This is a genomic window from Streptomyces sp. YKOK-I1 (assembly GCF_054660435.1).
In genome coordinates, this window is sequence record NZ_BAAGDR010000001.1 from 5877402 (window position 1) to 5932668 (window position 55267).

Here is a 55267-nt window from a genome sequence, read left to right on the forward strand (position 1 = left end):
GAGGCGTACCACCGCCAGCTGATGCTGGCCCTGCACCGCACCGGCCGCCAGGCCGAGGCGCTCGCCGTCCACCGTGATCTGCGCACCCGCCTCGTGGAGGAACTCGGCGCCGAACCCGGCCCGGCGGTCCGCGAGGCCCATGGGGAGGTGCTGCGCGGGGTACTGGAGGCGGAAGCCGACGGGCAGCACAGGGGGGCGTCCCGTGGGGAGGCCCGGAGGGACATCCACGGGGAATCCCGGAGCGAGGTCCACGGGGAGGTCCGGAGCCAGGTCCACAGGGAGGTCCGGAGCGAGGTCCACGGGGAAGCCCCGAGGAGCGTCGAGCCCGGCGACGCCCACACGCCCACGCCCGACGCCCCCGATGCCCCCGACGCCCCCGTCACCCCGCCACCCCCCGACCCGGCCCAACTACCCCCACCCCCGGCCCACTTCACCGGCCGTGACCGCACCCTCCGCGATCTCACCGACCTCCTCGCGGCCCCCTCGTCGGACGGCCGCCCCGCCCTCGCCGTCATCACCGGCATGGCCGGCGTCGGCAAGAGCGCCCTCGCCCTCCACCTGGCCCATGCCATGCGGGAACGTTTCCCCGACGGCCAGCTCTACTTCAACCTGCACGGCGCGACCCCCGGCATGACCCCGCTCCCCGCGCCGCAGGCGCTCGCCGCGCTCCTCCGCGACCTCGGCACCGAGCCCCGCCGTATCCCCGAACACCCGGACGCGGCGGCCGCGTTGCTGCGGACCCTCCTCGCGCCCACCCGCACTCTCCTCGTCCTGGACGACGCCGCCTCCGCCGCCCAGATCCGCCCGCTCCTGCCGGCCGGACCCGGCTGCGCGGTGCTCGTCACCAGCCGTTCCCCGCTCACCGCCCTGGACGGCGCCCACCGCTTCCCGCTCGCGCCGCTGTCCGCCGAGGACAGTGCGGCCCTGCTGCGCGCGCTCTCCGGCCGGGGCGACACGGACGACGGCGACGGGCTCGACGCACACCACCCCCTCGTCGACCTCACCGGCCGCCTCCCGCTGGCCCTCCGGATCGTCGCCGCCCGTCTCGCCGCCCGCCGGGCCCTCACCCCGGACGCGCTCGCCCGACAGCTGACCGCGACTCAGGGAAGGCTGCACCATCTGGAGTACGACGACCTGAGCGTCCGCCGCTCCCTCGCCGTCGCCCATGACGCGCTCGCCGCGTCCGACCGAGAGGCCGACCGGGACGCCGCCCTCGCCCTGCGCAGTGTCGGCGCCCTCGACCTGCCGTCGTACGGCGCCCCCCTGCTCGCCCGCCTCAACGGCACCGACGAGCGCCGCGCGGAGACCGCCCTGGACCGCCTCGTCGACGTGGCCCTCCTGGAGGAGACCAGCTACGGCCGCTACACCCCCCACGACCTCGTACGCCACTTCGCCCGCGAACTCACGACCCAGACCACCACCCCGACGACCACGACCACCCCGCCGACCGCCACGCCGCCGCCGACCGCCGACTCGCCGACAACCACCGGCCTGCCGACCACGACCGGCTTGCCGACCACGACCGGCCCAACAGCCCCCGCCAACCCACCAGCCACTCCCGCCGCGGAAGCCATCCCCACCCCGGCAGTCACCTCCACCGTCCCCGCAGTCACCCCCACCCCGACAACCGACCCCACCCCGACCCCCACCCCCCGCACAACCGCCCTGCACTGGTACGCCGCCGTGGCCGAGCGTGCGCTCGAGGCCGTGCTCGAACCGGGGCTCGACCAGGACGACCGGCGCCGCCCCACCGCCGCGCAGCCGGCGGCACACGCGGCGTACGTCGGGGGCGTACCGGTCTTCCCGGGGCCCGAGGCGGCCTTCGTCTGGGCGGACACGGAGCTGGAGAACATCGTCGCCCTGGTCGAGCCGGCCTCGGCCGAGGGCGGCGCCGGGGACGTCGAGGCGGCCCTCGTCTCCACCCTCCTGCGGCTCCTCTTCCCCTGCCTCCAGCGCCGGGGGCGGGTCGCCGAGATGGAGGTGCTCGGGCGGGTCGCGCTGCGCACGGCCCGGCGGCTCGGGGACGCGACGGCGGAGGCGTACGCCCTCGGCGACCTCGCCGGTCTGCACTTCCTGACCGGCCGGCTCCAGGACGCGCTCGCCCTCAACGGCCGTGCCCTGACCATCTGGCGGCGGCTCGACCGGCTGTCCTGGATCCGCCGCTGCCTGAACAACCGGGGGCTGCTGTTGGAGAGCCTCGGCCGGTACGAGGAGTCCGGCGACGCCCTGCGCGAGAGTCTCGGGTACTCGCGCCAGTTGAACGACCCGCACGGCGAGGCCGTCACCCACAGCCACCTCGGCAACCTGTACGAGCACACCGACCCGCGCGCCGCCATCGAGCAGCACCGCCTCTCGCTGGCCCTCGGCGACCGGATCGGCGCCGTGATCGTGCAGCACTCGGCGCACTGCAACATCGGCTACGCCCATCTCACCCTCGGCGAACCGGCCGCCGCCCTGCCGCACTTCGAGGAGAGTCTGCGCATCCTCGGCGGCCACAGCGACTGGCACGGCGAGTCGCAGACCCGGCTGGGGCTGGTCCGCGCGCTGCGGCTGCTGGGCCGGACCGGCCGAGCCGCGGGGGAGTGCGCCGAACTGCTGCGCCGCGCCGACGTCCGCGCCGACCGCTACACCGGCGGCCTCGCCCGGCACCAGCAGGGTCTGCTGCTGCACGAGCAGGGGCGCACGGACGAGGCGCGCGCACAGTGGCGGACGGCCCTGGAGGCACTGGACGGGACGGACGAGACCGCCGTCGTGGCCGAGATCGAGGGACTGCTCGGCCGGCCCGGGTGATCACTTCGCGTCGGCATAGCACTCCACCACCGTCGTCGTGAACGGAAACCGCACCGGCGTCTCCCCGAACGTCAGCCGCCCCGCGAGGCCGGCCGCCTCGCGGATCGCGGCGACGACCGCCTCCGCCTCCTCCTCGGGACAGTGCACGATCACCTCGTCGTGCTGGAAGAACACCAGCTCGGCCGCCATGTCCGCGCAGGTCCGGCGCAGCGCGGCGAGCAGCAGCAGCGCCCAGTCGGCGGCGCTGCCCTGGACGACGAAGTTGCGGGCGAAGCGGCCACGCGCGCGTGCGTCGGAGGAGGCGTACCCCGGCACCCACGGTCGGCCCTCCTCCGGTTCCGCGCCCTCGGCCGGGGTGACGGGGTCGACCGGGATGCCGGCCTCGTCCGTGCCCGTCTCGCCCGCGCCGGCCGCCGGTGGGCAGGTCCGGCCCAGCCAGGTCCGCACGAGCCGGCCCTCCTCGCCCGCCTTGGCCGCCTCGTCGACGTAGGCCACCGCGCGTGGGAAGCGGCGGCGGAGCGCGGCGAGGTTCTTCAGGCCGTCGCCGGAGGTCTGGCCGTAGACCGCGCCGAGCACGGCGAGCTTCGCCTGGTCGCGGTCGCCGGAGAAGGCGCGGTCGGAGACGGACTGGTAGAGGTCGCTCTCCTGGCCGGCGACCTCCATCAGACCGGGGTCGCGGGAGATCGCGGCGAGGACCCGGGGCTCCATCTGGTCGGCGTCGGCGACGACCAGTCGCCAGCCGGGGTCGGCGACCACGGCCCGCCGGATGACCTTGGGGATCTGCAGGGCGCCCCCGCCGTTGGTGACCCAGCGGCCGGTGACCGTGCCGTGCGCCAGGAACTCGGGGCGGAAGCGTCCCTCGCGCACCCAGTCGTGCAGCCAGGACCAGCCGTGGGCGACCCAGATGCGGTACAGCTTCTTGTACTCGATGAGCGGTTTCACCGCCGGATGGTCGAGGGACTGCAACTCCCAGCGGCGGGTCGACCTCACCCGGATCCCGGCCTGTCCGAACGCCTTGATCACATCGGCGGGCAGATCGGGGCGGACCCGGCGGCCGAACGCGGTGGACACCTCGCCGGCCAGTTCGGCCAGCCGACGGGGCTCGCCACCGCCCGCGTACCGCTCGCCGAGCAGGTCGTGCAGCACCGCGCGGTGCACCTCGGCGCTCCACGGCAGGCCCGCGCGGTTCATCTCGGCGGCGACCAGCATGCCCGCCGACTCGGCCGCCGTCAGCAGCCGCATCCGGTCGGGGTGTTCCGCGCGGGTGTGCCGCCGCTGCTGCTCGGCGTAGACCTCGGCGAGGTCGGCCAGCGGCAGGGGGGCGGCCTGGACGGACCGCGGTTCGAACAGCGAGGACTGGGCCTGGGCGCCGGGCGCGGCGGAGCGCTGCGGCGGGTCCGGCGGTACGGGACCGCCGCGCAGCCGCGCCAGGGCGGCGGTGGCCGAGCGGGGTTCGCCGTACCGCCCCTCGTGGCCGAGGAGGAGGGTCTCGGCGTCCTCGACGTCGTAGCACCGCTCGACGCGCACCCCCGTGGCGAGCAGGCGCGGGTACACCTCGGCCGTGGAACGCCAGACCCAGCGGGTGACGCCGGGCCGCTCGCGGACGGCCCGCGCGAGATCCGCCTCCCGCAGCACCGGCCCGGCGGGCAGCCCGTCCGGGCCGAGGGGGGCGAGTTCCACGCCACCGTCCTCGGCCGGGGCGAGAGCCCACCGCTCGGTCGTCATACGGCGAGTGTCGCAGCAGGCTCTGACAACGCTCTCGCGCCGGCCCCGCGCCGTCCCCTCAGTCCTGGTCCGGCAGACCCACCGTGAGCTTGGTCAGGGCCTGGGCGATCCACCCTTCGACGGCGGGCTTGCCGATGCCGAGGTCCGACAGGACGCCCGTGCCGTTCTCGAACTCCAGCAGCGCCAGCAGGATGTGCTCGGTGCCGACGTAGTTGTGGCCGAGGCGGAGCGCCTCGCGGAAGGTGAGCTCCAGGACCTTCTTGGCGTCGGAGCCGTAGGGGAGCAGCTCCGGGATCTCCTCGGCGGCGGGCGGCAGCGCGGCGCCCGCGGTCTGGCGGACGGTGTCCAGGAGGACCCCCTGCGCGGTGATCGCCTTGGCGGCCAGCCCCTCCGGTTCGGCCAGTAGCCCGAGCACCAGGTGCTCCGGGCGGCCCTCGGTGTTGCGGGCGGCGACGGCCTCGTTGTGGGCGGCCATCACGACGTTGCGGGCCCGCGGGGTGTAGCGGCTGAAACCCTGGCTGGGATCGAGATCGGCCGACTCCTTGGGCACGAACCGCTTCTGGGCCGCCTGCCGGGTGACCCCCATGCTCCTGCCGATGTCCGTCCAGGAGGCGCCCGAGCGGCGCGCCTGGTCGACGAAGTGCCCGATCAGATGGTCGGCCACCTCGCCGAGGTGATCGGCGGCGATCACCGCGTCCTCGAGCTGGTCGAGGGGTTCGGGGTGGACCTTCTTGATGGCCGCGATGAGTTCGTCGAGCCGTACGGATGACGTGATGATGGGGTTCGTCGTCATGTGTCAACCGTAAGTTGACAGGCGTCGGGTGTCAACCTCGGGTTGTCAGTGGGTGGGGGTGTGTCCGTCCTCCTCGCGCGCGTGACACGATCGACGGGTGAGCAGCACCGTCGACACAGCCTTCCGCGCCGCCCTCTACGACACCGTGGACACCGCCCTCGACACCGGCGCCTCCCTCCTCGCCGCCGACCCCGCCGCGGACGCCGAACTCGACCGGCGCGGCAGGGAGTTCGTGGCGGCGGCCTGGCAGCGCGGCTGGCAGCCGGCCGATCTCGTCCGGTTCGTGCGGCGGGAGCTGGAGGACGTCCACGTGCGCGTGCTGGCCGCGCTCATCCGGGCCCAGGCACCGGACGACAAGGCGCGCGGCCCCCGCTGGACCGCCCAGCTCACCGAGCTGCCCGCCGAGGCCCCGGCCCGCACGGACCGCTTCTCGTACGCCACCACGGTCCTGGAGCTCTACCGCCTCCTGCTGCGCCTGCCCTCCCTCGAACCCCTCCAGGAGCCCCGGCCGGGGCCGGGCCGGCGCTCCGACTCCCGCATGCTCACCCGGATCCGCGCGCTGCTCGCCAAGGCGGAGGCCACCGGCTATCCGGAGGAGGCGGAGGCGCTCACCGCGAAGGCGCAGGAGCTGATGGCCCGGCACAGCGTCGACGAGGCGCTGCTCGACGCCGGAGCCCCCGACCCGGACGCGCCCGCCGCCTGCCGGATCGGGGTCGAGCCGCCGTACGAGCAGGCCAAGGCGATGCTGCTGGACGCGGTCGCGTCCGCCAACCACTGCCGGGCCGTCTGGAACGAACCGTTCTGCTTCTCCACGGTCGTCGGCTTCGAGGCCGATCTCGTGGCGGTGGAGCTGCTCCACACCTCGCTGCTGGTGCAGGCGCAGTCGGCGATGGTGAAGGCGGAGGCCGCGCAGCGGGCCGGCGGACGCAAGCGGACCAAGACCTTCCGGCAGTCCTTCCTCGCCGCGTACGCCCATCGCGTGGGGGCGCGGCTCGCCGAGGTCGCGGCCGCCACCGAGAGCGCGGCGGGCAGGGATCTGCTCCCGGTCCTCGCCACCCGGGAGGTCGCCGTCACGGCCGCCGCCGACCGGATGTTCCCGGACACGGTCACCACGCGGCTGCGCGGCGTCACCGACGAGGCGGGCTGGACCGAGGGAGCCGAGGCCGCCGACCGGGCGCAGGTCGCCGCCCGGCCGCGGCTCCCGTGAGACGGGTCAGTCGCCGGCCTGCGTGAAGGCGCCCACCGAGGCGTCCGGTGCGCCCGCGCTCTTCAGCGAGACGTCGCCGTAGGACCAGGGGAAGCTCTCGGTCCTGTCGGAGCCCGGCAGGCTGAACTCCGCCGTCTTCACGGCGAGGCTCTGGTCGCCGCTCTCGCCGCGCACGTAGGTGATCGTGAAGGTGACCGTGCCCTGTTCCGGGACGGTCACCTCCTGCTTCTGGGCGGCCGGGTCCTGCGGCACGCTCGCGGGGTCGCCGCCGGTGGAGAGGCCGACGGTGGGGAAGCCGTCCAGGGTGCACTCGGCGCCCTTGTTGGTGAGGGTGACGGTGACGTTGCCGGTGTCCCCGGCGGCGGGGGCGGCGTCGACCGGGCCGACCTCCTGGCCCAGGCCGTCGAAGGAACAGGCGGAACCGGCGGCCGTGCCGGCGGACGCGGAGGCCTTGCTCCCGCTCTCGTCCGAGCCGCTGTCGTCACCGCCGGAACAAGCGGTGAGCAGCAGGGCCGCGGCGAGGGCGGTGACGGTGATCGGAACGGCGCGCATGAGGGGTCCCCTGAGGTGTGTGGCGGTGCTGGAAGGATCATCACGTACGCGCACGGCACCTCGCCGCGCGCCCCCACCCCCACCCGCGCCCGCGCTCAGGAGCCGGTCCCGGCCGTCGGCAGCCCCGAGGGCAGCTTGCCGTCCTCCGCCTTGGTGAACGTCTCCTTGCCCGCCGCGCCCGACCAGGTCACCTTCATGGTGTCGCCGTCGACCGAGTCGACCATGCCGGTCGTACGGTCCTTGGAGCCGGTGGGGCACTTGAGGTAGATCATCTTCATGCCCGCCGACGCGCTGGCGGTCCCGCTGCACACGGTGCCGCCGGTGGCGAACAGGGCGGCCTGCTTCCCGGTGACGATCAGCGCGACGGAGTCGCCGTCCGCCGTGGTCAGCCAGTTGCCCTCGAGCTCGTTCGACGCGGCCTCGGTGGCGCCGTCCGAGGCGTCGGCGGTCCCGCCGGTGCCGGCGGTCGCCGTGGCGGCGTTCGCGGACGGGATCGCCGAGGATCCGTCGTCGTCGGACCCGCCGCCGCACCCGGTCAGCGCGAGCGCGCCCGCCAGCGCCGCCACGGCCGCGACGGCCCGACGGGACATGCCGCGCGAGTAGATCGCCGAAGTCACTGCAAGCTCCCAAGCTGTAGCCGGACGGACCGGACGGGAAGGACCGCAGCAAGCTACCAGCAGGCCCCACCGAAACCCTGGGCGCGACCTGTGACCTCCAAGCCCCCACCTGTGACCAGAGAAACGAACAGCGCACCCACGGCCGCCCCCCGGCGGACCCGGGCCGGGAAGGGCTGGGGCTTACGTCGGGACGGGCTGGGGGCTGGTGGCGGAGTTGGCGGGGGATCTACGGCGACACGAGCAGGAGGGTCACGGCGGAACGGGCGGGGCTTGCGGCGGAATGGGCCGGGGACTTACGGCGGAACGGGCGGGGGCCTGCGGCGGAATGGGCCGGGGACTTACGGCGGAACGGGCGGGGGCCTGCGGCGGAACGGGCCGGGGACTTACGGCGGAACGGGCGGGGGCCTGCGGCGGAATGGGCCGGGGACTTACGGCGGAACGGGCGGGGCCTACGGCGGAACGGGCCGGGGACTTACGGCGGAACCGGCGGGGCCTGCCGCCGAACGGGCCGGGGACTTACGGCGGAACGGGCGGGGGCCTGCGGCGGAATGGGCCGGGGACTTACGGCGGAACGGGCGGGGCCTACGGCGGAACGGGCCGGGGACTTACGGCGGAACCGGCGGGGCCTGCCGCCGAACGGGCCGGGGACTTACGGCGGAACGGGCGGGGCCTGCCGCCGAACGGGCCAGGGCCCAGGGGGAAGGGCGGGCAGGGACGTCCTGCGGAACCCGCCGCGGCCCCCCCGGCCGGGCCGCGCGCCCCCGCGCGCGGACCCCGCCGCCGCCCCACGACCGTGCGGACCGCGTACCCCCGGCACCGCCCCGCCCCGCCCCCACCACACAGCCTCCGCCCCCGCCCCCGCCCCCACCACACAGCCTCCGCCCCCGCCCCCGCCCTGCCAGGAAGCCTTCCGCCCCCGCCTACCAGGAAGCCTTCCGCACCCCCGGCAGATGCCCCGCGTGCGCCTGCTCTCTCAGGCCCAGCCGGGACAGTCCGAACGCCCGGAGGTACCCGCGCGGCCGCCCGTCCACCTGGTCCCGGTTGCGCACGCGCGTGGCGCTCGCGTCCCTGGGCTGCCGGCCCAGTTCCCGCCGGGCGGCCAGCCGCTCGGCCTCCGTCGAGGAGGGCCGCCGCAGGATCTCCTTCAGCTCGGCCCGCCGCTCGGCGTAGCGCGCGACCGTCTCCCGCCGCTGCCCGTTCTTCGCGATCTTGCTCTTCTTCGCCATCGGACCTCGCCCCTTCAGACCCGGATGCCGCGGGCGCGGATCCGCGCCACCGCCGCCTCGACGCCGATCGCGTCGACCGTCTTGATCCCCCGCGCGCTCAGCCGCAGCCGCACCTGCCGCCCCTCGCCGGGCAGCCAGTACCGCTTGGACTGGACGTTCGGGTCGAAACGGCGGGACGTCCGCCGGTGGGAGTGCGAGATCCGGTTGCCGAACCCGGGCTGCGCCCCGGTCAGCATGCAGTGCGCGGACATGGGTGACGCACCTCTCTCTGCCAGCTATCGCTAATGGATGTCATTTTCAGTAACATAGCAGCATGGCACGCAACGAACTCCGCCCGGTCGTCAAGCTCCGGTCCACGGCGGGGACCGGCTTCACGTACGTCACCCGCAAGAACCGCCGCAACGACCCGGACCGTATGACCCTCAGGAAGTACGACCCGGTCGCCGGCCGCCACGTCGACTTCCGAGAGGAGCGCTGACCATGCGCGAGTCGATCCACCCCGCGTACGGCCCGGTCGTCTTCCGTGACCGTGCCGCGGACTACACCTTCCTCACCCGTTCCACCCTGTCGGCGACGGCCGGCGGCAGGACGATCGAGTGGGAGGACGGCCGCACCTACCCGGTCGTCGACGTCGAGATCTCGAACGTCAGCCACCCCTTCTACACCGGCACCGCCCGCGTCCTGGACACCGCCGGCCGCGTCGAGCGCTTCGAGCGCCGGTACGGGAAGCGGGGCGGTTCGTGAGCCTGTCCGTCGTGATCGTCGGCGGGCTGCACGCCGACGCCCGCCGGGCGACGGTGGCGCGCCTGCTCGCCGACGTCCCGGACGGCGTCGTACTCCACCACGACCTGTCGACGGCCGCCACCGGCACGGTCGTACGGACCGTCCGCGACGCCGGCGGAGTCCGCTCCGCCGGCGAGACGCCCCTGATCGACGACTGCGCCTGCTGCGCGCTGCGCGAGGACCTGGTCCCCGAGCTGCGCCGGCTGGCGCGGGACGGCACCACCCGGCTCGCGATCGTCGAGCTGTGGGACTCCGTGGAGCCCAAGGCCATGACCGAGGTGGTCGTGGCCGGCGGCCTCACCGTCACCGGAGTGATCACCGCCGTCGACCCCGCGCTGCTGCTGCCGTACCTCGGCAACGGCGACGACCTCGCCGACGTGGGCCTGGCCGCGGCCGCCACCGACCGGCGGACCGTCGCCGACACCTTCGCCCGGCAGCTGGAGTACGCCCCCGTGCTGGCCGTCGTCGACTCCCCGGAGGCCGACGACGAGGACCGGGAGCTGCTCGCCCAGCTGCATCCGACCGCCCGCCGGATTCCCGTCCCGGGCGGCCACCCCGGGGATCCGGCGGGCCCCGGGGGTGCGGGGGGCAGGAGGGGCGCGCAGGAGGAGGCGGCCGGTGCATCCGCACATGCATATGCATCCGGCACTTCTCCTCGCCCCTCCGTGCTGGCGGCGGCCGCCCTCGCCGGTTTCGACGTCGAGGCGGCCTCCGCCGCACAGCACCCCGCCTGCGCGCTGCTCCCCGCCGAGGCCGACGCGCACGGTGTCGCCACCTTCGTATGGCACCGGAACCGCCCCTTCCACCCGGAGCGGCTGTACGCCGCGCTGGAGGACCTGACCTGTGCCGCCGCCCGCAGCCGGGGCCGGTTCTGGCTCGCCGACAAGCCCGACGTGCTGCTGCACTGGGACGCGGCGGGCGGCGCCCTGTGCGTGGAGTCGGCCGGCCCGTGGCTCGCGGCGCTCCCGGACGCGGCCTGGGAGCTGGTCCCGCCGGTGCGGCGGGCCGCCGCCGCGCTGGACTGGCACCCCGAGCACGGCGACTGCTGCCAGCACCTGGTCTTCACGTCCCCCGGCCTCGACCGCGACGGGCTCGAACGGCTGCTGGAGGCCTGTCTGCTCACCGACGCCGAGTACGCCGGCGGCCGCGACGCCTGGAAGCGGCTGCCGCCCGCCTTCGACACCCTCCTGGAGGTCTGACCCCGTGCCCCGCAAGGCCGACCGCAAGCCCGCCGGGCCCCGCCCCAACCCCCTCGACCGGGCGGGTGTCGTCCACATCGACCACAAGGACACCGACCTGCTGCGGATGTTCCTGTCCGACCGGGGCAGGATCCGCAGCCGACGGGTCACCCGGGTCTCCGCCCAGCAGCAGCGACTGCTGGCCCGCGCGATCAAGAACGCCTGCGAGATGGCCCTGCTGCCGTACGGCGGCCGCTGAGCCTGAGACGCTCGCAGCCGTACGAGGGAAACCGGTCGACCCGTCCAGACCGGCTGGACATCGTCCCTCCCACGCCTCGGCCGGACGGCCGAGGCGGCCGGCTCCTCCGGTCCGGCCGGATTCGCCCCCGTGTACGACCATCAGGGTCGTGCACGGGGGCGAGCGCTTTCCGCGTCCACTCCGCCCCCGGCAAGGCCATATCCGGATCCTCCGGGCGGGGCCCGCGGAACCCCCACGTCCGGAGGAACGTCCACCGGATGGACCGGAGTCCTCGCGTCCGCCTTCCAGGACCGCACGAAACGGAGGAAAACGGCGCTGGTCAGGGGTGCCGGTGGAACATGACGGGCGTGCCGAGCGTCTGTTCCTAGTGCGCGAGTGGTTCGATCCGGGACTACTTCCCGGCCGGGTAAAGCGCGCGTCAAAGCTGTAACCGCGCCACCACCCCGCGTGCACGTGCATCTGCTCATGCAACTGCACATGAACGGGGTTATGATCCGGGACAGTTGACCACGGCACCAATGGCCACACGAGCCAGTGCACCACCAGGGAGCGACCTGTGGACCACCACGTTGACGGGGGGCACGACGTGTACAACGGCATGACGGCCACACAGCTGTACGGGGTTGCCTGGCAGAAGAGCCGGCACAGCAACTCGCAGGGATCCTGCGTGGAGTTCGCGCGACTGCCCGGCGGAGACGTGGCCGTGCGCAACTCGCGCTTCCCGGACGGCCCCGCGCTCGTCTACACGCGGGCCGAGATCGAGGCGATGCTGCTGGGCATCAAGGACGGCGAGTTCGACCACCTCATCGCGAGCTGACGCCCCGGCCGCTCACGCCGTAGCGGCGGTCAAACTCGTCAAACCCGCATCAATGGGTTCACAACGCGCGTAGAACCGCGGCGCCGAAGTGCGCCGCGGTGCGTCATTCGGTGGGGGTGTGCAGCCGGAACAGCGCCCAGACCACCTTGCCGCCGAGGCTGCCCGACAGCGGGTGCCAGCCCCAGCCGTCGGCGAAGGAGTCGACGAGGAACAGGCCGCGGCCCGACTCCGCCGAGAAGTCCTCGCTCTCCTGGGGCAGCGGGCTGTCGTGACTGGGGTCGCGCACCGCGCACACCAGCCGCTCGGTCCACCGCATCAGATGCAGCCGCACCGACGGGCTCTGGTCCGCCGGCAGCGGGGCCGCCTCGGGCAGTCCGTGCCGCAGCGCGTTGGTCACCAGCTCCGAGACGACCAGACAGATGTCGTCGAAGCGGTCGCCCACGTCCCACTGGCCCAGGGTTCTTCTGGTGAACTGGCGGGCCTCGCGCACCGCTTCGAAGCGGGCGGGCAGTGCGCAGGACGCGGCGTTGGACACGGCCGCGGGATCAAGCGGCGGAAGGCCCTGCCGTAACGGCTCGAGCATGGTCGATCCATTCGTCCCCATGCGAGGCACTCCCGGGATTCGCGGTCGTTGCGATGCAGCGGTGGCGCGAGACCATGGTTTCCGATGCGCACGGCGGATGCAAGGGCAGATGCACGTGCACGTGACCGAAATGGACCCGCCCGTACCGCTTCTTGGCCATTTTTTCCGCCATCTTCTCGTCGTCCGGGGCCCGTTCCCTTGCTTTCTCCTCACTCTTCCCTTGCGTAGCTCTGTGCGTATCCTTTGGCTTCTTTCCATCTCTGTAATCGGACGAGTACTGCTCGAAGTGTTTTAGTGGCAGACTGCGGGCGCAGAGGACCGTTGGGGAGGCTGGCGAACGTGAGCGCGGGAGAGCCCGGATCGGTGGTGCGGCGGATGCTGCTCGGCTCGCAACTACGGCGACTGCGTGAGGCACGCGGGATCACGCGGGAGGCGGCGGGCTACCACATCCGGGCGTCGGAATCGAAGATCAGCCGGATGGAACTCGGCCGGGTGAGCTTCAAGACCCGCGACGTCGAGGACCTGCTGACGCTGTACGGCATCACCGACGACATGGAGCGCCAGGCCCTGGTCGGACTCGCCCGCGAGGCCAATGTGGCGGGCTGGTGGCACAGTTACTCGGACGTCCTGCCCAACTGGTTCCCCACCTACGTCGGCCTGGAGGGCGCGGCCTCGCTGATCCGCGTCTACGAGGTGCAGTTCGTGCACGGTCTGCTCCAGACCGAGGCCTACGCCCACGCGGTCGTCTCCCGCGGTATGAAGGGCGCGAGCGCCGCCGACATCGACCGGCGCGTGGCGCTGCGCCTGGAGCGGCAGAAGTACCTGGTCGCCGAGAACGCCCCCGACTTCCACATCGTCCTCGACGAGGCCGCCCTGCGCCGGCCCTACGGCGACCGCGAGGTGATGCGCGGTCAGCTCCAGCATCTGATCGAGATCTCCGAGCGGCCCAACGTACGGCTCCAGATCATGCCGTTCAGCTTCGGCGGGCACTCCGGCGAGTCCGGCTCCTTCACCATCCTCGGCTTCCCGGAGTCGGACCTGAAGGAGGTCGTCTACCTGGAGCAGCTCACCAGCGCCCTCTATCTCGACAAGCAGGAGGACGTCGCCCAGTACGAGCACGCGCTGAAGGAGCTCCAGCAGGACAGCCCCGGACCCGACGAGAGCCGGGACCTGCTGCGTGGCCTGATCCAGCTGTCGTAGGACCGGTGCCTGAGGGTTTCCCCTCGAGAAGCCGGGGAACGTCCCAACCCCTTTGAAACACACGTACGATGACGTGTGATCAGATCGTGACGTCGATCGCAGCAGGGGATTGAGGGATCACATGTCGTCCTACTTCACGGACCTGGCGCAGCAGTACATCGACGGTAAGTGGCGTCCAGGGACGGGGTCCTGGGACATCATCGACTTCAACCCCTACGACGGCGAGAAGCTCGCCTCGATCACCATCGCCACCGTCGACGAGGTCGACGAGGCCTACCGCGCCGCCGCCCGCGCCCAGAAGGAGTGGGCCGAGACCAACGCCTACGCCCGCCGCGCGATATTCGAGAAGGCGCTGCGGCTGGTCGAGGAGCGCGAGCAGGAGATCGCGGACGTCATCATCGCCGAGCTGGGCGGCACCCGACTGAAGGCCGCCTTCGAACTCCACCTCGTCAAGGAGTTCCTGCGGGAATCGGTCAGTCTGGCGCTGCGCCCGGAGGGCAAGATCATCCCGTCGCCGGTCGACGGCAAGGAGAACCGCCTCTACCGGGTGCCGGTCGGCGTCGTGGGCGTCATCAGCCCCTTCAACTTCCCGTTCCTGCTGTCCGTGAAGTCGGTCGCCCCGGCCCTGGCGGTCGGCAACGCCGTGGTGCTCAAGCCGCACCAGAACACCCCGATCGTCGGCGGCACCCTGGTCGCCAAGCTGTTCGAGGACGCCGGGCTGCCCGCCGGTCTGCTGAACGTCGTCGTCACCGACATCGCCGAGATCGGCGACGCGTTCATCGAGCACCCGATCCCGCGCGTGATCTCCTTCACCGGCTCCGACAAGGTCGGCCGCCACGTGGCCACCGTCTGCGCCGCGCACTTCAAGCGCTCCGTCCTCGAACTGGGCGGCAACAGCGCGATCGTGGTCCTCGACGACGCGGACGTCGACTACGCCGTCGACGCGGCGGTCTTCAGCCGCTACGTCCACCAGGGCCAGGTCTGCATGGCCGCCAACCGTGTCCTGGTCGACCGTTCCCTCGCCGACGAGTTCACCGAGAAGTTCGTCGCCAAGGTGCGCGGCCTCAAGGCCGGCGACCCGCGCGACCCGGAGACCGTCATCGGCCCGGTGATCAACTCCCAGCAGGCGGAGTCGCTCACCTCGGTCGTCGAGCAGGCGCTCGCCGAGGGCGCGACGGCGCTGCTGCACGGCACGACCGAGGGCAACCTCGTCCAGCCGTCCGTCCTGACCGGCATCCCCGCCGGTTCCGCCCTGCTGCAGCAGGAGGTCTTCGGCCCCGTCGCCTTCCTCGTCCCCTTCGACGGCGAGGAGGAGGCGCTGCGCCTGGTCAACGACACCCCGTACGGCCTCAGCGGCGCGGTCCACACCGGGAACGTCGAGCGGGGCGTCGCCTTCGCCAAGCAGGTCGACAGCGGCATGTTCCATGTGAACGACGGCACCGTCCACGACGAGCCGATCGTGCCCTTCGGCGGTGAGAAGAGCTCCGGCGTCGGCCGCCTCAACGGCGAGACGACCCTGGAGGCCTTCACCACCACCAAGTGGATCTCGGTGCAGCACGGCCGCAGCCGCTTCCCCTTCTGAGCCGGACGCCGGTCCGAGCCGAGTGCCGGTCCCTGGGCCCCGGGTCATAACCTGGGGCCCATGTCAGCGATCCGTCTTCTCGTGCTGGGCGCGGTGCGCCTGCACGGGCGGGCCCACGGCTACCAGGTCCGCGGCGACTTGGAGTACTGGGGTGCCCACGAGTGGTCCAACGCCAAGCCGGGCTCGATCTACCACGCCCTGCGGCAACTGGCGAAACAGGGGCTGCTGCACGAGCACGAGACGGCCCCCTCCACGGCCGGCGGCCCGCCCCGCACCGAGTACGAGATCACCGAGGCGGGCACCGAGGAGTACTTCCGTCTGCTGCGCGAGGCGCTGACCTCCTACGACCAGAAGACCGACGTCAAGTCGGCGGCCATCGGCTTCGTCGTCGACCTGCCCCGCGCCGAGGCCGTGACCCTCCTCAAGGAGCGGATCCGCCGCATCGAACGGTGGCGCTCCGCGGTCGTCGAGCACTACGACCCCGCGGGCGGCCCCCAGCAGCTCGGCCACATCGGCGAGATCATGAACCTCTGGGTCCACACGGCCGACGCGGAGGCCGAGTGGACCCACGGCCTGATCGACCGCATCGAGACCGGCGCCTACACCTTCGCGGGCGAGGGCGTACCGGACACGCCCTAGTGGTGGAAGCTGGTCGCCGCGGTCTTGTCGCGGTCCAGCGGGCCCGACTGGCGGCGCAGCTCCGGCAGCAGCCGGGTGAGGTCCTCCACGAACAGGTCCGCGAGGTCCTCCGAGAAGCCGTTGCGGCACACCACCCGCAGCACGGACAGGTCCTCCCGGTTCGGCGGGAAGGTGTACGCCGGGAGCAGCCAGCCGCTCTCCCGCATCCGCCGCGACACGTCGAACACGTCGTACGACGTGATGTCCGGCGCGGTCGTGAAGGCGAAGACGGGCAGCTCGTCGCCCCGGGTGAGCAGCCGGAAGTCGCCGAGGGCCTCCACCTTGTCGGCGATGCCCCGGGCCACGTCCCGGGTGGTCTGCTGCACGGTCCTGAAGCCTTCGCGGCCGAGCCGCACCAGCGTGTAGTACTGGGCGACCACCTGGGCGCCGGGCCGGGAGAAGTTCAGCGCGAACGTCGGCATGTCGCCGCCCAGGTAGTTGACCCGGAACACCAGTTCCTCGGGCAGCGCCTCCTTGTCGCGCCACAGCGCCCAGCCGACCCCGGGGTACACCAGCCCGTACTTGTGTCCGGAGGTGTTGATCGACGCCACGCGCGGGAGGCGGAAGTCCCACACGAGGTCCTCGTCGAGGAAGGGCGCGACCATCGCGCCGGACGCGCCGTCCACATGCACCGGGACGTCGAGGCCGGTGCGCTCCTGGAGGGCGTCCAGGGCCGCGCACAGCTCGGCGATGGGCTCGTAGGACCCGTCGAAGGTGGAGCCCAGGATGCCGACGACCCCGATGGTGTTCTCGTCGCAGCGGTCGGCGGCGGCCTGTGGGTCGAGGTGGTAGCGCTCGCCCTCCATGGGGATCAGCCGGGGCTCGACCTCCCAGAAGTTGCAGAACTTCTCCCAGCACACCTGGACGTTGACACCCATCACCAGGTTCGGCCGGGCCCCGGAGTCCGGATGGCGCTTGCTCCAGCGGCGCTTGAGCGCCATCCCGGCCAGCATGCACGCCTCGCTGGACCCGGTCGTCGAACAGCCCACGGCCGCGGACGGGTCCGGCGCGTTCCACAGGTCGGCGAGCATCGCCACACAGCGCCGCTCCAGCTCGGCGGTGCGCGGGTACTCGTCCTTGTCGATCATGTTCTTGTCGCGGCACTCCGCCATCAGCACCCCGGCCTGCGGCTCCATCCAGGTGGTGACGAAGGTCGCCAGGTTGAGCCGGGAGTTGCCGTCCAGCATCAGCTCGTCGTGGACCAGCTGGTACGCCGCCATCGGCGCCAGGGGGTTGTCGGGCAGCCGGTGCTTGGGCGGGGCCTCGGTCATACCGCTGACCGGATTGGCCTCGCCGTAGAAGGGGTTCAGGGACAGCGGGCGCTCGTCGGGCTTCTCGGGACCTTTGTGCAACGCCATGGGGGCCTCCTGAAAGGTCGAACGGGTGGCGGCGGACCGGAGTTCCGTCAGCACCGGACGGCGGCGCCTGGGCGGGGCCTCGGCGGCCCGGGGCGAGCCACGGGCCCACGGGCCCACGGGCCCACGGGCCCACAATAAGCGGACGAAACGGACGTGACATCCGGACGGGTGACAGTCTGTGACGGGACGCCCGCCCGGCCCCCGTGCCCCGGGCTTGCACCTCACGCCACGTGAGGACCCACCGTGGACCCCGTACGGACGCACACGGAAGGAGCGGAGGACGTGAGCTACTCCGTAGGACAGGTCGCCGGATTCGCCGGCGTCACGGTGCGCACCCTGCACCACTACGACGAGATCGGCCTGCTCGTGCCGGGCGACCGCAGCCACGCGGGCCACCGGCGCTACGACGACAGCGACCTCGACCGGCTCCAGCAGATCCTGTTCTACCGCGAACTCGGCTTCCCGCTCGAAGAGGTCGCCGCCCTGCTCGACGACCCGGCCGCGGACCCGCGCGCGCATCTGCGCCGGCAGCACGCCCTGCTGACCGCCCGGATCGAGAAGCTCCAGAAGATGGCGGCGGCCGTCGAACACGCCATGGAGGCACGCACAATGGGCATCAACCTGACACCCGAGGAGAAGTTCGAGGTCTTCGGCGACAAGGACCCCGAGCAGTACGCCGAGGAGGCGGAGGCCCGCTGGGGCGGCACCGAGACCTACGCCGAGTCCCGGCGCCGCGCCGCCCGCTACACCAAGGACGACTGGAAACGCATCCAGGCCGAGGTCGACGCCTGGAACGAGCGGTACGCCGCCCTGATGGCCGCCGGGGAGCCGCCCACCGGGGAGGCGGCCATGGACCTGGCCGAGGAGCACCGGCGCCACATCGGCACCTGGTACTTCGACTGCCCGTACGCGATGCACCGCGGCCTGGGGGAGATGTACGTCTCCGACGAGCGCTTCAAGGCGTTCTACGACTCCCTGCGGCCCGGTCTCGCCGAGCACCTGGAGGAGGCCATCCGGGCGAACGCGGACCGAGGGGGCCCGAACGGCTGACGCCCGCCCCGGCCCGGGGCTCAGTCCCGGGCCAGGACCACCGCGGTCCCGTACGCGCACACCTCGGTGCCCACGTCCGCCGCCTCGGTCACGTCGAAGCGGAACATCAGCACGGCGTTGGCGCCCCGCGCGCGTGCCTGCTCGACGAGCCGCTCCATGGCCTGGTTGCGGGTCTGCACCAGGGTCTTGGTCAGCCCCTTGAGCTCACCGCCGATCATCGACTTCAGGCCGGCGCCGATCTGGCTGCCGAGGTGCCGTGAGCGCACGGTCAGGCCGAAGACCTCGCCGAGGACCTCCTGCACCCGGAACCCGGGCACATCGTTGGTGGTGACGACCAGTACGTCCGGCTCGGGCCCCTGGCCGCCGCCGAAATCATCGATGCCCATGTTCACAGCTTTGACCGGGGAGGGGCACAGTGCATCCTGGGAGAAGCCCTGGGAACCTGGTCCTGTGGCGCTGCGTTGATAGTTTGGGGCGGTCCCGCCGCCGCACCGACCGCCCTCACCCCTCAGGAGCCCGGAACCGTGACGACCCTTGCCCTCGGACCGAGCTGGCTGGACCCCAACACCCTGCTCGACAACTTCGGCATCTGGGGTCTGCTGCTCATCGTCTTCGCGGAGTCCGGTCTGCTCATCGGGTTCTTCCTGCCGGGTGACTCGCTGCTGTTCACGGCCGGCCTGCTGATCACCTCGAACCAGCTGGACTTCCCGCTGTGGGCCGCGATCGCGCTGATCTGCGTCGCCGCGATCCTGGGCGACCAGGCGGGCTACATGTTCGGCAAGAAGGTGGGCCCTTCCCTCTTCAGCCGCCCGGACTCCCGTCTGTTCAAGCAGGAGAACGTCACCAAGGCGCACGAGTTCTTCGAGAAGCACGGCCCGAAGTCCCTGATCCTGGCCCGTTTCGTGCCCATCGTGCGGACGTTCACGCCGATCATCGCCGGCGTCAGCGGCATGAAGTACCGCTCGTTCCTGGTCTTCAACATCATCGGCGGCGTCCTGTGGGGCGCGGGCGTGACCCTCCTCGGCTCCTGGCTCGGCAACATCGAGTTCGTCAAGAAGAACATCGAGGCGATGCTCATCCTGATCGTCCTCCTCTCGGTGATCCCGATCGCCATCGAGTTCCTGAGGGCCCGCTCCCAGGCCAAGAAGAACCCGCCCCAGCCGGCCGCGCCGCAGCAGCAGTACCCGGTCATGGACGACGCGACGACCCAGCTCCGCCGCATCGACCCCCAGCCGCCCCAGCAGAACGACTACTACGCCCAGCCCCAGCCGTACGGCAACGACTACTACGGCGGCCAGCAGCAGCCGTACCAGCAGCAGTACCCGCACAACCAGAACCAGGGCTACTGACAGCGCCCCGAAAGGGGCGCGGGGCTGTATCGATATGCGGCTCCGCCGCGTGGGCGCGACAAGCCACACCACACCCGCACCCGCACACGTGCCGGACGCACCGAGTGAGGAGGCCCCGGCACTAGAACCCCCGCGTCCGCTTGGCGGCCCGGCGCTTCTCGGCGGAGCCGATCCGCAGGAACAGCCGGGACACCTCCGCACCCAGGTTCACCCCGATGGCGATCGCCATGGCCAGCGCCGCCGCCTTGGTCAGGGAGGCGAGCCCCGTGTCCACCTCGTTCTGCGCGATCGCCAGCAGCCCGAAGTAGACGGCCGACCCCGGCAGCAGGGGCCCGATCGCCGCGGTGGTGTACGGCAGCGCGGAGGCGAACCGGTACCGCGCGAGAAGCTGCCCGAACAGGCCGACCACGCCCGCCGCGACGGCTGTGGAGGCCACGGGCGAGATCTCGCCGGTGGAGTGCATGGCGCCGTACACACACCAGGCCACGCCCCCGTTCAGGGTGACGGCCAGCACGGTGGATCGTTCCTGCTGGAGCAGGACGGCGAAGGTGAGCGAGAGCAGCATCGAGGAGCCGATCTGCCACAGCGGCCGGTCGCTGCCGCCCAGGACCGCGTCCGGGTTGAGCCGGGCGCCGAGCTGGACGCCGACGTAGAGCATCACCAGCACCCCGACGACGATGCCCACGAACAGGTACATGACCTCCAGCAGGCGGGCCGCGGCGGTGATGTAGAAGCCGGTCAGCCCGTCCTGGACGCCCGCCACCAGCGCCCGCCCCGGCAGCAGCGCGAACAGCCCGCCGGTGATGACCGCGGACGCCTTCACGTCGACGTGTGTCAGCGTCAGCACGATGCCCATCGCGACCGACGGCATCGCGGCGACCAGGAACTGGTAGAACTCCGGCAGCCCGCGCCCCGCGCACAGCCAGGCCAGCCGGTCGCCGAGCATCGCGCCCAGCAGCGCCGCCACGAACACCACGGCGTCACCGCCGACCAGCACCGAGGCCGCCCCCGCGAGCAGCCCGCTCGCCCCGGTCAGCACCCAGGTCGGATACGGGTGCCGGTTGCGCCGGATCGCCGCGAGCCGCCGGTAGGCCTCCTCCAGCGAGACATGGGTCTCCGGGTCGCTCAGATCGTCCACGAGCCGGAACACGGCCGCCAGCCGGGTGTAGTCGGTACCCCGGCGGCGCACCGTCCGGGACGCCGTGACCGGGTCCTCCACCAGCGAGGGCTGGTACGAGATCGACAGCAGCGTGAAGGTGACCGTCGGCTCGCAGCGGTCCAGGCCGTAGGAGCGGCACACCGCGAACATCGCGGCCTCCACGTCCTCCGCGCCCTCCCCGCCCGCCAGCAGCAGCTCGCCGATGCGCAGCGTCAGGTCGAGCACGCGCGGGACGGCCGGACCGCCCTCCTCCGCCTTCCCGACCGGCTCCGGCGCGGGCCGCTCCGTCACCGGCATCCGCAGCATCGTGCGCATCCGGTCCTGCCAGGGCACGTCCTTGGTCAGGCTCACCACCGGCACCCCGCCGGGGGGCGTGAACGCGGGCGGAGCGCTGCGCGCGCTGTACGTGCTCGGCCGGCTGAACGCCGAGCCCTCCGCCTCCGGGGCGGGCGGCACCTCCACCCCTTCCGGGACAGCGAACTCGGAGGTCACCTCGGGGTCGTAGGACCCCCTCGCCTCGTCCGACTGCGGCTTGCGGTCCTCCGCCTCCGTCACTGCGAAACGCTCCCTGAACGACGCCTTCCGTGTGCCTCAGTATGGGCACGAGTACGCGCACGGACATACGAAAGGGCCGCACACATGCGCGTGCGGCCCCTCGATGGCGGGGTCAGTGACCGCCCTGGTCCTTGAAGCGCTTGTACGACCGCTCGATCTCGGCCTCGGCGTCGGTACGGCCGACCCAGTCGGCGCCCTCGACGGACTTGCCGGGCTCCAGGTCCTTGTAGACCTCGAAGAAGTGCTGGATCTCCAGGCGGTCGAACTCCGACACGTGGTGGATGTCGCGCAGGTGCTCCACGCGCGGGTCCGTCGCCGGGACGCACAGCAGCTTGTCGTCGCCGCCGGCCTCGTCCGTCATGCGGAACATGCCGATCGCGCGGCAGCGGATCAGACAGCCCGGGAAGGTGGGCTCGTCCAGGATGACGAGCGCGTCCAGCGGGTCGCCGTCCTCGCCGAGGGTGTTCTCGACGAAGCCGTAGTCGGTCGGGTAGGCGGTCGAGGTGAAGAGTCGACGGTCCAGGCGGATCCGACCCGTCTCGTGGTCCACCTCGTACTTGTTGCGCGAACCCTTCGGGATCTCGATCGTGACGTCGAACTCCACCGGTGGCTCCTCCATGATCAGCACATAGTTCTGGTGATTAAGTGTCCCTCACGCCGGTGTGTGATCGCGAAAGGGGCTGGTGGTCGTGCCGGAGCTGAGGCCTTGGCGAGCCGCGAGACCGCATGTGGTGCGGATCACGGACGCCGTACGACCGCGTCTGGCACGTGCCGCAGGGATCGTACGACCCTCTCTCGCGCGCGTTGCGGGGGCCGCCACGTCGCAGGTCGCACGGCTGACGCGGCTGGCCGGTCCACAGCTCGCGCGGATCACGAAGGCCGGTCCGCACGCCGGTTCCTGGCGGTACACCGCGGGTGCGGCGACCGCCGGTCTGGCGCTGGCCGCGGGCGTGGTGACCGCCGCCGGCCCCTGGGACGGCACCGGTCAGCGTACGGCCGAGCGGGACCGGGCAGCCGCCCTGGCACCCACGGGTGGCGCAGATCACGGCCGCAAGGACGATTCGTCCGGTACGTCCACCGCCGCCGCCGGGGCGCCCAAGCCCGCCCCCAGCGCCGCCGCCGTCCTCACCGGCCTCGGAGGCGCCGCAGGCACCGTGAAGTCCGCCCCGGACGCCCTGCCCACCACCACCGGCCTCAAGGCCGTCCTGGACCGCCTGCTCGCCGACCCGGCCCTCGGCGCCCGGCACACCGCCGCCGTCGTCGACGTGGCCACCGGCAAGCGCCTGTACGGCTCCGGGGCCGACACGGCGCTCACCCCGGCCTCCACCACCAAGATCGCCACCGCCGTCGCCGCGCTCTCCGCGATGGGCCCCGACCACCGCCTCACCACCCGCACCGCCCTCGAACCCGACACCAGGGAACTCGTCCTGGTCGGCGGCGGCGACCCCACCCTCACCGCCCGCGAGGACGCCCAGGGCTGGGCCAGTCTGCGCACCCTCGCCACGGCCACCGCCAAGTCCCTCAAGGCGCGCGGCATCACCCGGGTGACCCTCTCGTACGACACGACCCTCTTCGCCGGAACGCAGATTCACCCCATCGGGGTCAACCCCAACCTCGCGCCCGTCACCGCGCTGAGCGCCGACGAGGGCCGCACCGACGACTCCACCAGCGGACCCGTGACCCGGGTGAGCGACCCGGCCGCCGACGCCACCCGCAAGTTCGCCGCGTTCCTGGCCGCCGCCGGCGTCAAGTCCTCGGCCCCCGGCCCCTCGAAGGCCACCACGCGCGCGCAGACACTCGCCACCGTCTCCTCACCCCCGCTGTCCACGGTGATCGAACGCATGCTCACCAACAGCGACAACGACATCGCCGAGGCCCTCGCCCGCCAGACCGCCGTCGCGACCGGCGTCCGCGCCGACTTCGCCGGCGGCGGCAAGGCCGTCCGCGCCCGGCTCGACCAGCTCGGCCTGCCCGTCACCGGAGCCGTCTTCAAGGACGGCAGCGGGCTCGACCGCGCGGACCGCCTCACCGCGAACCTGCTCACCGCCCTCCTCGCCAAGGCCGGGGACCCCGCCCTCCCCGCCCTGCGCCCCGTCCTCACCGGGCTGCCCGTCGCGGGCTTCACCGGCACCCTCAGCACCCGCTACGCCGACGGCGCCGCCGGTGTCGTACGGGCCAAGACCGGCACCCTGACCGGCGTGAACACCCTCGCCGGCACGGTCGTCGACCAGGACGGCCGCCTCCTCGCCTTCGCCCTGCTCACCTCCGACACCACCGACCCGACAGCGGCCCAGACCGCCCTCGACAAGGCCGCGACGGCCCTCGCGGGCTGCGGCTGCCGATGAGAGCCGCCCGACCCTGACGTATCCCTGATCCACCCCTCGCGGCCTGCCCCAACCGGGACCGAGCACGTACGGTTGACGCATGACGAGCATCGGTGGTGCTGCTTCTGCTGGGATGGTCGACTGGAATCTCGCGGTCGCGACCGCGACCCGGCTCGTACGGCCGGGCCCCGAGGTCAGCCGGGACGAGGCCCGGACCGTCGTCGCGGAACTGCGCCGGCACGCCAAGGCCTCGGAGCACCACGTCCGCGGCTTCACCCGCATGGGCACCGAGGACACCCACGACACGCCGATCCTCGTCGTCGACCGCCCCGGCTGGGTCCGGGCCAACGTCGCCGGGTTCCGCGAGATCCTCAAGCCCCTCCTGGACAAGATGCAGGAGCGCCGCGGCGGCACCACGGGCGGCGCGGTCCTGGGCGCCGTAGGCGGCAAGGTCACCGGCGTCGAACTCGGCATGCTGCTCTCGTTCCTCGCCTCCCGCGTCCTCGGCCAGTACGAGACCTTCGCCCCCGCCACCCGCGAACTCCCCGCCGGCGCCAAGAACGGCGGCCGCCTGCTGCTCGTCGCGCCCAACATCGTCCACGTCGAGCGCGAACTCGACGTCGCCCCGCACGACTTCCGCCTCTGGGTCTGTCTGCACGAGGAGACGCACCGCACCCAGTTCTCCGCCGTGCCCTGGCTGCGCGACCACCTGGAGGGCGAGATCCAGTCGTTCCTCGGGGAGACCGACGTCGACCCCATGACCTTCCTCGAGCGCTTCCGCGAGGCCGCCCAGTCCCTCGCCGGCGGCCGCCCCGAGGGCGAGGAGGACGACGGCGGCCGCTCCCTCGTCGAACTCGTGCAGACCCCGGCCCAGCGGGAGATCCTCGCCCGCCTCACCGCCGTGATGTCGCTCCTGGAGGGCCACGCCGACTTCGTCATGGACGGCGTCGGCCCCGATGTCGTGCCGACCGTCTCCGAGATCCGCGAGAAGTTCCAGCAGCGCCGCGCCAAGGGCGCCTCCCGCCTCGACATCGCCCTGCGCAAACTGCTCGGCCTGGACGCCAAGCTCCGCCAGTACAAGGACGGCGAACGCTTCGTGCGGTCCGTCGTCGACCAGGTCGGCATGGACGGCTTCAACCGCGTGTGGACCTCCCCCAACACGCTCCCCACCAAGGCCGAGATCGCCAAACCCGCGGACTGGGTGGCGCGGGTGCACCGCAAGGCCGATTCATGACCCCGTACCGCGCGCCCCGGCGGAACACCGTGGACCGGACGCGGCCCATGGCAGGCAAACGCCCCTTCAATCACCCGTCCGAGGGACCGTGAGCCCACGACAGGCGTGCGATGCTCGGTGAGCGGCCCGGTTCTGTCACCATCTACACACTCTGAGTGACCGACCTCGGGCTCACCCCCCGAACTCATCTTGAAGGGAACCGGACATGGGTCCCCATCCAGCGGTCGCGGCGATACGCCTGGCGGTCCGCCGCGTCCTCCACGACATCCTCAACGACCACCGGCCCGCCGGCCCGGCCACCGGCGCCCTCGTACCGGCGCCGTACACCCGCCCGACCGCGCCCCTCGTCCTCGTGGCGTGCTCCGGCGGCGCCGACTCCATGGCGCTCGCCTCCGCACTCGCCTTCGAGGCCCCCCGGCTCGGCATCCGCGCCGGCGGCGTCACCGTCGACCACGGCCTCCAGCACGGCTCCGACCTGCGTGCCGCGGAAGTCGTCCTGCGCCTGCGCGAACTCGGCCTCGACCCCGTCGAGTCCACCGCCGTGACCGTCGGCCGCGACGGCGGACCCGAGGCCGCGGCCCGCGACGCCCGCTACGCCGCCCTCGACGCCGCCAGCGAACGCCACGGGGCCGCAGCGGTCCTCCTCGGCCACACCCGCGACGACCAGGCCGAGACGGTCCTCCTCGGACTCGCCCGCGGCTCCGGCATCCGCTCCCTGTCCGGAATGGCCGCGGTCTCGGGGGCCGACGGCCGTTACCGCCGCCCCTTCCTCGAACTCGACCGGCAGACCGCCCGCAAGGCGTGCATGGTCCAGTCCCTGCCCGTCTGGGACGACCCCCACAACGCCGACCCGGCCTACACCCGCTCCCGGCTGCGCCACGAGGGTCTGCCCGCCCTGGAGAAGGCCCTCGGCAAGGGCGTCGTCGAGGCACTCGCCCGGACGGCCCAGCTCTCCCGCGACGACGCCGACGCCCTCGACGGCTGGGCCCGCCGCGCCGAGGACTCCGTACGGGACGCGGCCGGCCTCCTGGAGTGCGCCAAGCTCTACGCCCTGCCGCCCGCCGTCCGCCGCCGCATCCTGCGCCGCGCCGCCATCGAGGCGGGCGCGCCGGCCGGTTCCCTCTTCGCGCGGCACATCGAGGAGGTCGACCGGCTGATCACCGGCTGGCGCGGCCAGGGAGCCATCAATCTCCCGGGCAAGGTCGTGGCCCAGCGGCAGGGTGGCAGACTGGTGATTCGGCAAGGCTGATTCCCGATCCTCCGCACGGAGGGTCCGGGCCGGCCGGTGGGACGACCGAAAGTGATGCGGGTGGACGCGAAAGACATGGGTGCCGACCTCCAGCAGGTGCTCATCACCAAGGAAGAGATCGACGCGAAGCTGGCCGAGCTGGCCGCGAAGATCGACGCGGAGTACGAGGGCAAGGACCTGCTGATCGTCGGCGTGCTCAAGGGCGCGGTGATGGTGATGGCCGACCTCGCGCGGGCGCTGTCCACCCCCGTCACCATGGACTGGATGGCCGTGTCGTCGTACGGCGCGGGCACCCAGTCCTCCGGTGTGGTGCGGATCCTCAAGGACCTCGACACCGACATCAAGGGCAAGCACGTCCTGATCGTCGAGGACATCATCGACTCCGGGCTGACCCTGTCCTGGCTGATCAACAACCTCGGCTCGCGCGAGCCCGAGACCCTGAAGATCTGCACCCTGCTGCGCAAGCCGGACGCGGCGAAGGTCGCCATCGAGGTCGAGTGGGTCGGCTTCGACATCCCCAACGAGTTCGTCGTCGGCTACGGCCTCGACTACGCCGAGAAGTACCGCAACCTCCCGTTCGTCGGTACGCTCGCGCCCCACGTCTACGGCGGCTGAACCCACCCGGTCACAGACCCGTAGGACGTACGGGAACCCCGGCGGCCCTCGCGCCGTTGGAGCATGCAGACGGGTTCGCCAGCCGGACCGTGCGGCTTCCCGCGACAAAGCTGGGGTACCGTCAGAAGAACTGTCTTATCAAACTCACTATGGCAGGAGGGACGGGGCGACACCGCTCCGTATGGATGGACGTGAAGCGATACTTCCGTGGGCCGGTCATGTGGATCGTGCTGGCCGTCCTTGCCGTGGTCGTGTTGATGCAGGTCGTCGGCTCGTCCGGCGGCTACAAGACGGTGGACACCGGCCAAGTCGTGGCGGCGATCAACGAGAACAAGGTCGAATCGGCCAAGCTCACCACCGGTGACGAGCAGACCATCAAGGTCACGCTCAAAGACGGCGTGAAGGTCAAGGGCAGCTCGAAGATCCAGGCGAGCTACATCGGCGACCAGGGCGTGACCATTGCCAACACGCTGCAGACCAAGTACCAGGACAAGCAGATCCCGGACGGCTACACGGTCTCTCCGACGAAGCAGAACGCCTTCGTCGGGATCCTGCTGTCCCTGCTCCCCTTCGTCCTCATCGTGGTCGTCTTCCTGTTCCTGATGAACCAGATGCAGGGCGGCGGCTCCCGCGTCATGAACTTCGGCAAGTCCAAGGCGAAGCTCATCACCAAGGACACGCCGAAGACGACGTTCGCCGACGTGGCCGGCTCGGACGAGGCCGTCGAGGAACTCCACGAGATCAAGGAGTTCCTCCAGGAGCCCGCCAAGTTCCAGGCCGTCGGCGCCAAGATCCCCAAGGGTGTGCTGCTGTACGGCCCGCCCGGCACCGGCAAGACCCTGCTCGCGCGCGCCGTCGCCGGCGAGGCGGGCGTCCCCTTCTACTCGATCTCCGGTTCCGACTTCGTCGAGATGTTCGTCGGTGTCGGTGCCTCCCGTGTCCGTGACCTCTTCGAGCAGGCCAAGGCGAACGCCCCGGCGATCGTCTTCGTCGACGAGATCGACGCGGTCGGCCGCCACCGCGGCGCCGGCCTCGGCGGTGGTCACGACGAGCGAGAGCAGACCCTGAACCAGCTCCTCGTCGAGATGGACGGCTTCGACGTCAAGGGCGGTGTGATCCTCATCGCCGCGACGAACCGGCCCGACATCCTCGACCCGGCGCTGCTGCGCCCCGGCCGCTTCGACCGCCAGATCGCGGTCGACCGTCCGGACATGCAGGGCCGACTGGAGATCCTCAAGGTCCACCAGAAGGGCAAGCCGGTCGCGCCCGACGTCGATCTGGCCGCCGTCGCCCGCCGGACCCCCGGCTTCACGGGCGCCGACCTGTCGAACGTGCTGAACGAAGCGGCGCTCCTCACCGCGCGCAGCGACAAGAAGCTGATCGACAACCAGATGCTGGACGAGGCGATCGACCGTGTGGTCGCGGGCCCGCAGAAGCGGACCCGGATCATGTCGGACAAGGAGAAGAAGATCACCGCGTACCACGAGGGCGGTCACGCCCTGGTCGCGGCGGCCTCCCCGAACTCCGACCCGGTCCACAAGATCACGATCCTGAGCCGCGGCCGTGCGCTGGGCTACACGATGGTGCTCCCGGACGAGGACAAGTACTCCACCACGCGCAACGAGATGCTGGACCAGCTGGCCTACATGCTGGGCGGCCGCGCGGCGGAGGAGCTCGTGTTCCACGACCCGACCACGGGCGCGGCGAACGACATCGAGAAGGCCACCGCCACCGCCCGCGCGATGGTCACCCAGTACGGCATGACCGAGCGCCTGGGTGCCATCAAGTTCGGCGGCGACAACACCGAGCCGTTCCTCGGCCGTGAGATGGCTCACCAGCGCGACTACTCGGAAGAGGTCGCCGCCCTGGTGGACGAGGAAGTCAAGAAGCTCATCGAGAACGCGCACAACGAGGCCTGGGAGATCCTGGTCGAGAACCGCGACGTCCTCGACAACCTGGTCCTTCAGCTGCTGGAGAAGGAGACGCTGGGCAAGGAGGAGATCGCCGAGATCTTCTCCGCCATCGTCAAGCGCCCGGCGCGCCCCGCCTGGACCGGTTCCTCGCGGCGCACTCCGTCCACCCGTCCGCCGGTGCTCTCCCCCAAGGAGCTGGCACTGACGAACGGCGCCAACGGTGCGACGCCCGCGATCTCCACCGCGAAGTCGACCGCGGCGGAGTCCGCCCCGGTGACCGAGCCCGCCCCGGAGGACCGCCCCGAGAGCTGACCCGGCTCCCGGAGCCGCCACCAGGCCCGGAATGGATGCCGCGCCCCCCAGGTTCTAGCCTGGGGGGCGCGGCATTCCCATATGGCCGAATCCATACGGTGTTGTAGGACATCCAGGAACATCGAACATCTAGGGAACATCGAACATCTAGGAACGAGGCAGCACATGACCGACCCCGTGACGCTGGACGGCGAGGGCTCCATCGGCGAGTTCGACGAGAAGCGCGCCGAGAACGCCGTACGCGAACTCCTGATCGCGGTCGGCGAGGACCCGGACCGTGAGGGTCTGAAGGAGACACCGGCGCGGGTGGCGCGGGCGTACCGGGAGATATTCGCGGGGCTGTGGCAGAAGCCCCGGGACGTGCTGACGACGACGTTCGACCTGGGGCACGACGAGATGGTCCTGGTCAAGGACATCGAGGTGTTCTCGACCTGTGAGCACCATCTCGTGCCGTTCCGGGGTGTCGCCCATGTCGGCTACATCCCGTCCACCTCGGGGAAGATCACCGGGCTGTCCAAGCTGGCCCGGCTCGTGGATGTCTTCGCCCGACGTCCCCAGGTGCAGGAACGTCTCACCACGCAGATCGCGGACTCGCTGATGGAGATCCTGGAGCCGCGCGGGGTCATCGTGGTCGTCGAGTGCGAGCACATGTGCATGTCCATGCGGGGCATCCGCAAGCCCGGAGCCAAGACCATCACCTCTGCGGTGCGCGGTCAGCTGCGGGACATGGCGACGCGCAACGAGGCGATGAGCCTGATCATGGCGCACTGAGGCGCGCCCGGCTCGTCGGACCGGTCGTCAGGCCGGGGAAGCGGCTCCCTTGTCGTGGTCGTCGTCCTCCGGGAGCTTGCAGACGTGCTCCAGGAAGAGGGCGGCCGCTATGACGGCGATGCCGGCCAGGACCGAGAAGCCGGCGTAGATGGCCTGGTCGCGGCGGGCGGGGATGTCGAGGGACTCCAGGAGGAAGACCCCGGTGCCGCCGTACATACCGGAGACGAGGGCGGCGACCAGGGCGCTGGCCTGGCCGAAGACGACCGCGCGGGCCGCCATGAGCGGGTCGACGCCCTTGGCCTCGGGGCGCCGCTCGCGCTGGGCCTTGAGCCGGGCGCGCAGCGAGAGCGCCGTGGACAGCAGGACCACGGCGATCAGGGCGAGGACGATGGGGGCGGCCAGGGGGACGCTGGGCAGGGTCCCGATCGAGTTCCAGAGACGGGCGCCCGCCCAGGACAGAACGCCGGCCACGACGAACACGCCGGCCAGCACCCTGATGTGCAGCTCTCTCACGGTGTCCCTTCAGCTCCCCCGGGTTCCGCGGGTCCTTCCGCGGACGAGTGTCGTGGTGGTCGTCTTGACCTTAACGACTACTCGGGCAGCTGGAGTTCCAGGTCCTTGCGAGCGGTGACGCCCTCGCGCGTGACCGCGTCGAGAAGCACGGCGACGGCGCCGTGGCCGGGAAGCTCGGCCGCGGGGTCCACGTCGTGCCAGGGGGCGAGGACGAAGGCGCGTTCGTGGGCGCGCGGGTGCGGCAGGGTGAGCCGCGGGTCGTCGTCCACGACATCGGCGTACGCCACGATGTCGACGTCGAGGGTGCGCGCGCCCCAGCGCTCGTCCCGGACGCGGTGGAAGGCCTCCTCGACCGCGTGGGCCCGCTCCAGGAGCGAGGACGGGGGCAGGGTCGTCTTCAGCAGGACGACCGCGTTGAAGTACGAGGGCTGGCTGCCGGGCTCGACGCCCCACGGCTCCGTCTCGTACACCGGGGAGACGGCCTTGACGCGGACGCCCGGGGTGTCCTCCAGGGCGTCCACGGCCCCCTGGAGGGTCTCCAGGCGGTTGCCGAGGTTGGCGCCGAGGGAGAGCACCGCGCGTTTGGGGTTGTGCAGGGTGGTGTCGGCGGCGTCCACCTGCTGGACGACGGAGGCGGGCACCGGCTGAACGGTCGGGTCGCTGTGACCCTCGGTGAAGGACGCGGTCATACTCGGCTCCGGGTGATGGTGACGGTCACGTCGTCGAAGGGGACCGTGATCGGGGCGTTCGGCTTGTGGACCACGACCTCGACCTCTTGTACCCCTTCGTGCCGCAGACAGGCCTGGGCGATGCGCTCGGCGAGCGTCTCGATGAGGTTGACCGGTTCGCCCTCGACGACGGCCACGACCTCCTCCGCCACGATGCCGTAGTGCACGGTCTTCGCCAGGTCGTCGTCGGCGGCGGCCGGCCGGGTGTCCAGGCCCAGGACGAGGTCCACCACGAAGGTCTGCCCCTCCCTGCGTTCCTCGGGGAACACACCGTGGTACCCGCGGGCCTTCAGGCCGCGCAGCGCGACACGATCCACGCGAATCACTCCTGCAATCGTCGGTTGCCTCGAACGAATCTACCTGCGCGCACCGACAGGGCCGGGCGGCGGGCGCGCGGGGACGGCGGTCCGCGGCGCACTCTTCACCCGGTGTTTCCCTTGGTGAACCCGGCGGCTCGGGGGTCGGGCGCCGCCCCTGCCCACGGGTTCGTGATTCCAGCCACTTCCCGGATCAGGAGATCTGTCAGGAGGGGCTGTCGTCGTCCTCGTCGGTGTCCGGCTCGTCGTCGTTCTCGGCGAGGACCGGGGAGGCGTGGTGCGACCAGAGCTTCCAGCCGTCGGGGGTGCGGCGGAACACGTTGGTGGCGACCACGAGCTGGCCCACGAGCGGCCCGAGCTCCTCGCCCGCGCGGGGCGCGGGGCCACCGCTGAGGATGTTCTCCGTGCAGGTCACCAGGGCGGTGTCGCCGGTGACCGAGACATGCACATCGGTGAGGAAGAACTGGATGTAGTCGGTGTTCGCCATGATCAGGGCGTACGAGCGCAGGACCTCGCCGCGCCCGGTCAGCACCGGCCAGCCGGGGTGCACACAGGAGACCACCCCGGTGTCCGCGGGGTCGTGGTACTCCTCGTCGACGCCCAGGTCGGACGGGGTGAGCCAGAGCGAGGACACCCCTTCGAAGTCACCCTGTTCCAGTGCCTCGTAGAAGGCGGTGTTGGCGGCCTCGACCTGCTCGACATCGGTGTGGGGGGCGGTCACCGCGCTCCTTCCACGGCGCGTGCGACCCGTACCGCGTCGGCGGTCGCGCGCACCTGGTGCACGCGCACCGCCCACGCGCCGGTGTGCGCGGCGATCGCGGACACGGCGGCGGTGGCCGCGTCGCGCTCGCGCGCGGGCGGCGGCGCGCTCTCGGGGCCGGCCAGGACGCGGCCGAGGAAGCGCTTTCGGGAGGCGGCGACGAGCAGCGGGTGGCCCAGCGTGTGCAGCCGGTCGAGGTGGGCCAGCAGGGTGAGGTCGTGGTCGGCCTCCTTGGAGAAGCCGAGGCCGGGGTCGACGACGATGCGGTCGGGGGAGACGCCGCCGGCGAGAACGGCCTCCACGCGCGCGTGCAGCTCGTCGACGACTTCGGTGACGACGTCGTCGTAGGAGCCCTGGACGTTGCCGCCCTCCAGGAACCCGCGCCAGTGCATGACGACGAAGGGGGCGCCGGCCTCCGCGACGGCCGGGATCATCGCGGGGTCGGCGAGGCCGCCGCTGACGTCGTTGACGAGGACGGCGCCGGCGGCGAGGGCCTGGGCGGCGACGGAGGCGCGCATGGTGTCGACGGAGACGACGGCGCCCTCGGAGGCGAGGCCCCGGACGACGGGGATGACACGGCGCAGTTCCTCGGCCTCGTCGACCCGGGTCGCGCCGGGGCGGGTGGACTCGCCGCCGACGTCGACGAGGTCGGCGCCCTCGGCGACGAGCTGGAGGCCGTGCTTGACGGCGGCCGTCGTGTCGAACCAGCGGCCGCCGTCGGAGAAGGAGTCGGGCGTCACGTTGACGACGCCCATGACCGCGCAGCGGTCCCAGTCCGGAAGGCCGGCGACCTGCCCGCGTCCGCTCTGCTTGCTCATACGTTCAGCCTAGGCCCCGCGGGGCGCCGGGAGGCCGGGAGGCCCGGGCGCGGGCCCCAGGGCTGGGAGAGGGGCGGGGCCTGCGCCCGGGCCGGTCCGGGTGGGGACGGGGCCCGGTGGGTCGGTCGCCGGTTCAGGCGGCCCGGACATCCTGTCTCTCGGTGATTCCGTGGGCGCACGCGCCAGCCGGCCGGGTGCGGCGGCGCAGGAAGCGGGGCAGCGGCAGGGCCAGGTTCACGAAGCCCTCGGCCTGCATGGCGGCGAAGCCGATGCGCGGGAGGTCGCCCGAGGCGCGGTACACCACGAAGCGGGGCTCCCAGCGTGGCTGGAACTTGGCGTTGAACTTGTACAGGGACTCGATCTGGAACCAGCGGGAGAGGAAGACCAGCAGCCCGCGCCAGGCGCGCAGCACCGGCCCCGCGCCGATCTTCTCGCCGCGGGCCAGTGCCGAGCGGAACATCGCGAAGTTGAGCGACACGCGCGTGACGCCGAATTTCGGGGCGGCCTGGAGCGCGGCGACGATGAGGAGTTCGTTCATGCCGGGGTCGGCCGAGCGGTCGCGGCGCATCAGGTCCAGGGAGGCGCCGTCGGTGCCCCAGGGAACGAAGTGCAGGATCGCCTTCAGGTCGCCGTAGGGGCCGGGCGTCTCGTCGGCCTTGTGGGCGGTGGCGATGAGGCAGTCGCCGTCGGAGGGGTCGCCGACGCGGCCCAGCGCCATCGAGAAGCCGCGCTCGGTGTCGGTGCCGCGCCAGTCCTCCGCGGCCAGCCTGATCCGCTCCAGCTCGGCCTCGCCGAGGTCACGGACACGACGTACGCGGGTTTCGTAACCGGCGCGCTCGATGCGCTTGACCATCTGCCGGACGTTGCGCATCGCGCGGCCGGCGAGCGAGAAATCCGCCACGTCGACCACCGCCTCGTCGCCCAGTTCGAGGGCGTCGAGGCCGGTCTCACGGGTCCACACCTCGCCGCCGGTCTCCGAGCAGCCCATGACGGCGGGCGTCCAGGAGTGCGCCTTGGCCTCGTCCATGAAGCGCTCGATGGCGCCGGGCCAGGCCTCGACGTCGCCGATGGGGTCGCCGCTGGCGAGCATCACGCCGGAGACGACGCGGTAGGTGACGGCGGCCTTGCCGCTGGGGGAGAAGACCACGGCCTTGTCGCGGCGCAGGGCGAAGTGGCCGAGGGAGTCGCGGCGGCCGTGCTTGTCCAGCAGGGCGCGCAGCCTGGCCTCGTCCTCGCCGGTCAGACGGGCGGCCGGGTGCTCGGGCCGGAAGGCGAGGTAGATCGTGGTGACGGCGGTGATCCAGCCGAGGGCGCCGAGCGAGAAGGCGACGGTCCAGGAGGTGCTGCCCTGGTAGTCGACCGGGCCCTCGAAGCCGAGGAGGCCGTACAGGACGTGGGTAATGCGATCGGCCAGGCTCGGGTCGCCGATCATGCGCCGCGGGTGGACGCTGACGATGACCAGTCCGAGGACGAGGGAACCGGCGCCCATGAGGACGAAGTTGGCGAGCGCGCGCCACCGGCTGCGCGGGTCCGGCAGGGCCCTGAACTGGTCCCGGTGGACGATCAGCGGGATCAGCAGCGCGAGCGAGATGAGCGCGCCGATGATCGAGTGCCGGTACACGAACTGGGCGACCGCGCCTGCCGGGAGCAGCGCCACGGCGGCCCGCCAGGCACGCCGCTTGCTGCGCTTGAGGCCGTGGGCGAGCAGGAGCAGCAGTACGCCGGCGCTGAGCGAGAGCGCCGCCGCGAACGGGCCGAACGAGCCGGGCAGCACCTCGGCGAGCGTGTGCATACGGCTCTGCCGGAACCGCGGGAAGATGCCCGCCGCGACGTCCAGCAGTCCCACGAGGGCACAGGCTCTGCCGACGAGGGCGGGTACGGACTCGGGGCGCGGGCCACGCATCAGCGGCCGCACCCGGCTTGATCGGTTCGGAACCCCGTCCGACATTTCCCCATCTTCCCTGACAGACATCGCATCCCGTAGTTCCGCGAGAGACCTTGGATCCGGGCCCGATTCGGGCATCCGGCGACATTGCGCCCTCTAGGACGGTGTCTCGGGGAGAGAGGTTCACTCCCCTCTTCAAAGCCGCTGAAAAGGCCAAGGAAAGTCCGGGACAAGCCCTCGCGAAGGAGTCGGGGGGAACGGATGCGCGCCCGGGCCAGGAGCAGGCAGGAAACCGTTGTATGGGTCTCACGAGCAACACAGTGCTGCTGTTGTCAGTCCTGTTCGCCTTAATGCTGTTCGCCGGCACGGTATGGCTGTGGCCGCGACTGGCGCGGCGTTCCTGGCGGGCCGTCAGCGGGCGCGTCGGTCTGCTGCTCTGCACCCAGGTGGCCCTCTTCGTGTCCGTGGGCCTGTCCGCCAATCAGGCCTTCGGTTTCTACGCCAGCTGGGCGGACCTGTTCGGCCGGGAGACGGAGCCGGGTGTGGTCGTCGACCACACGAACGGCGCCCCGGCCGGGCCGCTGCGGGTCGTGGACAGTCGGCGGGTGGAGGGCGGCGGCGGGCGGCCGGACTTCGGCGGGCAGATCCAGAAGGTGGTGCTGGCGGGCCGTACGACGCACATCAGTACGCCCGCCTATGTGTATCTGCCGCCGGAGTACTTCGCCGCGAGGAACCGCACGCGTACGTTCCCCGTGGCCGTCGTCCTCACGGGCTACCCGGGTACGGCCGAGGCGCTCGTCGACAAGCTGCACTACCCGCGCACCGCGCGGCAGCTCGCCGGGGACGGGCGGATGCAGCCGATGATCCTGGTGATGCTGCGGCCCACGGTGGCTCCGCCGCGGGACACGGAGTGCGTGGACATCCCGGGCGGGCCGCAGACGGAGTCGTTCTTCGCCAAGGACCTGCCGGAAGCCGTCGGGGCCCACTACCGGGTGGGCAAGGAGCCGTCGAGCTGGGGGATCATCGGGGACTCCACCGGCGGTTACTGCGCCCTGAAGCTCGCGATGCACCATCCGGAGGCGTACGCGGCGGGCGTGGGGCTGTCGGCGTACTACAAGGCGCCGACGGATCCGACCACCGGGGACCTGTTCCACGGCGACGAGACCCTGCGCAAGGAGGCCGATCTGCGCTGGTTTCTGAAGAATCGTTCCGCTCCGGACACCTCGCTGCTCGTCACCAGCAGCAAGTCGGGAGAGTCCAACTACAAGGCCACGCTGGACTTCATAGATCTGGCGAAGGCCACGGACCGGACCCGGATCTCCTCGATCATTCTCGAAAGCGGCGGGCACAACTTCAACACCTGGCGCCGTGAGATCCCGCCCGCCCTGGAGTGGATCAGCGGCCGGCTGAGTAATTGATCTTGATTTCCGTCGCCTTCCGTGGACTGTGAAGGCTTCGGTATGGCTGTGTTTTTACGGGGCGGGGCGCCAACATTCGCCTACGCGCGGTAAGTTTCTGGCCATGCCACGTGGACGTCACCGCCATTCCCCGCCACTGCACAGGCTGTTGCCTCCCTCGGCGATCGCAGGCGTCTCGCTCATCTGTGCCTTCGGTCCCTGGGTGTTCTCGGATCCCGCCGTGCTGCGCATCGTCGCCGCCGTCGCCGCGGCCACCGCGATCGTGGGCGCCGCGGTCCTGCGCCGCTGGGACACGTACGCCGGCAAACAGGTCGCCGACCTCACGCGCGCGCGGGCGAGCGACGAGTGGCGCTTCGAGGAACGCGTCGCCGAGCTGGAGACCGACCTCGACGAGTCGCGGGAGCTGCGCGGCAAGCTGGAGAAGCGGCTGCGGGCCAAGCGCACCGAACTGGCCGGCCTGCGCAACGAGCACGCCGCCCTGCTGCGCCGTTACGCCACGGCGGAGACCGAGCGGGCCAGCGCCCTGGAGGGCCGCCGGCTGCTCGAGATAGAGAACACGGCGGAGCCGGAGCCGCACGCGCTGCCTCCCGCGCGCGGGGCGGAGCCGGAGTCGGACGAGCAGGAGACCGCGGCCTCCGAGACGGTCGTCTCCGAGACGCCCGAGGCCGAGGAGACCGCCGGGACCGCCGACGAGGCGACCAAGACCCCGGCGGCCTTCTCCCCGGAGGGTTCGCAGCTGTACGCGCGGGCGCGGTCGGCACTGGCGAAGCTCGACCCGGACGCGGCTGTGGCCGAGGCCGCCGACGACTCCGGCGCACAGGAGCCCGAGAAGGTCGCGTCCGGCAAGGCCGGTGGCGAGGACTCCGCCCAGGAGGACGAGGCCGAGGGGCAGCCCGAGGCGGCCGACGAGCACACGCGCGCGGTCGCCCCCCACACGGCCGACGGGACCGACGAGGGCCGCGCCACGGACGGACCCGCTCCGGAACCGACCCGGACGGACACGGCCGCGGCCGCCCCTGAGCGCACTGCTGCCACGTCGGCCGCCTCTGAGGAGGCCGCCGCGGCGCAGTCCGCCTCCGAGCGTGTCGCCGCCGCCGCGGCGGCCGCCGCTGAGCGCCCCGCTGCGGCTCCGGCAGCCTCCGAGCGTGCTGCCTCCCCGGCGGCTCGTGCCGAGCGTGCCGCCTCTGGGCCGGCCGTCGCTGAGCGCGCCGTCTCCGGGGCCGAGTCCGTGGCCGCGACCGTAGGCGCCGAGCGTGTCGGCTCGGCGACCGGCGGCTCCGGAACCGGCGCCGCCCCGGCGACCGCCGTTGCGGTGGCCGCTGCTCCCACCGCCCCTGCCGCTCCCACCGCCCCCGCTGTTCCGGCCGGGTCCGCGGCGCTCGTCCCGCGGCCCGCCGCGCCGGTGGTGCGGCCGTCCGGCCACTTCACCGTGCCGACCGCCGTGGCCGTCGTCCCCGCCGCGCAGCCGGTACGGCGTCCCGCGGTGCAGGGCGGGTTCGACTTCTTCGGTACGAAGAGCGCGACGCCGCACGCCCTGGAGTCGGTGCAGAACGAGGACCTCGCCGACGTCGTCGGCCAGGAGGCGCTCGCGCTGCACAAGGCCGAGGCCGAGGCGGAGTTCAAGCCGGCCGGCGAGGAGGCCCGCGGTGTCGGCCAGGTGATCGACCTGACCGCGCACGACGAGACCGAGGTGATCGACCTCCAGGGCCTGCGCAGCGCGGTGTCCTGACCCGCCGTCACCCGTCGTCGTCCCTGGCGCCCTCAAGGGCCGTGCGGTCACCGCACGGCCCTTCGGCTTGTGAGCGTCACACCATCCAGCGGTCGGGCCGGGCGTCCCGGCGGCCGGTGCGGGACCGCTCGGCCTGGGCGCGGAGCAGCTCCGCGGCCTCCTGAGCGTCCCTCAGACGGGCGGTGACGGTCTTGTCGGCCCCCGTGTCCACATGGACCGCGGCGAGCCGCCACAGCCGCTGCCAGGGGCCCTGCGTCAGCCGTACGCTCTGGACCTTGGCGTGGGGAACGAGGGCGAGGCTGCGGTGCAGCAGTCCGTGCCGGGTGGCGAACACGGCGTCCGTGACGGCGATGCCGTACCCCCGCCACCACAGCGGCACGCACCGTCCGGCCCGGCGCGGCGGGCGCGACAGCGAGTCGGCCGTCGGCACGGTCACCCCGGGCAGCACGCGCGCGACGACGGCCTCCGCGACCGCGCGCGGGGCGACCGGCACGAGCACGGAGTTGGCCGACCCCGCCACGTCCAGCTCGACGCGCACCCGGTCGCGGCGCCGCCACAGCAGCGGCTGCACGATCCGCACGGTCTGCACCCGCCCCGGCGGCACCGTCTCGTGCGTCCGGTCCAGCAGGCCGCGGTCGATGCGCAGGCCGTCCGGGGACTCGGCGACCGTCCAGTCGTACTCGCCGACGAACCGTCCGGCGCTGCGCGCGCCCGCCGCGCCGAGCAGCGGCAGGCCGGTCGCGAGTACCGTCACCACGCTGTGGGTGAGCAGCCACAGGACGGGCGGGACGACCAGGGCGGCGGCGACCGCGCCCCAGGCCGAACCGGTCAGCACCAGCGCGATCAGCAGCTCGCGCGCGGGGACGCGCAGCAGCTCGCGCGCCGGCGCCTCGCCGACCTCGCGCGCCGTCTCGGGGGCGAAACCCGCCGCCCGCGCGAGCAGTTCGGCCCTGAGCGCGCGTGCCTCGCCCTCGCCGAGGAAGGCGAGTTCGTCCTTCTTCTCGGCGCCCACGACATCGAGCCGCAGTTTCGCCACGCCCGCCACCCGGGCGAGCAGCGGCTGGGTCACGTCGATCGCCTGGATGCGCTCCAGACGGATGTGCGCGGTGCGCCGGAACACCAGGCCGGTGCGGATGCGCAGTTCGCCGTCGGTCACCGCGAAGTGGGTGAACCACCAGCTCAGGAAGCCGTACGCGGCGGACGCCGGGACCAGGACGGCGAGCGCGATCAGCAGGGTCGTCGTGGTCAGCCGGGTCAGCTGCTCCTGTGCCTGGTTGGGGTCGTGCACCGCCCAGCCGACGAGCACCGCGACCGGGGCCCAGGCGCGCCGGAACGGGGTGACGGGGTGCAGCCGGCGTTCGGCGACGGCCGGCCGCACCGCCGCCGCGGGGACGTCGTCCTCGACGCCCTGGGCGGTCACAGGCCCGCCGATCGGGCCTCGCCGAGCTCGGTGAGCCGGTCGCGCAGCCGCTCCGCCTCGGCCGGGTCGAGACCCGGGATCGTCGCGTCGGTGGCGGCGGCCGCGGTGTGGAGCTGGACGCTGGCGAGCCCGAAGTGCCGTTCGACGGGCCCGGAGGTCACCTCGACCAGCTGCATGCGGCCGTACGGCACGACGGTCTCCTCGCGCCACAGCACGCCCCGGCTGATCAGCAGGTCGTCGGCGCGCTCGGCGTACCGCCAGGAGCGCCAGTTGCGCCCGAGGAGCACCCAGCCCCAGCCCGTCCCGGCCAGGGGCAGCAGCGCGAGGGCGGCCCACGCGGGGCCGACGCACAGGCCGAGCACCAGCCCGGCGGCGACGGCCGCGAGCCCGGACCACACCACCAGCAGCAGCCGTCGCATCCGCAGCAGCCCCGGCGGCAGCCCGGTCCACACCGGACCGGCCCCGCCGGTCCCCGCTGCGGCCTCGGTCGTCCTGGCGCCCCCCGGGCTCCCCGTTTCCATACCGCCAGCGTACGTAGGGGAGACTGGATGCCATGACTCCTACGACGGAGACCACGGTCGGGATCGGCGGCGCGGCGGAGAGCACCGACATGGTGCTCAACATCGGCCCCCAGCATCCCTCCACGCACGGCGTGCTGCGGCTGAAGCTGGTGCTGGACGGCGAGCGCATCCGGCACGCCGAGCCGGTGATCGGCTATATGCACCGCGGCGCGGAGAAGCTGTTCGAGGCGCGCGACTACCGGCAGATCGTCATGCTGGCCAACCGTCACGACTGGCTGTCGGCCTTCTCCAACGAGCTGGGCGTGGTCCTCGCGGTGGAGCGGATGCTCGGCATGGAGGTCCCCGAGCGCGCGGTCTGGACGCGCACGCTGCTCGCGGAGCTGAACCGGGTGCTGAACCACCTGATGTTCCTGGGGTCGTACCCGCTGGAGCTGGGCGGCATCACGCCGGTCTTCTACGCGTTCCGCGAGCGCGAGGTGCTCCAGAACGTGATGGAGGAGGTCTCCGGCGGGCGGATGCACTACATGTTCAACCGGGTCGGCGGCCTCAAGGAGGACCTGCCGGCCGGCTGGGCGTCCCGCGCGCGTGGTGCCGTCGCCGCCGTCCGCTCGCGCATGGACGTCTTCGACGACCTCGTCCTCGGCAACGAGATCTTCCGGGGGCGCACCCGCGCGGTGGGCGTCCTCTCGGCCGAGGCCGTGCACGCGTACGGGGTGAGCGGGCCGATCGCGCGCGCCTCGGGCGTCGACTTCGACCTGCGCCGCGACGAGCCCTATCTCGCGTACGGGGAGCTCCAGGACGTCCTGGAGGTGGTGACCCGCGAGGAGGGCGACTGTCTCGCCCGCTTCGAGTGCCTGCTCGCGCAGACCCACAACGCGCTCGACCTCGCGGACGCCTGCCTGGACCGGCTGGCCGAGCTGCCGCCCGGCCCGATCAACCAGCGGCTGCCCAAGGTCCTCAAGGCGCCGGAGGGGCACACGTACGCGTGGACCGAGAACCCCCTCGGCATCAACGGCTACTACCTCGTCAGCAAGGGCGAGAAGACGCCGTACCGCCTGAAGCTGCGCTCGGCCTCCTACAACAACATCCAGGCCCTCACCGAGCTGCTGCCGGGCACCCTGGTCGCGGACATGGTGGCCATCCTGGGGTCGATGTTCTTCGTGGTCGGGGACATCGACAAGTAGGGCCCGGCGCCCGGCTCACCACAGGGGGTCCGCGATGCCGGCCGGCTGGAGCAGCCAGCCGAAGTCGCCGAGTCCGCCCGCCGCGGTGAGCTCGGCGGCCTCCCCGGCGCCCGCGAGGGCGCGGACGTAGGCGGCGGGGTCGGTGGAGGCCAGCGCGAGCGGGGGGCGTGCGCCGGTGACGCCCAGGGCGTGCAGGGCAGCGCGCTGGGTGAGCAGCCGCGGGCTCGGCGGGTCGTACGCCGTCCCCCGCGCCGTCGCCCGCGCCCCGGCCTCCGCGCACGCGTCCAGTGCGACATGGGCCGTGATGTCGCACGTCCCGTCCGGTACGGGGGCCGTCCCGCGGCCCTCCCGGAAACCGGTGAGCGTGCCGAACGGAGGGCGCTCGGCCGCCGTGTGGGCGTAGTCCACGGCCACCGCGAGCCCGCGCGCGACGGACTGGACGGCGGACGCCCAGGCCGTGTCCCGGGGCAGCCCGATCTCCGCGCGCAGCCCCGGCTCGTCCGGCAGCGGCCACCAGCGCGCCAGCCACTGTGCCTGCGCACCGGACACCGGCTCCCCGAGCCGCTCGGTGCCGTCCGGCCGTACGAGGACCAGCCGGGGCACGCCGACGGGGTCGACCTCCGCCACCTCCAGCGGCACGTTGTCGAGCCATTCGTTGGCGAACAGCAGCCCGGTGATCCCGGGCGGGGGCGCGGGGAGCCACTCGATCCGGGGATCCAGTCCGTGCGGGCGGTCGGCGAGCTCGACGGCGTACGCGCGCGTGCGGGCAGCCACCTCGGCGGGCAGCGCGGCGAGCAGCCCGGTGACGAGTTCGCCCCGGCCCGCGGCCATGTCGACGAAGTCCAGCCGCTCGGGCCGCCCCAGCGCCTCGTCGACCCGGCACAGCAGCCGGGCGGCGGCCCCGGCGAACAGGGGCGAGGCGTGCACGGACGTCCGGAAGTGGCCTGCGGGGCCCTCCTGCCGCAGATAGAAACCGCCCGGCCCGTAGAGGGCGGACCGGGTCGCGGCCCGCCATCCGCGCCAGCCGCCCGGGGCGCTCACTTCGTGCGTCATCCGGTCAGACTAGGCGTACAGGTGATCACAGCCTCCACCTTGCGGAGTATGCGCGCCGGGACCGGATCGGCCCTTCGGCTGACCCCCGCACACACGGCGCTTCCCTACGCTGGGTTACGTGCAGCGCCTTTATGACTTCCTCCGCAGACACCCGACCGGGGTGGACGGCTTCTGGGCCGTCGTCCTGTTCGGGATCACCGCGGCCGCCGGAACCGCGGGCCAGGACCGCGGCGGCACCGACTCCGCGGCGATGCTCGTGCCGGTCGTCTTCCTCCTGTGCCTGGTCATCGCGCTGCGCCGGCTCATGCCCGAGAAGATGCTGGTGCTGGCCGCCGCGCTCGGCGTGGCCCAGCTCGTGCTGAACGTCGGGGTCACGGCCGCCGACTTCGCCCTGCTGGTGATCGTCTACACGGTCGCCGCCACCGGCGCCCGCTGGGCCTCCCGGCTCGCGCTGGTCATGGCTCTGAGCGCGGCCACGCTGGCGCAGGTGCGCTGGCCGCACGAGCACGCGAGCGTGCCGGGCCAGTTCGCGGTCATCGTCTTCCAGACCGTGCCGTTCGCCCTCGCCTGGGTGCTCGGCGACTCGATACGCACCCGGCGCGCGTACTTCGCGCAGCTGGAGGAGCGCAACGCCCGGCTGGAGAAGGAGCGCGAGGCGCAGGCCAAGGTCGCGGTCGCCGCCGAGCGCGCCCGGATCGCCCGGGAGCTGCACGACGTCGTCGCGCACAACGTCTCGGTGATGGTGGTGCAGGCCGACGGTGCCGCGTACGTGCTCGATGCCGCGCCCGACCAGGCGAAGAAGGCCCTGGAGACGATCTCCTCCACCGGCCGGCAGGCCCTCGCGGAGATGCGCCGGCTGCTGGGCGTGCTCCGCACCGGCGAGCACCAGGAGGTCGGGGAGTACGTTCCGCAGCCGGACGTGGAGCAGATCGAGGACCTCGTCCAGCAGTGCCGCGGCTCGGGGCTTCCCGTCGACTTCAAGATCGAGGGCACCCCGCGGCCGCTGCCCAGCGGCGTCGAGCTCACCGCGTACCGGATCGTGCAGGAGGCGCTGACGAACACGCGCAAGCACGGCGGGCCCAACGCGGGGGCGAGCGTGCGGCTGGTCTACTTCGACGACGGTCTCGGGCTGCTCGTCGAGGACGACGGCAAGGGCGCCCCGCACGAGCTGTACGAGGAGGGCGGCGCCGACGGCCAGGGCCACGGTCTGATCGGCATGCGGGAGCGGGTCGGCATGGTCGGCGGCACGCTGGACGCGGGCCCGCGCCCGGGCGGAGGATTCCGCATCAGCGTCCTGCTCCCGCTCAAACCGGCGCATTGACGCCGACGCACGCCCTCCGTTGACACCTGTCACGCCCCCGGCACCTGTCACGCTACCCCCGCACAGAGACCCGACCCACGGAAGAGGACCCGATGACGATCCGCGTGATGCTCGTCGACGACCAGGTGCTGCTGCGCACCGGGTTCCGGATGGTGCTCGCCGCCCAGCCGGACATGGAGGTCGTGGCGGAGGCGGGCGACGGCGTCGAGGCCCTTCAGGTGGTGCGCTCCACGGACGTGGACGTCGTCCTGATGGACGTCCGTATGCCGAAGCTGGACGGGGTCGAGGCCACCCGGCGGATCTGCGCGGAGCCCGAGCCGCCGAAGGTGCTGATCCTGACCACCTTCGACCTGGACGAGTACGCGTTCTCCGGGCTGAAGGCGGGCGCTTCCGGCTTCATGCTGAAGGACGTGCCGCCGGGGGAGCTGCTCGCCGCGATCCGCTCCGTGCACAGCGGTGACGCCGTGGTCGCGCCCTCGACCACGCGCCGGCTCCTCGACCGGTTCGCGCCGATGCTGCCCAGTGCCGGCAAGGAGCCCCGGCACCAAGGGCTGGAGCGGCTCACCGACCGTGAGCGCGAGGTGATGGTGCTGGTCGCGCAGGGGCTGTCCAACGGGGAGATCGCCGCCCGGCTCGTGCTGTCCGAGGCGACCGTGAAGACCCATGTCGGCCGGATCCTGACCAAGCTGGGCCTGCGCGACCGGGTGCAGGTGGTGGTGCTGGCCTACGAGACGGGGCTGGTGCGGGCCGGCGGACACGGCTGACCCGGGCGGGGGCCGCCGGGGTCGCCGGTCAGCGCAGGAGACCCTCCAGGAAGTCGCTGCCCAGCCGGGCCACCACCGTCACGTCCAGCTGGTGCAGGACGTACCGGCCGCGGCGGCGGGTCGTGATGAGGGAGGCCTTCTTGAGGACGCCGAGGTGACGGGATATCTCGGGGGCCGTCATGCTCAGGGACTGGGCGATCTCGCTGGTGGTGTAGGCGCTGCGGGCCAGCAGCCGGCAGATCCGCATCCGGACGGGGTGGGAGAGCGCGGTGATGCGCAGCGTGAGCTGTTCGACCGAGGGCGGCGAGGCCGGCTCGGGGGAGCCGACCGGGTAGTGCAGGACCGGCTGCCAGCCGTACCGGTGCAGGACCATCAGGTGCGGCCAGCCCAGGCTGGTCGGGATGAGCAGGAGCCCGCCGTCCGCCGTGGCGGTGCGGCCGTGGGCCATCTTGTCCACGGAGATCAGCGCGCCGCCCTCGTCCAGTGACACGGCGGAGGAGACGGAGGTGAGCGCCTCCGCCAGGCCCTTGCGGCGCAGCAGGTCCGTCTTGCGGCGGGCGTCGGCGGCGAGCGGGAGGCTCACCCGGGCCCAGACGTCGGCGAAGAACGCCTCGTCGCAGTCCCGGAGGAACTGCCGCAGCCAGGCGCGCACCCCGGGCGGGTCGTCGAGCAGCCGCCGGGTGAAGTGCACCTGTTGCGGCCCGCGCGAGGCGGCCAGGTCCAGGACGCGGCGCTGCTGGGCGGGGTCGGCGAGGACGTCGAGGTCCGGTGCGTCGTACTCCGGGGTGCACATGAACTCCGTCGCGGCGTTCACGAACTGCTCGTCCGTGAGTTTGTCGAGGAGGTCCAGTTCCTCGGTGAGGGTGGCACCGGGCAGGGCGTCGCGGCCCGGGAGGCCGGCGTACGGCAGGAAGAGGTCGGAGAACGTCGTCCGCCACAGGAAGTCGGCCTCGCACATCCGGTCGGCGAGATACGGGTCCAGACGGGCGGTGACCCCGGTGACCCAGCCCTGGAGGCCGGGGTGGTGTCCGGGCTCGGAGAGCGCGTGCAGGGCCATGCCGAGTTCGGCCAGGGGCGAGGGCACGACGGTGACCCGCTCCGGCCGCAGCCCCGTGATGTCGATGCGGACGCTCATGCCTTCATGGTGCACCCCGCCACTGACAACCCGGCTCCCGACGGACGGCAGCCGTCCGTCGGGAGGGATGCGCCGGTACGGACGGGGGCGGTCTCAGTTCACGCCGTCCAGCCTCGCCCGCTGCTCCGCCGTCAGGTCCAGGTCGACCGCCGCCAGACTGTCGTTCAGTTGTTCGATCGAGGAGGCGCCGACCAGCGGCAGGATCGGGATGTCGCCGCCGAGCAGCCAGGACAGGACGACCTGGTTGACGCTCGCGCCGGTCTCCTCCGCCACCTCGCGCACCGCCTGGAGGCGGGGCTGGGTGCCCGCGTGCGCGAAGCCCGGGCCGAGCGGCTTGTCGTCGCGGACGTACGCCCCCGACAGCAGCGGGGAGTAGGCGACCTGGGTGAGGGACGGGTGGGCGCGGACGTAGCTGAGCAGGTCGGCGCTGACCAGGCCCTGGTTGCCGTCGGGCGAGCGCAGACTGGGGATGTCGGCGCGCTGGCGGAGGTAGCTGTGGTGGTGCTGGAGGACCTCGTAGCCGGGCAGACCGGCCGCCCTGGCGAGATTGCGGGCGGCCTCGATCCGCCAGGCCCAGTGGTTGCTCGCGCCGAGCAGGCCGGCGACACCGTCGGCGACGACCTCGCCGAACCCCTGGACGGTCTCCTCCAGGGGCGTCGTCTCGTCCATGATGTGCGCGTACAGCAGATGGATGCGCTCGATGCCGAGCCGCTCCCTGCTGCGCTCGGCGGATTCCCGGATGGTCTTGGCCGAGAGCCCCTCGACGTCGAGGCTGAAACCGGTCGACGCGGCGTTCGGGCGGGCGCCGAGTTTGGTGGCGAAGGTGATCTCGTCCCCGATGCCCCGGCTGCGGATCCAGCGGCCGAGCAGCTCCTCGCTCTCGCCGCCCTGGGTGCCGTGGACCCAGAAGGCATAGTTGTCGGACGTGTCGACGAAGGTGCCGCCGGCCTCGACGAATCGGTCGAGAAGGGCGAAGGAGGTCGCTTCGTCGGTCACCGTCCCGAAGAGCATGGAGCCGAGGCTGAGGACACTCACCTCACGGCGGGTGGCCGGGTCGCTGCCGATGACGCGGTATCTCATGAGAGTCCTCTTCGGGGATTCCGGGAAATCGGTTACGGATTTAATGATTCCGGCGCGCTGGACATCACGTCGGCGATGTTCTGTGCGACGGCGTCGATATGCGGAACCAGAAAGAAATGGCCGCCCCCGAACGTGCGGAGGGTGAACTCGCCGGTCGTGTGGCCGGCCCAGGCCCGGGCCATGGCGGCGTCCACGCGCGGGTCCTCGTCGCCGATGAACGCGGTGACGGGGCAGTCGAGCGGGGGCGCGCCCCGGTAGCGGTACGTCTCGGTGGCGCGGTAGTCGCCGCGCACCGCGGGCAGGATCACCGCGAGCAGCTCGGGACTGTCCAGCATCCGGGGGTCCGTGCCGCCGAGCCGCTTCATGTCGGCGATCAGCTCCTCGTCGCTCGCCCGGCGCGCCGGGCCAGGCGTGGGCACCGAGGGCGCGCGCCGCCCCGACACGAACAGGGCGCGCGGACGGGCCCCGGCCGTGTGCAGCCGGGCGCCCACCTCGAACGCGAGCGTGGCGCCCATGCTGTGCCCGAACAGGGCGTACGGCTCCTCGGCCCACTCGGTGAGCTCGGCGGCGACGGTGTCGGCCAGCTCGTGCAGATCCTCGACACAGGGCTCGTCGAACCGCTCCTGGCGGCCCGGATACTGCACGACCAGCACCTCGGCCCGGGGCGCGAGCCGCGCCGAGAACGGGTGGAAGAAGGCGGCGTTGCCCCCGGCGTGCGGGAACACGAACAGCCGCACGGCACCCGGCGCGGCGGCATGGAAACTCCGCAGCCACGGAGTCTCGGGCGCCTTCACGCCCGCCTCGCGTCATGGACTTTCAAAGGGGCGTCCTTTCGTCCGGCGGGGAGGCCGTCGGTCAACGTACACGACACCTGTCGGGCGAAGATCATCGGGCCTATTCAGCGGTGAATTGGTTTGTGGCCACCCCTTTGTTTCGTGCGCCTTTCCCGCCGCCGGTTGTCCGTGGCCCAGGTGGCCCGCGGCTCCGGTTTCGCGGCGGCCACCCGGCCGGTGTGTGACGCTGGTCTCGCCGGGGCCCCGAGGGAGATCCGGGAATCCGTCCCCGGGCGTCCCGTCGGTCCCGGCGGCGTGCTCTTCGAGCGTGGCGGAAACGCCCTGTTCGCCGTCCGTGCCGACACCGCCCCGCCGGCCCGCGGAGCGGCCGCCGTACTGCTGCGCGCCCTCCCCGGGACGCCCGCGGTCCAGGCCCTCACCGGCGGACGCCGAAGCCTTGGCGCGAGACGGGCACGCCGCCCCGAACCCCAATCGCGTTAACATGACGAGAAATCGTCCGGTACCCCGCGCGGACTGGAACGGGAAGGCCGCCCTCGCGTGAGTGCATTTCAACAACCAGACCCCAGGGACCGCCCCGCGCGGCTCGCCGTCGGCGTCGTCGGCGCCGGCCGCGTGGGACCCGTCCTGGCCGCGTCCCTCCAGCTCGCCGGACACCGCCCGGTGGCCGTCTCCGGAGTCTCCGACGCCTCCCGGCGCCGGGCCGCGCTGCTGCTGCCCGACGTGCCGCTGATGCCGCCCGCCGAGGTCCTCCACCACGCCGACCTGGTGCTGCTCACCGTCCCCGACGACACCCTGCCCGGTCTGGTGCAGGGCCTCGCCGAGACCGGCGCCGTACGGCCCGGGCAGCTCCTGGTGCACACCTCCGGCCGCTACGGCGCGAAGGTCCTCGAACCCGCCCTGCGCGCGGGCGCGCTGCCCCTGGCCCTGCATCCGGCGATGACGTTCACCGGCACGCCCGTGGACGTCCAGCGCCTCGCCGGCTGCTCCTTCGGCGTCACCGCCCCCGACGAGCTGCGGCTGGCCGCCGAGGCCCTCGTCATCGAGATGGGCGGCGAACCCGAGTGGATCGCCGAGGAGAACCGCCCGCTCTACCACGCGGCCCTCGCCCTCGGCGCCAACCACCTGGTCACCCTCGTCGCCCAGTCCATGGAGCTGCTGCGCGCGGCGGGCGTCGAGGCCCCCGACCGGATGCTCGGCCCGCTGCTCGGCGCCGCCCTCGACAACGCGCTGCGCTCCGGCGACGCCGCGCTCACCGGCCCCGTCGCCCGCGGTGACGCCGGCACGGTCGCCGCGCACGTCGCCGAGCTGCGCCGGCACGCCCCGCAGACCGTCGCCGGGTATCTGGCGATGGCCCGGGCGACCGCCGACCGCGCGCTCGCCCACGGACTGCTCAAGCCGGAACTGGCCGAGGACCTCCTCGGCGTCCTCGCGGGCCGGGCCGACGGCGCCCCGGGTACCCCTGGCATGCCGGGCACCGAAGGAGACGCCGGATGACCCCCACCCTCCTGCGCACCGCCGCCGAACTGCACGCACGCGTGCGCACCGGCCGCCGGGCCGTCGTCATGACGATGGGCGCCCTGCACGAGGGCCACGCCACCCTGATCCGCACCGCCCGCGAACTCGCCGGGCCGGACGGCGAGGTCGTCGTCACCGTCTTCGTCAACCCGCTCCAGTTCGGCAAGGGCGAGGACCTCGACCGCTATCCGCGCACCCTGGACGCCGACCTCAAGATCGCCGAGGAGGCGGGCGCGGACGCCGTGTTCGCCCCGGCCGTGGACGAGGTCTACCCCGGCGGCGAACCCCAGGTCCGGATCAGCGCCGGCCCGATGGGGGAGCGGCTGGAGGGCGCCTCGCGCCCCGGCCACTTCGACGGTGTGCTCACCGTCGTCGCCAAGCTGCTCCACCTCACCCGGCCCGACGTGGCGCTCTACGGCCAGAAGGACGCCCAGCAGCTCGCCCTGATCCGCCGGATGGTCCGCGACCTGGACTTCGGCATCGAGATCGTCGGCGTCCCCACCGTCCGCGAGGACGACGGGCTCGCCCTGTCCAGCCGCAACCGCTACCTCTCCGCGCCGCAGCGGCGCACCGCGCTCGCCCTGTCGGCGGCGCTGTTCGCCGGCCGCGACCGGCACGCCGCCCAGGAGGCGCTGCGGGCACGCGCGCGTGAGGTGCCCGCCACGCACGCGCGTGCCGAGGCGCTCAGCGCGCTCGGGGAGTCCCGCGCGGCGGCCGACGCGCACGCCGTCGCCCAGGCCGCCCCCGGCGGCGCGGGCGCCGTCCTGGCCGCCGCCCGGCTCGTCCTCGACGAGGCGGCCCGGCTCGACCCCCCGCTGGAACTGGACTACCTCGCCCTCGTCGACCCGTCCGACTTCACGGAGATCGGCGACCGCGAGGACGGCTTCACCGGCGAGGCCGTGCTGGCCGTCGCCGCCCGGGTCGGGACGACCCGGCTGATCGACAACCTCCCCCTCACCTTCGGAACCTTCGGAGCCGCCTCGTGACCAGCACAGGCATACGACTGCACGCGCCCGCCCCGGGATGGTCGATCTCCGCCGACGTCGTGGTCGTCGGCTCCGGCGTGGCCGGGCTCACCGCGGCCCTGCGCTGCGAGGCCGCCGGCCTGAACACCGTCGTCGTCACCAAGGCCCGGCTCGACGACGGCTCCACCCGCTGGGCGCAGGGCGGCATCGCCGCGGCCCTCGGCGAGGGCGACACCCCCGAGCAGCACCTGGACGACACCCTGGTCGCGGGCGTCGGCCTGTGCGACGAGGACGCCGTCCGGATCCTCGTCACCGAGGGCCCGGACGCCGTACGGCGGCTGATCGAGACCGGCGCCCACTTCGACGAGTCCGCCGAGGGCGATCTGGAACTCACCCGCGAGGGCGGCCACCACCGGCGCCGGATCGCCCACGCGGGCGGCGACGCGACCGGCGCGGAGATCTCCCGCGCGCTCGTCGAGGCCGCCCGCGCGCGCGGCGTGCGGACCATCGAGAACGCGCTCGTCCTGGACCTGCTCACCGACGCCGGCGGCCGGACCGCGGGCGTCAGCCTGCACGTCATGGGCGAGGGCCAGCACGACGGCGTGGGCGCCGTGCACGCCCCCGCGGTCGTCCTCGCCACCGGCGGCATGGGCCAGGTCTTCTCCGCCACCACCAACCCGTCCGTGTCGACGGGCGACGGCGTGGCGCTCGCGCTGCGGGCCGGCGCGGAGGTCAGCGACCTGGAGTTCGTGCAGTTCCACCCGACCGTGCTGTTCCTCGGCCCGGACGCCGAGGGCCAGCAGCCGCTGGTCTCCGAGGCCGTACGCGGCGAGGGCGCCCACCTGGTCGACGCGGACGGCGTGCGCTTCATGCTCGGCCGGCACGAACTCGCCGAACTGGCGCCCCGGGACATCGTCGCCAAGGGCATCATGCGCCGGATGCAGGAGCAGGACGCCGAGCACATGTTCCTCGACGCCCGCCACTTCGGCGCCGAGATGTGGGAGCACCGCTTCCCCACGATCCTCGCCGCCTGCCGCGCCCACGGCATCGACCCCGTCCACGAGCCCATCCCGATAGCCCCGGCGGCCCACTACGCCTCCGGCGGGGTGCGCACCGACTCCCGGGGCCGGACGACCGTCCCGGGCCTGTACGCGTGCGGCGAGGTCGCCTGCACCGGCGTGCACGGCGCGAACCGGCTCGCCTCCAACTCCCTCCTGGAGGGGCTGGTCTACGCCGAGCGGATCGCCGCCGACATCGCCGACAGCCACGCCGACGACGGGCTGCACGCGCGTGTGCCCGCCCCGGTGGAGCACCCGGAGCGGCCCGCGCACCCGCTGCTCGGCGCCGAGGCCCGGTTCGCGATCCAGCGGATCATGACCGAGGGCGCCGGGGTGCTGCGCTCCGCCGAGTCCCTGGCCAAGGCCGCCGACCAGCTCCAGCGCCTGCACGCCGAGGCCCGCGACGCCCTGGACGAGAACGGCAAGACCGCCGAGCCCGGCGTCGACACCTGGGAGTCCACCAACCTCCTGTGCGTGGCCCGCGTCCTGGTCGCCGCCGCCGCGCTGCGCGAGGAGACGCGCGGCTGCCACTGGCGCGAGGACCACGCCGACCGCGACGACGCGGCATGGCGCCGCCACATCGTCGTACGGCTGAATCCGGACCGGTCCCTCGCCGTACACACCACCGATACCGCAGACTTCCCCCCGACCCGGCAGCACCAGCAGGAGCAGTGACACACGTGAGCACCGACGACCTCCCCCTCGCCCCGACCGGCGGCTGCGGCGACGGCTGCGCCTGCGGCGCAGAGGGCGACCTCGGCGACGAGGAATACCTGGAGTGCGGTCTCGACCCCGCGCTCGCCCAGCTCCTGGCCGAGGCCGGGCTCGACCCGGTCGAGGTCGAGGACATCGCCAACGTCGCCATCCAGGAGGACCTGGCGCACGGCGTGGACGTGACGACGGTCGCGACCATCCCCGAGGAGGCGGTGGCCACGGCCGACTTCACCGCGCGCGAGGCGGGCGTGGTCGCCGGCCTGCGGGTCGCCGAGGCGGTCGTCTCGGTGGTGTGCACCGACGAGTTCGAGGTCGAGCGGCACGTCGAGGACGGCGACCGCGTGGAGGCGGGCCAGAAGCTGCTGTCGGTGACGACCCGCACCCGCGACCTGCTGACCGCCGAGCGCAGCGCGCTGAACCTGCTGTGCCGGCTGTCCGGCATCGCGACCGCCACGCGCGCGTGGGCGGACACCCTGGACGGCACGAAGGCACGCGTGCGGGACACCCGCAAGACGACGCCGGGCCTGCGCTCCCTGGAGAAGTTCGCGGTCCGCGCGGGCGGCGGCGTCAACCACCGCATGTCGCTGTCGGACGCGGCCCTCGTCAAGGACAACCACGTCGTCGCGGCGGGCGGCGTCGCCCAGGCGTTCACGGCCGTCCGGGAGACCTTCCCGGACGTGCCGATCGAGGTCGAGGTCGACACCCTGCACCAGCTCCGCGAGGTCGTGGACGCGGGCGCCGACCTGATCCTGCTGGACAACTTCACCCCGGGCGAGTGCGCCGAGGCGGTGGGCATCGTCGGCGGACGGGCCCTGCTGGAGGCCTCGGGCCGGCTGACCCTGGAGAACGCCAAGGCCTACGCCGACACCGGCGTCGACTTCCTGGCCGTCGGCGCCCTCACCCACTCCTCGCCGATCCTGGACATCGGCCTGGATCTGCGGGACGCGGAGTAGGGAGCGGGTACCGGTCATGCTGCTGACGATCGACGTGGGGAACACGCACACGGTGCTCGGCCTGTTCGACGGTGAGGAGATCGTCGAGCACTGGCGGATCTCGACCGACGCGCGCCGTACGGCCGACGAGCTGGCGGTCCTGCTGCAGGGTCTGATGGGCATGCACCCGCTGCTCGGCGTGGAACTGGGCGACGGCATCGACGGCATCGCGATCTGCGCCACCGTCCCCTCGGTGCTGCACGAACTGCGCGAGGTGACCCGCCGCTACTACGGCGACGTCCCCGCGGTCCTCGTCGAACCGGGCGTCAAGACCGGGGTGCCGATCCTCTTCGACAACCCCAAGGAGGTCGGCGCCGACCGCATCATCAACGCGGTCGCCGCGAACGAGCTCTACGGCGGCCCGGCGATCGTCGTCGACTTCGGCACCGCGACGACGTTCGACGCGGTCAGCGCGCGCGGCGAGTACGTGGGCGGGGTGATCGCCCCGGGCATCGAGATCTCGGTGGAGGCGCTGGGCGTCAGGGCGGCCATGCTCCGCAAGATCGAGGTGGCCCGCCCGCGCAGCGTGATCGGCAAGAACACGGTCGAGGCGATGCAGTCCGGCATCGTCTACGGCTTCGCGGGCCAGGTCGACGGCGTGGTCACCCGGATGGCCCGGGAGCTGGCGGAGGACCCCGACGACGTCACCGTGATCGCCACGGGCGGCCTCGCGCCCATGGTCCTCGGCGAGTCGTCGGTGATCGACGAGCACGAACCCTGGCTGACGCTGATCGGGCTGCGGCTGGTGTACGAACGGAACGTCTCCCGCATGTGACCGGCAGGGGGCGGATTCATGGGCGCCACACCCGCGCCACACCCGCCCCCTATGTCGAATTTGTCCGATTAGCGCGTATCGTCGGCGCATGCCCACGCCATACGGATCCCGCGGCGGCATGGCGTTCGGCGCGGAGGAGCTGCGTGTGCTCCGCCGCGCCCTCGCCCTCGCCCTCCACCCCGGCCCCGCAAGCGACGAGGATGTCCAGGACTGCCATCGCCTAGCCGAGTCCCTCGACGAGGCGCTGTGCGAGGCCGCCCGGTTGCGGGCCTTCCTGGTGGCCGACCTCGGCCGCTACCGCGCCGCCCTGCCCGGCGCCGCCGCCGGCTATCTCACGCTCCTGGAGGAGGTCCTGGCCACGGGGCACCGGCCGGGCCCCGAGGATCTCGCCGCGCTGCGCACCCTGCGCGGCGATCCGGCCGCCGCCGCCCTCCTGGCCCGCTGCCAGGTCCTCGCCGAACAGGACGTACGGGCCCGTCTGGCGCGTCGTACGCCCCGCCAGGCCTCCCCGGCCGTCCCGCTGGTCCCGGCGTCCCGTACGCGCCTTCTCGCCCTTCCCGGGGGCCGTTCCGCCGAGGCCGACCGCCTCCCGGCGGCCGCCGACGACGACGATCCGCGCGAGGAACCCCGCAAGAAGCCCGCCGAGCGGCCCGCCGCGCCCGCCCCCGGCCCCGTGAAGCGGCCCGCCCCCGAGCCCGCCCCCGAGCCCGCCCGCCGCCCCGTCCCCACCCCGGGCGAGGTGTTCCCGCGGCGCAGGCCCACCCCTCCGCCGCCGCCCGCCGAGCCGGAGCAGCGGAGCCTGGCCGTGGGCTGAGACGCGCCGGTCCGACCCCGGCCCGATGTCCCGTTCCTCCGTGGCTACCCTGGATCCATGGACTATGTCTCCGCGCTGGTGCCCCCCGTCGTCATGGCCGTGTTCTTCATCGGTGTGATCAGGGTGATCGTGAAGAGCCAGGGAGGCGCCAACAAGGCCAAGGAGGACGCGGCCGTCGACGCCGCCCTCACGCGCACGCAGGGCGCCGGCCAGGCCCCCGCCGGCACCGACGCCTGACCCCGCCTCGCCCCGGCGCACGGCTCCTCCCGGAGTCGTGCGCCCTTTTTGTGCCTGTTCGGCAGTGAAAGCGCACGTCCGGCACGCGATTGCCGAGATCTCCCACTATTGTGCTGAGAGTGCCTCGCCCATTGGGAGAACTCGAAGACGCGGTCATGACGCGGGTGTGGAAGTGGAACCGCCCGGTGACCGTTCGGGAAGTCCTGGAAGACCTTCAGCGGGAACGGTCCATCGCCTACACCACGGTGATGACCGTTTTGGACAATCTCCATCAGAAGGGCTGGGTGCGCCGCGAGGCCGAAGGCCGGGCCTATCGATATGAGGCGGTCTCCACCCGCGCCGCCTACGCCGCCGCCCTCATGAACGACGCCTGGGCGCAGAGCGACAACCCCGCCGCCGCCCTCGTCGCCTTCTTCGGGATGATGAGCGACGAACAGCGACAGGCGCTGCGCGACGCCGTACGCATCGTCCAAGGTCCGGAAACATCCGAAGCCGCATCTGCCGGCACTGCGGGCACTGCCGGGGAGAACCCCGCCGCGGCATCCGGAGGCAGCGGGCGATAGCGTCCGCACATGTCCGCAGAGAGCCCCGTCGGCGAGAACCCCGAGAACCCCGAAGTCAGCGCTAAAGCCATCACCGTCCGGCGCGCCCGGACCGCCGATGTCCCCGCGGTGCGCCGCCTCCTTGACGCGTACGTCCGCGGCGGCATCCTGCTCGACAAAGCGACGGTGACCCTTTACGAGGACATCCAGGAGTTCTGGGTCGCCGAACGCGACGACAACGCCGAGGTCGTGGGCTGCGGCGCGCTGCACGTGATGTGGGAAGACCTCGCTGAAGTGCGCACTCTCGCCGTGAAGCCCGGCCTGAAGGGTTCCGGT

At 72.6% G+C, this 55267-nt stretch carries 55 protein-coding genes (2 of these 55 only partly in view); 32 read left to right on the top strand and 23 right to left on the bottom strand.

Going from position 1 to position 55267, the window contains the following annotated elements; translation table 11 throughout:
• Positions 1 to 2790: the 3' portion of an AfsR/SARP family transcriptional regulator gene (locus tag ACYQ8Q_RS26000; protein ID WP_460068216.1), read on the top strand. It extends 684 nt beyond the left edge of the window; the window shows 2790 of its 3474 coding nt (coding positions 685–3474); the start codon falls outside the window, past its left edge; the stop codon is at positions 2788 to 2790.
• On the opposite strand, the gene ACYQ8Q_RS26005 is transcribed toward ACYQ8Q_RS26000, so the two are convergent.
• The gene (locus ACYQ8Q_RS26005; RefSeq protein WP_460068218.1) at positions 2791 to 4515 is read right to left on the bottom strand and encodes a bifunctional 3'-5' exonuclease/DNA polymerase; all 1725 of its coding nucleotides are present in this window, start codon (positions 4513 to 4515) and stop codon (positions 2791 to 2793) included.
• A 58-nt stretch (positions 4516 to 4573) separates the two neighbouring features.
• Positions 4574 to 5308 carry a Clp protease N-terminal domain-containing protein gene (locus ACYQ8Q_RS26010; protein ID WP_460068219.1) on the bottom strand — a complete coding sequence of 245 codons (735 nt, stop codon included), beginning with the start codon at positions 5306 to 5308 and terminating at the stop codon, positions 4574 to 4576.
• Positions 5309 to 5405: 97 nt separating this feature from the next.
• On the opposite strand from ACYQ8Q_RS26010, the gene ACYQ8Q_RS26015 reads away from it, so the two are divergent.
• Entirely contained in the window at positions 5406 to 6515 is a 1110-nt protein-coding gene (locus ACYQ8Q_RS26015) for a DUF2786 domain-containing protein (RefSeq protein ID WP_460068220.1), read from the top strand.
• A gap of 6 nt (positions 6516 to 6521) precedes the next feature.
• Here ACYQ8Q_RS26015 and ACYQ8Q_RS26020 read toward each other — a convergent pair whose 3' ends face one another.
• The 4 genes from ACYQ8Q_RS26020 to rpmB form a co-directional block, all read right to left on the bottom strand.
• Positions 6522 to 7067: a DUF4232 domain-containing protein gene (locus ACYQ8Q_RS26020; protein WP_460068221.1), complete on the bottom strand. Its 546-nt coding sequence runs from the start codon at positions 7065 to 7067 to the stop codon at positions 6522 to 6524.
• A gap of 95 nt (positions 7068 to 7162) precedes the next feature.
• Positions 7163 to 7684: a hypothetical protein gene (locus tag ACYQ8Q_RS26025; RefSeq protein ID WP_460068222.1), complete on the bottom strand. Its 522-nt coding sequence runs from the start codon at positions 7682 to 7684 to the stop codon at positions 7163 to 7165.
• Between the two features lie 920 nt (positions 7685 to 8604).
• Complete coding sequence (rpsN, locus tag ACYQ8Q_RS26030; protein ID WP_460068223.1) at positions 8605 to 8910, bottom strand: 30S ribosomal protein S14; 306 nt, start codon at positions 8908 to 8910, stop codon at positions 8605 to 8607.
• 14 nt (positions 8911 to 8924) lie between these two features.
• Positions 8925 to 9161 (bottom strand): 50S ribosomal protein L28, encoded by a 237-nt coding sequence (gene rpmB, locus ACYQ8Q_RS26035; RefSeq protein WP_460068225.1) that lies wholly within the window; start codon positions 9159 to 9161, stop codon positions 8925 to 8927.
• Between the two features lie 62 nt (positions 9162 to 9223).
• Here rpmB and rpmG point away from each other — a divergent pair, with 62 nt between their 5' ends.
• The 5 genes from rpmG (at position 9224) to ACYQ8Q_RS26060 (ending at position 11947) form a co-directional block, all read left to right on the top strand.
• A complete protein-coding gene (gene rpmG, locus ACYQ8Q_RS26040) occupies positions 9224 to 9388 on the top strand; it encodes a 50S ribosomal protein L33 (protein WP_037717627.1) in 165 nt (54 codons plus the stop codon).
• A gap of 2 nt (positions 9389 to 9390) precedes the next feature.
• Positions 9391 to 9654, top strand: a complete 264-nt coding sequence (locus tag ACYQ8Q_RS26045; RefSeq protein WP_460068227.1) for a type B 50S ribosomal protein L31 — start codon at positions 9391 to 9393, stop codon at positions 9652 to 9654.
• On the top strand, positions 9651 to 10892 hold the full coding sequence (locus ACYQ8Q_RS26050; protein WP_460068229.1) for a CobW family GTP-binding protein: 1242 nt from the start codon (positions 9651 to 9653) through the stop codon (positions 10890 to 10892). The genes ACYQ8Q_RS26045 and ACYQ8Q_RS26050 overlap by 4 nt, the downstream gene beginning before the upstream one ends.
• A 4-nt stretch (positions 10893 to 10896) precedes the next feature.
• Complete coding sequence (gene rpsR, locus ACYQ8Q_RS26055) at positions 10897 to 11130, top strand: 30S ribosomal protein S18 (protein ID WP_460068230.1); 234 nt, start codon at positions 10897 to 10899, stop codon at positions 11128 to 11130.
• 598 nt (positions 11131 to 11728) lie between these two features.
• Positions 11729 to 11947 (top strand): DUF397 domain-containing protein, encoded by a 219-nt coding sequence (locus ACYQ8Q_RS26060; RefSeq protein WP_052183895.1) that lies wholly within the window; start codon positions 11729 to 11731, stop codon positions 11945 to 11947.
• A 103-nt stretch (positions 11948 to 12050) separates the two neighbouring features.
• On the opposite strand, the gene ACYQ8Q_RS26065 is transcribed toward ACYQ8Q_RS26060, so the two are convergent.
• Positions 12051 to 12530, bottom strand: a complete 480-nt coding sequence (locus tag ACYQ8Q_RS26065; protein WP_460068231.1) for an ATP-binding protein — start codon at positions 12528 to 12530, stop codon at positions 12051 to 12053.
• A 375-nt stretch (positions 12531 to 12905) separates the two neighbouring features.
• On the opposite strand from ACYQ8Q_RS26065, the gene ACYQ8Q_RS26070 reads away from it, so the two are divergent.
• The 3 genes from ACYQ8Q_RS26070 to ACYQ8Q_RS26080 all read left to right on the top strand — a co-directional run bounded on the left by ACYQ8Q_RS26070 (position 12906) and on the right by ACYQ8Q_RS26080 (position 15951).
• Positions 12906 to 13730, top strand: a complete 825-nt coding sequence (locus tag ACYQ8Q_RS26070; RefSeq protein WP_460073491.1) for a helix-turn-helix domain-containing protein — start codon at positions 12906 to 12908, stop codon at positions 13728 to 13730.
• Between the two features lie 121 nt (positions 13731 to 13851).
• Positions 13852 to 15312 (top strand): aldehyde dehydrogenase family protein, encoded by a 1461-nt coding sequence (locus ACYQ8Q_RS26075; RefSeq protein ID WP_460068233.1) that lies wholly within the window; start codon positions 13852 to 13854, stop codon positions 15310 to 15312.
• 60 nt (positions 15313 to 15372) lie between these two features.
• Positions 15373 to 15951, top strand: a complete 579-nt coding sequence (locus tag ACYQ8Q_RS26080; protein ID WP_460068235.1) for a PadR family transcriptional regulator — start codon at positions 15373 to 15375, stop codon at positions 15949 to 15951.
• On the opposite strand, the gene ACYQ8Q_RS26085 is transcribed toward ACYQ8Q_RS26080, so the two are convergent.
• Positions 15948 to 17348 carry a glutamate decarboxylase gene (locus ACYQ8Q_RS26085; RefSeq protein WP_460068236.1) on the bottom strand — a complete coding sequence of 467 codons (1401 nt, stop codon included), beginning with the start codon at positions 17346 to 17348 and terminating at the stop codon, positions 15948 to 15950. The genes ACYQ8Q_RS26080 and ACYQ8Q_RS26085 overlap by 4 nt on opposite strands.
• A gap of 282 nt (positions 17349 to 17630) precedes the next feature.
• Here ACYQ8Q_RS26085 and ACYQ8Q_RS26090 point away from each other — a divergent pair, with 282 nt between their 5' ends.
• Positions 17631 to 18398, top strand: coding sequence for a MerR family transcriptional regulator (locus ACYQ8Q_RS26090; RefSeq protein WP_460068238.1), 768 nt, complete (start codon positions 17631 to 17633; stop codon positions 18396 to 18398).
• A gap of 20 nt (positions 18399 to 18418) precedes the next feature.
• Here the strand turns inward: ACYQ8Q_RS26090 and ACYQ8Q_RS26095 are convergent, their stop codons facing one another.
• Positions 18419 to 18784, bottom strand: a complete 366-nt coding sequence (locus ACYQ8Q_RS26095) for a YbjQ family protein (RefSeq protein ID WP_460068240.1) — start codon at positions 18782 to 18784, stop codon at positions 18419 to 18421.
• 138 nt (positions 18785 to 18922) lie between these two features.
• On the opposite strand from ACYQ8Q_RS26095, the gene ACYQ8Q_RS26100 reads away from it, so the two are divergent.
• Positions 18923 to 19747 (top strand): DedA family protein, encoded by an 825-nt coding sequence (locus ACYQ8Q_RS26100; RefSeq protein ID WP_460068241.1) that lies wholly within the window; start codon positions 18923 to 18925, stop codon positions 19745 to 19747.
• Positions 19748 to 19868: 121 nt separating this feature from the next.
• Here the strand turns inward: ACYQ8Q_RS26100 and ACYQ8Q_RS26105 are convergent, their stop codons facing one another.
• Both ACYQ8Q_RS26105 and ACYQ8Q_RS26110 read right to left on the bottom strand, forming a co-directional pair.
• Entirely contained in the window at positions 19869 to 21461 is a 1593-nt protein-coding gene (locus ACYQ8Q_RS26105) for a threonine/serine exporter family protein (RefSeq protein ID WP_460068243.1), read from the bottom strand.
• Between the two features lie 112 nt (positions 21462 to 21573).
• A complete protein-coding gene (locus tag ACYQ8Q_RS26110) occupies positions 21574 to 22065 on the bottom strand; it encodes an inorganic diphosphatase (protein ID WP_055637912.1) in 492 nt (163 codons plus the stop codon).
• Between the two features lie 124 nt (positions 22066 to 22189).
• On the opposite strand from ACYQ8Q_RS26110, the gene dacB reads away from it, so the two are divergent.
• From dacB to folE, 6 genes are all read left to right on the top strand, one after another.
• Positions 22190 to 23806 (top strand): D-alanyl-D-alanine carboxypeptidase/D-alanyl-D-alanine endopeptidase, encoded by a 1617-nt coding sequence (dacB, locus tag ACYQ8Q_RS26115; RefSeq protein ID WP_460073492.1) that lies wholly within the window; start codon positions 22190 to 22192, stop codon positions 23804 to 23806.
• Between the two features lie 79 nt (positions 23807 to 23885).
• A complete protein-coding gene (locus ACYQ8Q_RS26120; protein ID WP_460068246.1) occupies positions 23886 to 25019 on the top strand; it encodes a zinc-dependent metalloprotease in 1134 nt (377 codons plus the stop codon).
• 205 nt (positions 25020 to 25224) lie between these two features.
• Positions 25225 to 26268: a tRNA lysidine(34) synthetase TilS gene (gene tilS / locus ACYQ8Q_RS26125; protein WP_460068248.1), complete on the top strand. Its 1044-nt coding sequence runs from the start codon at positions 25225 to 25227 to the stop codon at positions 26266 to 26268.
• A gap of 54 nt (positions 26269 to 26322) precedes the next feature.
• Positions 26323 to 26883, top strand: coding sequence for a hypoxanthine phosphoribosyltransferase (hpt, locus tag ACYQ8Q_RS26130; protein WP_358996210.1), 561 nt, complete (start codon positions 26323 to 26325; stop codon positions 26881 to 26883).
• Positions 26884 to 27068: 185 nt separating this feature from the next.
• Positions 27069 to 29108: an ATP-dependent zinc metalloprotease FtsH gene (gene ftsH, locus ACYQ8Q_RS26135; protein ID WP_460068250.1), complete on the top strand. Its 2040-nt coding sequence runs from the start codon at positions 27069 to 27071 to the stop codon at positions 29106 to 29108.
• Positions 29109 to 29273: 165 nt separating this feature from the next.
• Entirely contained in the window at positions 29274 to 29879 is a 606-nt protein-coding gene (folE, locus tag ACYQ8Q_RS26140) for a GTP cyclohydrolase I FolE (protein WP_460068251.1), read from the top strand.
• A 27-nt stretch (positions 29880 to 29906) separates the two neighbouring features.
• Here the strand turns inward: folE and ACYQ8Q_RS26145 are convergent, their stop codons facing one another.
• The 6 genes from ACYQ8Q_RS26145 to ACYQ8Q_RS26170 form a co-directional block, all read right to left on the bottom strand.
• Positions 29907 to 30392, bottom strand: coding sequence for a DUF3180 domain-containing protein (locus ACYQ8Q_RS26145; protein ID WP_460068253.1), 486 nt, complete (start codon positions 30390 to 30392; stop codon positions 29907 to 29909).
• A gap of 77 nt (positions 30393 to 30469) precedes the next feature.
• Entirely contained in the window at positions 30470 to 31081 is a 612-nt protein-coding gene (gene folK / locus ACYQ8Q_RS26150; protein ID WP_460068254.1) for a 2-amino-4-hydroxy-6-hydroxymethyldihydropteridine diphosphokinase, read from the bottom strand.
• Positions 31078 to 31437, bottom strand: a complete 360-nt coding sequence (folB, locus tag ACYQ8Q_RS26155; protein ID WP_460068256.1) for a dihydroneopterin aldolase — start codon at positions 31435 to 31437, stop codon at positions 31078 to 31080. Before folB ends, folK begins: the two co-directional genes overlap by 4 nt.
• A 205-nt stretch (positions 31438 to 31642) precedes the next feature.
• Positions 31643 to 32158, bottom strand: a complete 516-nt coding sequence (locus tag ACYQ8Q_RS26160; RefSeq protein WP_460068257.1) for a nuclear transport factor 2 family protein — start codon at positions 32156 to 32158, stop codon at positions 31643 to 31645.
• A complete protein-coding gene (gene folP, locus ACYQ8Q_RS26165; protein ID WP_460068258.1) occupies positions 32155 to 33015 on the bottom strand; it encodes a dihydropteroate synthase in 861 nt (286 codons plus the stop codon). The genes ACYQ8Q_RS26160 and folP overlap by 4 nt, the downstream gene beginning before the upstream one ends.
• A 133-nt stretch (positions 33016 to 33148) precedes the next feature.
• Entirely contained in the window at positions 33149 to 34963 is a 1815-nt protein-coding gene (locus ACYQ8Q_RS26170) for a phosphatidylglycerol lysyltransferase domain-containing protein (protein ID WP_460068259.1), read from the bottom strand.
• A 236-nt stretch (positions 34964 to 35199) separates the two neighbouring features.
• Here ACYQ8Q_RS26170 and ACYQ8Q_RS26175 point away from each other — a divergent pair, with 236 nt between their 5' ends.
• Positions 35200 to 36318 carry an alpha/beta hydrolase gene (locus ACYQ8Q_RS26175; protein ID WP_460068260.1) on the top strand — a complete coding sequence of 373 codons (1119 nt, stop codon included), beginning with the start codon at positions 35200 to 35202 and terminating at the stop codon, positions 36316 to 36318.
• A 103-nt stretch (positions 36319 to 36421) separates the two neighbouring features.
• Positions 36422 to 38047, top strand: coding sequence for a hypothetical protein (locus tag ACYQ8Q_RS26180; protein WP_460068261.1), 1626 nt, complete (start codon positions 36422 to 36424; stop codon positions 38045 to 38047).
• 76 nt (positions 38048 to 38123) lie between these two features.
• On the opposite strand, the gene ACYQ8Q_RS26185 is transcribed toward ACYQ8Q_RS26180, so the two are convergent.
• Together ACYQ8Q_RS26185 and ACYQ8Q_RS26190 are read right to left on the bottom strand one after the other, a co-directional pair.
• Positions 38124 to 39467 carry a PH domain-containing protein gene (locus tag ACYQ8Q_RS26185; protein WP_460068262.1) on the bottom strand — a complete coding sequence of 448 codons (1344 nt, stop codon included), beginning with the start codon at positions 39465 to 39467 and terminating at the stop codon, positions 38124 to 38126.
• Positions 39464 to 39988: a PH domain-containing protein gene (locus ACYQ8Q_RS26190; RefSeq protein WP_460068263.1), complete on the bottom strand. Its 525-nt coding sequence runs from the start codon at positions 39986 to 39988 to the stop codon at positions 39464 to 39466. The genes ACYQ8Q_RS26185 and ACYQ8Q_RS26190 overlap by 4 nt, the downstream gene beginning before the upstream one ends.
• A gap of 32 nt (positions 39989 to 40020) precedes the next feature.
• On the opposite strand from ACYQ8Q_RS26190, the gene ACYQ8Q_RS26195 reads away from it, so the two are divergent.
• Positions 40021 to 41172, top strand: a complete 1152-nt coding sequence (locus ACYQ8Q_RS26195; RefSeq protein WP_460068264.1) for an NADH-quinone oxidoreductase subunit D — start codon at positions 40021 to 40023, stop codon at positions 41170 to 41172.
• Positions 41173 to 41187: 15 nt separating this feature from the next.
• Here the strand turns inward: ACYQ8Q_RS26195 and ACYQ8Q_RS26200 are convergent, their stop codons facing one another.
• Positions 41188 to 42225: an SAM-dependent methyltransferase gene (locus ACYQ8Q_RS26200; RefSeq protein ID WP_460068265.1), complete on the bottom strand. Its 1038-nt coding sequence runs from the start codon at positions 42223 to 42225 to the stop codon at positions 41188 to 41190.
• 118 nt (positions 42226 to 42343) lie between these two features.
• Between ACYQ8Q_RS26200 and ACYQ8Q_RS26205 the strand changes: the two genes are divergently transcribed.
• Positions 42344 to 43546, top strand: a complete 1203-nt coding sequence (locus ACYQ8Q_RS26205) for a sensor histidine kinase (protein WP_460068266.1) — start codon at positions 42344 to 42346, stop codon at positions 43544 to 43546.
• A 92-nt stretch (positions 43547 to 43638) separates the two neighbouring features.
• Positions 43639 to 44310: a response regulator transcription factor gene (locus ACYQ8Q_RS26210; protein WP_340377026.1), complete on the top strand. Its 672-nt coding sequence runs from the start codon at positions 43639 to 43641 to the stop codon at positions 44308 to 44310.
• Between the two features lie 28 nt (positions 44311 to 44338).
• Here the strand turns inward: ACYQ8Q_RS26210 and ACYQ8Q_RS26215 are convergent, their stop codons facing one another.
• The 3 genes from ACYQ8Q_RS26215 to ACYQ8Q_RS26225 all read right to left on the bottom strand — a co-directional run bounded on the left by ACYQ8Q_RS26215 (position 44339) and on the right by ACYQ8Q_RS26225 (position 47319).
• Positions 44339 to 45445 (bottom strand): DUF5937 family protein, encoded by a 1107-nt coding sequence (locus tag ACYQ8Q_RS26215; RefSeq protein ID WP_460068268.1) that lies wholly within the window; start codon positions 45443 to 45445, stop codon positions 44339 to 44341.
• Positions 45446 to 45538: 93 nt separating this feature from the next.
• Entirely contained in the window at positions 45539 to 46525 is a 987-nt protein-coding gene (locus ACYQ8Q_RS26220) for an aldo/keto reductase (RefSeq protein ID WP_460068270.1), read from the bottom strand.
• Positions 46526 to 46557: 32 nt separating this feature from the next.
• Complete coding sequence (locus ACYQ8Q_RS26225) at positions 46558 to 47319, bottom strand: thioesterase II family protein (RefSeq protein WP_460068271.1); 762 nt, start codon at positions 47317 to 47319, stop codon at positions 46558 to 46560.
• Between the two features lie 537 nt (positions 47320 to 47856).
• Here ACYQ8Q_RS26225 and ACYQ8Q_RS26230 point away from each other — a divergent pair.
• From ACYQ8Q_RS26230 to ACYQ8Q_RS26270, 9 genes are all read left to right on the top strand, one after another.
• Complete coding sequence (locus tag ACYQ8Q_RS26230) at positions 47857 to 48813, top strand: Rossmann-like and DUF2520 domain-containing protein (RefSeq protein WP_460068272.1); 957 nt, start codon at positions 47857 to 47859, stop codon at positions 48811 to 48813.
• Positions 48810 to 49820, top strand: a complete 1011-nt coding sequence (gene panC, locus ACYQ8Q_RS26235; RefSeq protein WP_460068273.1) for a pantoate--beta-alanine ligase — start codon at positions 48810 to 48812, stop codon at positions 49818 to 49820. The genes ACYQ8Q_RS26230 and panC overlap by 4 nt, the downstream gene beginning before the upstream one ends.
• The gene (locus ACYQ8Q_RS26240) at positions 49817 to 51532 is read left to right on the top strand and encodes an L-aspartate oxidase (RefSeq protein ID WP_460068274.1); all 1716 of its coding nucleotides are present in this window, start codon (positions 49817 to 49819) and stop codon (positions 51530 to 51532) included. Before panC ends, ACYQ8Q_RS26240 begins: the two co-directional genes overlap by 4 nt.
• 5 nt (positions 51533 to 51537) lie before the next feature.
• Positions 51538 to 52524 carry a carboxylating nicotinate-nucleotide diphosphorylase gene (gene nadC, locus ACYQ8Q_RS26245; protein ID WP_460068275.1) on the top strand — a complete coding sequence of 329 codons (987 nt, stop codon included), beginning with the start codon at positions 51538 to 51540 and terminating at the stop codon, positions 52522 to 52524.
• 16 nt (positions 52525 to 52540) lie between these two features.
• Positions 52541 to 53338, top strand: coding sequence for a type III pantothenate kinase (locus ACYQ8Q_RS26250; RefSeq protein ID WP_460068276.1), 798 nt, complete (start codon positions 52541 to 52543; stop codon positions 53336 to 53338).
• A gap of 118 nt (positions 53339 to 53456) precedes the next feature.
• The gene (locus ACYQ8Q_RS26255) at positions 53457 to 54152 is read left to right on the top strand and encodes a hypothetical protein (RefSeq protein WP_460073494.1); all 696 of its coding nucleotides are present in this window, start codon (positions 53457 to 53459) and stop codon (positions 54150 to 54152) included.
• Between the two features lie 57 nt (positions 54153 to 54209).
• Positions 54210 to 54389: a hypothetical protein gene (locus ACYQ8Q_RS26260; RefSeq protein ID WP_460068277.1), complete on the top strand. Its 180-nt coding sequence runs from the start codon at positions 54210 to 54212 to the stop codon at positions 54387 to 54389.
• A 155-nt stretch (positions 54390 to 54544) separates the two neighbouring features.
• On the top strand, positions 54545 to 54952 hold the full coding sequence (locus tag ACYQ8Q_RS26265) for a BlaI/MecI/CopY family transcriptional regulator (RefSeq protein ID WP_460073496.1): 408 nt from the start codon (positions 54545 to 54547) through the stop codon (positions 54950 to 54952).
• A gap of 9 nt (positions 54953 to 54961) precedes the next feature.
• Positions 54962 to 55267, top strand: partial view of an amino-acid N-acetyltransferase gene (locus tag ACYQ8Q_RS26270; RefSeq protein WP_460068278.1) — the 5' portion only. 252 nt of this gene lie beyond the right edge of the window; only the first 306 of its 558 coding nucleotides appear in the window; its start codon is at positions 54962 to 54964; the stop codon falls past the right edge of the window.

What these genes read in the sequence shown, in the direction of transcription:
- ACYQ8Q_RS26005 (WP_460068218.1), bottom strand. Translation starts at nt 4,515, where the DNA reads ATGACGACCGAGCGGTGGGCTCTCGCCCCGGCCGAGGACGGTGGCGTG.
- ACYQ8Q_RS26010 (WP_460068219.1), bottom strand. Translation starts at nt 5,308, where the DNA reads ATGACGACGAACCCCATCATCACGTCATCCGTACGGCTCGACGAACTC.
- ACYQ8Q_RS26020 (WP_460068221.1), bottom strand. Translation starts at nt 7,067, where the DNA reads ATGCGCGCCGTTCCGATCACCGTCACCGCCCTCGCCGCGGCCCTGCTG.
- rpsN (WP_460068223.1), bottom strand. Translation starts at nt 8,910, where the DNA reads ATGGCGAAGAAGAGCAAGATCGCGAAGAACGGGCAGCGGCGGGAGACG.
- rpmB (WP_460068225.1), bottom strand. Translation starts at nt 9,161, where the DNA reads ATGTCCGCGCACTGCATGCTGACCGGGGCGCAGCCCGGGTTCGGCAAC.
- rpmG (WP_037717627.1), top strand. Translation starts at nt 9,224, where the DNA reads ATGGCACGCAACGAACTCCGCCCGGTCGTCAAGCTCCGGTCCACGGCG.
- ACYQ8Q_RS26045 (WP_460068227.1), top strand. Translation starts at nt 9,391, where the DNA reads ATGCGCGAGTCGATCCACCCCGCGTACGGCCCGGTCGTCTTCCGTGAC.
- ACYQ8Q_RS26060 (WP_052183895.1), top strand. Translation starts at nt 11,729, where the DNA reads ATGACGGCCACACAGCTGTACGGGGTTGCCTGGCAGAAGAGCCGGCAC.
- ACYQ8Q_RS26065 (WP_460068231.1), bottom strand. Translation starts at nt 12,530, where the DNA reads ATGCTCGAGCCGTTACGGCAGGGCCTTCCGCCGCTTGATCCCGCGGCC.
- ACYQ8Q_RS26070 (WP_460073491.1), top strand. Translation starts at nt 12,906, where the DNA reads ATGCTGCTCGGCTCGCAACTACGGCGACTGCGTGAGGCACGCGGGATC.
- ACYQ8Q_RS26075 (WP_460068233.1), top strand. Translation starts at nt 13,852, where the DNA reads ATGTCGTCCTACTTCACGGACCTGGCGCAGCAGTACATCGACGGTAAG.
- ACYQ8Q_RS26080 (WP_460068235.1), top strand. Translation starts at nt 15,373, where the DNA reads ATGTCAGCGATCCGTCTTCTCGTGCTGGGCGCGGTGCGCCTGCACGGG.
- ACYQ8Q_RS26085 (WP_460068236.1), bottom strand. Translation starts at nt 17,348, where the DNA reads ATGGCGTTGCACAAAGGTCCCGAGAAGCCCGACGAGCGCCCGCTGTCC.
- ACYQ8Q_RS26095 (WP_460068240.1), bottom strand. Translation starts at nt 18,784, where the DNA reads ATGGGCATCGATGATTTCGGCGGCGGCCAGGGGCCCGAGCCGGACGTA.
- ACYQ8Q_RS26120 (WP_460068246.1), top strand. Translation starts at nt 23,886, where the DNA reads ATGACGAGCATCGGTGGTGCTGCTTCTGCTGGGATGGTCGACTGGAAT.
- tilS (WP_460068248.1), top strand. Translation starts at nt 25,225, where the DNA reads ATGGGTCCCCATCCAGCGGTCGCGGCGATACGCCTGGCGGTCCGCCGC.
- hpt (WP_358996210.1), top strand. Translation starts at nt 26,323, where the DNA reads ATGCGGGTGGACGCGAAAGACATGGGTGCCGACCTCCAGCAGGTGCTC.
- ftsH (WP_460068250.1), top strand. Translation starts at nt 27,069, where the DNA reads ATGGACGTGAAGCGATACTTCCGTGGGCCGGTCATGTGGATCGTGCTG.
- folE (WP_460068251.1), top strand. Translation starts at nt 29,274, where the DNA reads ATGACCGACCCCGTGACGCTGGACGGCGAGGGCTCCATCGGCGAGTTC.
- folK (WP_460068254.1), bottom strand. Translation starts at nt 31,081, where the DNA reads ATGACCGCGTCCTTCACCGAGGGTCACAGCGACCCGACCGTTCAGCCG.
- folP (WP_460068258.1), bottom strand. Translation starts at nt 33,015, where the DNA reads ATGAGCAAGCAGAGCGGACGCGGGCAGGTCGCCGGCCTTCCGGACTGG.
- ACYQ8Q_RS26170 (WP_460068259.1), bottom strand. Translation starts at nt 34,963, where the DNA reads ATGTCGGACGGGGTTCCGAACCGATCAAGCCGGGTGCGGCCGCTGATG.
- ACYQ8Q_RS26175 (WP_460068260.1), top strand. Translation starts at nt 35,200, where the DNA reads ATGGGTCTCACGAGCAACACAGTGCTGCTGTTGTCAGTCCTGTTCGCC.
- ACYQ8Q_RS26180 (WP_460068261.1), top strand. Translation starts at nt 36,422, where the DNA reads ATGCCACGTGGACGTCACCGCCATTCCCCGCCACTGCACAGGCTGTTG.
- ACYQ8Q_RS26190 (WP_460068263.1), bottom strand. Translation starts at nt 39,988, where the DNA reads ATGGAAACGGGGAGCCCGGGGGGCGCCAGGACGACCGAGGCCGCAGCG.
- ACYQ8Q_RS26195 (WP_460068264.1), top strand. Translation starts at nt 40,021, where the DNA reads ATGACTCCTACGACGGAGACCACGGTCGGGATCGGCGGCGCGGCGGAG.
- ACYQ8Q_RS26200 (WP_460068265.1), bottom strand. Translation starts at nt 42,225, where the DNA reads ATGACGCACGAAGTGAGCGCCCCGGGCGGCTGGCGCGGATGGCGGGCC.
- ACYQ8Q_RS26210 (WP_340377026.1), top strand. Translation starts at nt 43,639, where the DNA reads ATGACGATCCGCGTGATGCTCGTCGACGACCAGGTGCTGCTGCGCACC.
- ACYQ8Q_RS26215 (WP_460068268.1), bottom strand. Translation starts at nt 45,445, where the DNA reads ATGAGCGTCCGCATCGACATCACGGGGCTGCGGCCGGAGCGGGTCACC.
- ACYQ8Q_RS26220 (WP_460068270.1), bottom strand. Translation starts at nt 46,525, where the DNA reads ATGAGATACCGCGTCATCGGCAGCGACCCGGCCACCCGCCGTGAGGTG.
- panC (WP_460068273.1), top strand. Translation starts at nt 48,810, where the DNA reads ATGACCCCCACCCTCCTGCGCACCGCCGCCGAACTGCACGCACGCGTG.
- ACYQ8Q_RS26250 (WP_460068276.1), top strand. Translation starts at nt 52,541, where the DNA reads ATGCTGCTGACGATCGACGTGGGGAACACGCACACGGTGCTCGGCCTG.
- ACYQ8Q_RS26255 (WP_460073494.1), top strand. Translation starts at nt 53,457, where the DNA reads ATGGCGTTCGGCGCGGAGGAGCTGCGTGTGCTCCGCCGCGCCCTCGCC.
- ACYQ8Q_RS26260 (WP_460068277.1), top strand. Translation starts at nt 54,210, where the DNA reads ATGGACTATGTCTCCGCGCTGGTGCCCCCCGTCGTCATGGCCGTGTTC.
- ACYQ8Q_RS26265 (WP_460073496.1), top strand. Translation starts at nt 54,545, where the DNA reads ATGACGCGGGTGTGGAAGTGGAACCGCCCGGTGACCGTTCGGGAAGTC.